Origin of the sequence: Entomohabitans teleogrylli (assembly GCF_001484765.1) — a bacterium.
Classification (GTDB): domain Bacteria; phylum Pseudomonadota; class Gammaproteobacteria; order Enterobacterales; family Enterobacteriaceae; genus Entomohabitans; species Entomohabitans teleogrylli.
Genome location: NZ_KQ947376.1, coordinates 228013 through 285357, shown reverse-complemented (window position 1 = coordinate 285357; position 57345 = coordinate 228013). Strand labels below are relative to the sequence as shown.

Sequence of the window (57345 nt, the reverse complement as noted above, 5' to 3'; positions counted from 1 at the left end):
TGGCAAATGTATATTGCCTGAGGTCACAAACAGGCATTTTTGCTCTCTTTAACGCGGACAAGGCCGATATTCCGCTTAACAGAGGCCGCAAAACATGATTAAACGCGGCGCAAATCAGGAATTTAACATTACATTAACGCTTAAAGTGGTATGCTTTACGCGTTTTACTGGTCAGACGGTTATTTTTTCCACATATTGCGTTTCATGAGAAGCAGACGGCTTTTATGTCGCACATTCCAGTAAAATTGGCGCAGACAGGTGTGCTATTTCAATGCATAATCAGCCACTAACTGGTTAACATGCCTGCCAGGCACTTTCAGTTTTCATTTTGCGCAAGGTGAAGGATTAATCTATGAAGCTTAAGTACACCCTTCTGGCGTCCGCTCTGCTCACCGCTGCTGCCTTCCCGGCGCTGTCGGCAACCGAGCTTACTCCGGAACAGGCGGCCTCTCTGAAGCCATTCGACCGTATCGCTATCACCGGTCGCTTTAATGCTATTAATGATGCCGTCAGGGCGGTTTCACGCCGTGCCGACGCCATGGGTGCCGACTCTTTCTATATCCTCGATACCGGCGATGCGGGTAACAGCGGCAACTGGCGGGTCGTCGCCGATGTGTATCATAAGGATGCGCCAGAAGTAGACAAACCGCAAAACCGTATCATCAACGGCGTGATGGAGTTGCCAAAAGATCAGGCTTTTGCACTGGAGCCGTTCGATACCGTCACCATCCAGGGCTTTTATCGCAGCCAGCCGGAAGTGAACGATGAAATAGCTAAACGCGCCAAAGAAAAAGGCGCCGCCTCATTCTTTATTGTGCGCCAGGTTGATGCTAACCAGGGCGGCAACCAGCTGATCACCGCTTTTATCTATAAAGCCGATGCCAAAAAACGCGCGGTCCAGAGCGCTGAACTGATTCCCGCGGACTCCGATGCCGGTCGCGCGGCGCTGGCCGCCGGCGGTGAAGCGGCTAAACAGGTTGAAATTCCCGGCGTGGCCAGTTCCAGCACCCCCAGCTCTAACGTGGGTCGCTTCTTTGAAACCCAGTCCAGTAAAGGTGGCCGTTACACCGTCACGTTACCTGATGGCACAAAAATTCAGGAACTCAATAAATTTACCGCTGCCCAGATGGTGCCGTTCGACAGCGTGAAATTCACCGGCCGCTATAACGGTATGACCGACGTTTCTTATCAGGTTGCCAAGCGCGCAGCCCAGAAAGGGGCCAAGTACTACCACATTACCCGCCAGTGGGAAGAGCAAGGCGGCAACATGACGATCAGCGCCGACTTGTTCAAATAATCGAAGTCTGCTGCGTATCTGTTATCACCCCGAAAGGCAGCGAAAGCTGCCTTTTTTCTTTTATTCCCCGCGGCCCATTGCAAGGCTGTAACACACTCCGTAAAATCGCGCATCTCAGTGCAATCCACCATTTTTATGCGGAAAGATAAAATAATTATTCCGTGGAATGGTTTTTATACAGAGTATCGCGATGGAAAAAAAATTAGGCCTCGCCGCGCTGACCGCCCTGGTGCTCAGTTCCATGCTCGGTGCGGGCGTATTCAGCCTGCCGCAAAATATGGCCCAGGTTGCCAGCCCGGCGGCGCTGCTGATCGGCTGGGGGATCACCGGGGTCGGGATCCTGCTGCTGGCCATGGCGATGCTTTTGCTGACCCGGCTGCGCCCGGAACTCGACGGCGGCATCTTTACCTATGCCCGCGAAGGTTTCGGCGAGCTGATCGGCTTTTGCTCCGCGTGGGGATACTGGCTGTGCGCCGTTATCGCCAATGTCTCATATCTGGTGATTGTTTTTTCCGCGCTGAGCTTTTTTACCGACGCCCCCGATCAGCGCATCTTCGGCGACGGCAATACCTGGCAGGCGATGATCGGCGCCTCGCTGCTGTTGTGGATTGTGCACTGGCTGATACTGCGCGGGGTACAGACCGCCGCCAGCATCAACCTGGTCGCCACGCTGGCCAAATTGCTACCGCTGGGGCTGTTTGTCCTGCTGGCGCTGCTTGCCTTTCGCCTGTCGACCTTCGAATTTGACTTTACCGGCACCGCGCTCGGGGTACCGCTTCATGACCAGGTGAAAAACACCATGCTGATTACCCTTTGGGTATTTATCGGCGTGGAAGGCGCGGTGGTCGTGTCCGCCAGAGCGCGCCATAAAAAAGACGTTGGCCGCGCCACTCTGCTGGCGGTGCTTGCCGCCCTGACGGTCTATCTACTGGTCACTCTGCTTTCGCTCGGCGTGGTGCCGCGCCATGAACTGGCGGAGATGCGCAATCCGTCAATGGCTTCGCTGATGGTGCATATGATGGGGCCATGGGGCGAAGTGATCATTGCCGCCGGGCTGATCGTTTCGGTCTGCGGCGCCTATCTGAGCTGGACCATTATGGCCGCCGAAGTGCCTTTCCTGGCCGCCACCCATAAAGCGTTTCCGGCGATCTTCGCGCGCCAGAATCGCAACAATGCCCCATCCGCCTCACTGTGGCTGACCAATCTCAGCGTCCAGGCTTGTCTGGTGTTAATCTGGGCGACCGGTTCCGATTACAACACGCTGCTGACCATTGCGTCAGAGATGATTCTGGTGCCCTATTTTCTGGTCGGCGCTTTCCTGCTGAAAATCGCCCGGCGGCCGCTGGAGTGGCTGATCGGCGGCGGCGCCTGCCTGTACGGCCTGTGGTTACTGTACGCGTCTGGCCCTATGCACCTGCTGCTTTCGGTAGTGCTTTATGCGCCCGGCTTACTGGTCTTTCTGTATGCCCGCCAGACCCACCGCCATGACCTGAAACTCCGCCAGCGGGAAAAAGCGCTGATCGGTCTGTTGCTGATCGCCGTCTTGCCTGCCACCTGGATACTGGTACAGTAGCGGCATCATTCAGGCAGAGGCGATAACATGGCAACGGACAAATTACAGCGACCTGTCGTCATCACCGGCGGCGCCAGGCGCATAGGGCTGGCGCTGGCGCGTCATTTCCTTGCCCGGGGACAGGCGGTGATCCTCAGTTACCGCAATAGCTGGCCAGCGCTGGAGCAACTCCGGCAGGACGGCGCCTGCTGCCTTGAGGCGGATTTTTCCAGCGATAGCGGGATCCTCGATTTCGCCGCCCGGGTAGCGCAACGCGCTGATGGACTACGCGCCATTATCCACAATGCCAGTAGCTGGCAGGCGGAAACCCCGGACGTAGCGCCGCAGGAGACGCTGAAACAGATGCTGCAAATTCACGTTCATGCTCCCTATCTGCTGAATCTGCAGCTCGGCTCGCTGCTGTGTGGCTATGGCCAGGGAGCCAGCGATATCATCCATTTTACTGACTATGTGGTGGAACGCGGCAGCGATAAACACATCGCCTATGCGGCCAGTAAAGCGGCGCTGGATAACCTGACCCGCTCTTTCGCCCGCAAATACGCCCCGCAGGTCAAGGTCAATGCCATCGCTCCGTCGCTGATCCTGTTTAACGACGATGATGACGAGGAGTACCGGCGCCGCGCCCTCGACAAATCGTTGATGAAAATCGCCCCTGGCGAACAGGAAATTATCCTGCTTATCGACTATCTGTTGCAAAGCCGCTACGTGACCGGGCGCACCCATGCCGTGGACGGCGGGCGTCCGCTGCGCTGATTGCGGCGCCATAGCGCTTTTCCGGCAACCGGTGTATGTTGTCCTTTTCCATTATCACACTGCATTATGACCAAGATTGTCTTTGTCGAAGATGAGCCGGAGGTGGGAGCGCTGATCGCCGCCTGGCTCGCTAAGCATGATATGGATGTTGTGATAGAAACTCGCGGCGATCGGGCTGAACAGGTCATCGAACGCGAACAGCCGGATCTGGTGCTGCTGGACATTATGTTGCCCGGCAAAGACGGCATGACGCTGTGCCGCGATTTGCGCCTCTCCTGGTCGGGCCCCATTGTGCTGCTGACCTCGCTGGACAGCGACATGAACCATATTCTCTCCCTGGAAATGGGCGCCAGTGACTACATTCTTAAAACCACCCCGCCGCCAGTATTGTTAGCCCGCCTGCGTCTGCATCTGCGCCAGCACAGCGCGGCGCCGGCGCCTGCCGAATCCGGCCCCCTGAAGACCCATAAAGCCATACGCTTCGGCACATTGTGTATCGATCCCCTCAATCGCCAGGTCACCCTCGGCGATGAGATGGTGACCCTCTCCACCGCCGACTTCGATCTGCTCTGGGAACTGGCGACCCATGCCGGGCAAATTATGGACCGTGACGCGCTGCTGAAAAACTTGCGCGGAGTCAGCTACGACGGGCTGGACCGCAGTGTTGATGTCGCTATCTCCCGGCTGCGAAAAAAACTCCAGGACAGCGCCACGGAGCCTTACCGCATCAAAACCGTGCGCAATAAAGGTTATCTCTTCGCCCCCCACGCCTGGGAAAGTGAATCCTGATGAAAAAGCTCTTCATTCAGTTCTACCTGCTGCTGTTTGTCTGTTTTCTGGTGATGACGATGCTGGTCGGCCTGGTTTACAAATTCACCGCCGAACGCGCCGGGCGCCAGTCACTGGATGATTTGATGAAGAGCTCCCTGTACCTGATGCGCAGCGAGCTACGCGAAATCCCGCCCAAAGACTGGAGCAAAACCATCAGCGACCTCGATCTCAATCTCTCTTTTGAGTTGAATATCGAACCGCTGAACAAATTTAACCTCGATGACCCGACGATGCAGCGACTGCGCGAAGGCGAAATTGTCGCGCTGGACGATCAGTACACCTTTATCCAGCGCATTCCGCGCAGCCACTATGTGCTAGCCGTTGGGCCGGTGCCGTACCTGTTTTTCATTCACCAGATGCGCTTACTGGATGTGGCGCTGATGGTGTTTATCGCCATCTCGCTGGCGTTTCCGGTATTTATCTGGATGCGCCCGCACTGGCAGGACATGCTAAAAGTGGAGACCGCCGCCCAGCGCTTTGGCAGCGGCCACCTTGACGAACGTATTGTCTTCGACAGCACCTCGGGTTTTGAACGTATCGGCGTCGCCTTTAATCAGATGGCGGACAATATAAACACCCTGATTGCCAGCAAGAAACAGTTGATTGACGGGGTGGCCCATGAGCTGCGCACGCCGCTGGTGCGCCTGCGCTACCGGCTGGCGATGAGCGATAACCTCAGCGAGGAAGAGTCCGCCGGGCTGAACCGGGACATCGGGCAACTGGAGTCGCTGATCGAAGAGCTCCTGACTTACGCCCGTCTGGACCGTCCCCAGACCGAACTTCAGCTCGCCCCCTTCAACCTGCCCGACTGGCTGCGCAGCCACCTTGGCGATGTCCAGTCAGTCAATCCGCAACGTCGGGTCATCGTCAGCGTACCGCACGGCGGCGACTTCGGACTGATGGATGCCCGACTGATCGCACGGCTGGTGGATAACCTGGTGAATAATGCCCTGCGCTACAGCCGCCAGCAGATAACGGTAACCCTGACGCAGGAACAGGGAAGCGCCGCGATTCAGGTGGCCGATGATGGTCCGGGGATCCCGGAGGCCGAGCGTCAGCGCGTTTTCGAACCCTTTGTACGCCTCGACCCCAGCCGCGATCGCGCCACCGGCGGTTGCGGCCTCGGACTGGCGATAGTGCACTCTATTGCTCAGGCCATGGGGGGAGAGGTTGCCATCACCGCCAGCGCCAGCGGCGGCGCCTGCTTTCGTTTTAGCTGGCGCCCGTTGCACAACAGTGACTAAGCGGCGTTATCCCGTCCTGTTAAGCGCAGGCGGCGCTGGACGTTATGCCGGCGTTGTGTTACAAAAACCATAAGTATGTTGTAACTAAAGACGGGAGATATACTGCCATGGCGCGTTACGATCTGGTGGAACGGTTGAATAGCACTTTCCGGGAGCTGGAACATGCGCTGGCCGAACTGCGCCAGCAGCTCAGCGGCTGCCGGCTCCTGGCCGGGCGGGTATTTGTTCTGCCGGATACCGAAAAAGGCAAAGAGCACGATCCTGTCAACCATATAGAGGTTACGCAAAAGGTCGGTCAGCAGGCCCACGACGCCGCCCTGCGCCATTTCACCCACCTGTTTATTCAGCAGCAGTCGGAAAAACGCAGCAGTAAAGCCGCGGTGCGCCTGCCCGGCGCGCTGTGTTACGAGGTCGACAGCCCGCAACATCTGTTGCTCAGCGAACAGGTAAACCTGATCAATCAATTAAAAACCACCCTTGAGTACATCATCACCGTCGAGTCCGGGCTCCCCTCCGCCCGGCGCTTTGGCTGGGTGCACCATCATCTGCCGGGCCTGATTACCCTCAACGCCTACCGTAAACTGACGCTGCTCAATCACCCGGCAACCCTGCGCTTCGGCTGGGCGAACAAACATATCATCAAGAATTTAACGCGCAGCGAAGTGCTCGAACTGCTGGAACGCAGCCTTAAATCCCCGCGGGCGGTGGCGCCGTGGAATAAAGATCAGTGGCTGGAGATGGTCACCCGGGAATATGACGCTATCGCCGCCCTGCCGGCTAACGCGCGGCTGAAGATCAAACGCCCGGTCAAAGTGCAGCCCGTGGCCCGGGTCTGGTATCCGCAACAGCAACGCCAGGTGCAGCACGCCTGCCCGTCGCCGCTACTGGTATTGTGTCAGCGCTCCCGGGGAGCGGCGGCGCCCGATATCGGCGAACTCCTGAACTATGACGCCAAACGCATCCGCCACCGATTCCGCCCCCAGGCAGAACCGATGGCGCTGATCATTCCCCGCCTGCACCTGTGGCTCAGCCAATGAGCGCAGGCGTCATGCATCACCGGCTGGCCGGTTTCATACTCCCGACCATCTCCTGCGGGCGTACCCAGGCGTCAAACTCCGCCTCGCTCAGGTAGCCCAGTTTCAGAGCTGCCGCTTTCAGGGTTAGCCCTTCTTTATGCGCTTTTTTAGCGATTTCCGCCGCTTTGTCATAACCGATATGGGTGTTCAGCGCCGTCACCAGCATCAGTGATTCATTGAGCAACTGATCGATTCGCGCCCGATCGGGTTCAATGCCCACGGCGCAGTGTTCGTTGAAACTGGCCATCCCGTCGCTCAACAGGCGCAGCGATTGCAGGAAATTATGGATAACCATCGGGCGATAGACATTGAGCTCAAAGTTGCCGGAAGCGCCGCCGATATTAATCGCCACATCGTTGCCCATCACCTGGCAACACAGCATGGTCAGCGCTTCACACTGGGTGGGATTTACTTTGCCGGGCATAATGGAGCTGCCGGGCTCGTTTTCCGGGATCCTGATTTCGCCAATACCGCAGCGCGGTCCTGAAGCCAGCCAGCGCACATCGTTGGCGATTTTCATCAGCGACGCCGCCAGCCCTTTCAGGGCTCCATGGGCCTGCACCAGCGCATCACAACTGGCCAGCGCTTCGAATTTATTCGGCGCGGTCACGAACGGCTGACCGGTCAGCGCCGCCAGCGCCTGCGCCACCCGCACCGCATACTGCGGATGGGTATTCAGCCCGGTTCCTACCGCGGTGCCGCCCAGCGCCAGCTCCGCCAGATGCGGTAGGCTGTTTTCAATATGCCTGCGGCTGTGCGCCAGCATCGCCGCCCAGCCGGAAATCTCCTGGCCCAGAGTCAGCGGCGTGGCATCCTGAAGATGGGTACGGCCAATTTTAACGATATCGCTGAAGGCGTGCGCCTTGTGCTCCAGGGTGTGAATCAAGGCATCCAGCGGGCTGAACAACGTTTCGTTGAGGGCGATCACCGCCGCCACATGCATCGCCGTCGGGAACACATCATTCGAGCTCTGGCTTTTATTCACATCGTCGTTAGGATGCACCAGGCGTTCCATGCCCCGCTCACCGCCCAACAATTCACTGGCGCGGTTGGCCAGTACTTCGTTGATGTTCATGTTGGTCTGGGTTCCCGAACCGGTCTGCCAGATAGCCAGCGGGAACTCTTCCCGGTGCTGGCCGCTCAACACTTCATCTGCCGCGGCCATAATGGCCTTGGCCCGTTCCGGCGCCAGTAAGCCCAGTTCCAGATTAACCTGCGCCGCCGCCTTTTTGGTCAGCGCCAGCGCGTCGATCAGCGCCGCCGGCATTTTTTCCGTTGAGATGCGGAAATGCTCCAGCGAGCGCTGGGTCTGAGCGCCCCACAGCCGATCGGCCGGTACCTCAATCTCGCCCATTGAGTCTTTTTCAATGCGGTTGACAGCCATTACCTTCTCCTTCGTCGCGATATGGAAGTACACCCCTCATACTTCAGGCCGCATGTGGATTGGCTTTCGCCACCCATCCCGGCCACTGACGACGGTGAGCGCCCGGAAATTCGCTGCCTCTCCGCCTTCATGCTCCCGGAATATTCAGGGTATCGTTACATTGATTGCGCACATCACCTGAGAAATACGGACATGTCTGCCCGCCGCCGTCTCCGGCCAACATCGTATAATTATTCTGAAACTTTTCGCCGTCTGTGGCGACAGCGCGCCCGTTGACGGCTCCACCTGCCAACGTCCGTGGTTTAATATTAACAATTCAACAACAAAAAAACCGCCCTTTCGAGCGGTTAAGATTAACCTCACAACAAAGCGATTACTTCGCGCAACGGCTACACTGTGAGGCCTGAATCTGCTGGAAGAAGTCGTTGCCTTTATCATCCACCAGAATAAAGGCCGGGAAGTCTTCCACTTCAATCTTCCAGATAGCCTCCATCCCCAGTTCAGGATACTCGATGCACTCAAGACTCTTGATGCTCTGCTGCGCCAGTACCGCCGCCGGGCCGCCAATGCTGCCAAGGTAGAAGCCGCCGTGTTTATGGCAGGCATCGGTCACCTGCTGGCTGCGGTTACCTTTTGCCAGCATGATCATGCTGCCGCCATGGGACTGCAACAGATCGACATACGAATCCATGCGTCCTGCCGTGGTCGGACCCAGAGAGCCGGAGGCATAGCCTTCCGGGGTTTTGGCCGGGCCGGCGTAATAGATCGGGTGATCCTTGACGTACTGCGGTAGCCCTTCGCCGCGCTCCAGGCGCTCTTTCAGTTTCGCGTGGGCGATATCGCGACCCACGATGATGGTACCGTTCAGGGAGAGACGGGTTGATACCGGGTAAGCGGACAACTGCTTAAGAATTTCCGCCATCGGACGATTAAGATCGACCCGCACCACTTCGCCTTCGCCCGCTTTACGCAGAGAGGAGGGAATGTATTGCGCCGGGTTATGTTCCAGCTTTTCAATCCAGATCCCGTCGCGGTTGATTTTGGCTTTGATATTACGGTCCGCGGAGCAGGAAACCCCCATGCCCACCGGGCAGGAAGCGCCGTGGCGCGGCAGGCGTATAACCCGCACATCATGGGCGAAGTATTTACCGCCAAACTGGGCGCCCAGACCAAGGTCCTGCGCCTCTTTCAGCAGTTCCTGCTCCAGAGCCACATCGCGGAAAGCCTGGCCGTGCTCGTTCCCCTCATGGGGCAACGCGTCATAATATTTAGTGGAAGCCAGTTTTACGGTTTTCAGATTCGCTTCCGCCGAAGTACCGCCAATAACAAACGCCACATGGTATGGCGGGCAAGCGGCAGTACCGAGCGTACGCATTTTATCTACCAGGTAATCCTTCAGTTTCCCCGGCGTCAACAGGGCTTTGGTTTCCTGATACAGGTAAGTTTTATTGGCTGAACCGCCGCCTTTGGCGATACACAGGAATTTATACTCTTCTCCGTCAACGCTATAGAGGTCAATCTGCGCCGGCAGGTTGGTACCGGTATTCACCTCTTTATACATATCCAGCGCCGCGTTTTGCGAATAGCGCAGGTTATCTTCGATAAAGGTGTTGTACACCCCGCGGGACAGCGCCGCCTCATCGCCGCCGCCGGTCCATACCCGCTGCCCTTTTTTACCGGTAATAATCGCGGTTCCGGTATCCTGGCAGGTAGGCAGAATGCCTTTCGCGGCGATTTCTGAATTACGCAGGAATTGCAGCGCGACATACTTGTCGTTTTCACTGGCTTGCGGGTCGAGGAGGATATCAGCGACTTGCTGTTGGTGGGCGGGGCGGAGCATAAAGGAGGCGTCGTGGAAGGCCTGTTGTGCAAGAAGCGTCAGCGCCTGGGGATCGACTTTGAGGATTTCCTGCCCCTCAAATTCCGCCACGGAAACATAGTCCCGGCTCAGCAGATAATACTCGGTGTCGTCTTTTGCCAGCGGGAAAGGGTCCTGATAATAGAAGGGTTTGTTCGACATTTATCTCTCACTTGCTACTTCAGTTATGTTGAATCCACACTTTCGCGCACCGTCCATCAATAGCGCGCTCCAGTATCGGTGACTTATATTGACACATTTTATTAACAAAAACTGAGACTGCCACGACTTTTTACTTCCCCCGGCGCATCACCAACGAAGACGCAGTTTGCAGGATAACGTGTATAATACGTCGCAGTTTTTATTCGGATATATTACAGGGCATTAAAGATGCAAAAACTGATCAACACCGTACAAAACTACGGTTGGGGGAGTAAAACCGCACTTACCCGTCTCTACGGCATTGCCAATCCGCGAAATCTACCGATGGCGGAACTGTGGATGGGGGCGCATCCAAAAAGTAGCTCGCAGGTTAAGGACAGCGATGGCGTGACGCGGTCACTTCGTCAGGTCATTGACGCCGCCCCGCAGGCGCTGCTTGGCGAAGCCGTTGCCCGGCGTTTCGGCGAACTGCCCTTTCTGTTCAAAGTATTATGCGCCGATCAGCCGCTTTCTATTCAGGTACACCCCAATAAACAGGCGTCAGAAATTGGCTTCGCCAAAGAGAACGCCGCCGGTATCCCGCTCGACGCTCCGCAGCGCAACTACAAAGACCCGAACCACAAGCCGGAGCTGGTTTTTGCATTAACTCCGTTCCTGGCAATGAATGCTTTTCGCGAATTCAGCGATATCGTTTCCCTGATGCAGCCGCTGGCCGATGCCCATCCGGCAATCGCCGGTTTTCTGGCACAACCCGATGCGCAGCGCCTCAGCTCGTTGTTCGCCAGCCTGCTGAATATGCAGGGGGATGAAAAGGCCCGGGCGCTCGGCGCGCTGAACGCGGTGCTCAATCAACAACAAGGGGAGCCGTGGGACACCATTCGCTTTATTTCCGGCTTCTATCCGGATGACAGCGGCCTGTTTTCTCCGCTACTGCTGAATGTTGTCAAACTGCAGCCCGGCGAAGCGATGTTTCTGTTCGCCGAAACGCCCCATGCTTATCTCAACGGCGTGGCGCTGGAGGTGATGGCCAACTCGGATAACGTACTGCGCGCTGGTCTGACGCCGAAATATATTGATATTGCGGAACTGGTGGCCAACGTCAAATTTGAGCCCAAAGCTGCCGGCCAGTTACTCACCCAGCCGGTTAGCGGCGATCATGAACTGGATTTCCCGATTCCGGTCGAAGATTTCGCCTTTTCGCTGCACGACCTGACCAGCGAAGGCCGCCAGTTGGCCCAGCAAAGCGCGGCGATTATCTTTTGCGTCAGCGGCGAAGCGCATTTGAGCCGTGGCCTGGAGACATTAACGCTCCAGCCCGGCGAATCGGCCTTTATCGGCGCCAGTGAATCTCCGGTAAATGTTTCCGGCAGCGGCCGGGTGGCGCGGGTCTTCAATAAGCTAAACTAACTTACTGATCTTTTTAGCAGGGATTGCTAAGCTTCCCGTTGGAAGGGTTAAACAGGCTGCCGGGGCGTTTTACCCCGGCTAACTACATGGATACCAATGTTATGAAAAAATCTCTGGTTGCGGTCAGCGTCGTCGTTGCGCTCGGCGTTGTCTGGACGGGTGGCTCCTGGTACACCGGGAAACAGATTGAAGCGCGAATGGCGGAGATGGCCGCACAGGCAAACAGCTATCTGAAGACGGCGGCGCCGGAATCCGGCCTGGAAATCAGCTACCAAAACTACCAGCGCGGCGTTTTTTCCAGCCAGACGCAACTGGTGATCCAGGCGCAGGAAGCGGCAAAATCCTCATGGCTGCAACCCGGCCAGCAGATTGTCCTTGATGAACATATCGACCATGGCCCCTTCCCGCTGGCGCAGTTGAAATCTTTTAATTTGCTGCCTGCAATGGCGAGCGTTCAGAGCCAACTGGCGAACACCAGCAGCACTAAACAACTCTTCGCGCTCACTAAAGACAAATCCCTTTTTGATGCCCGTACCCGCATTGGCTATAGCGGCGACACCTCCACTGATATCGCCCTGATTCCCTTCAGCCATCAGGAAAACAGTGACAAAGTGACCTTTGACGGCGGGCAACTGAACATTGATCTGGATAACACTGGCAATGCCTTCACCGCTAAAGGGAACCTTGAAGGCGGGGTTATTCATACTGTTAACCAGTACGGCCAACAGATTCAGGTAACCCTTAGCGGGTTAAAAATCGACAGTAACGCCCGGCAGAATGCGCCGGGGCTGTTTGTTGGCGAGCAGCGTATGCTACTGGGCAAAATGGCCGTTTCCGTTGAGGGTAAAGAGCTGGCTGTCGTGGACGATCTGGCGGTTAACACCACCTCCCTGCCGGAATCTGGCGACAAGCATCTTGGCATAAAAATTGACTACGCGCTGGCATCCCTGAAACTGCAAAATCGCGATCTTGGTAGCGGCAAACTGACTGTCAACGTCAACGGTCTGAACATCCAGGCGCTACGTCAGTTCAGTGAACAGTACAATGCGCAGATTCAGACACTGCTGGCCCAGCCGGGCATCGCGGAAGATCAAGAGGCGTACCAGGCTCAGGTGATGGAAGTGTTTAAACATAATTTCCCGGTCCTGCTGAAAGATGATCCTACCCTGAGCATCGCGCCGCTGAGCTGGAAGAACGCCAGGGGCGAAAGCACCCTGAATCTTTCCCTTCAGCTCAGAGATCCGGCGACCGTGACAGCCGTCGCCACCACGCCGGACCAGTTGCTGAATAACAGCGTTAAAAATCTTGACGCAAAACTGGCGATCCCGATGGATATGGCCAGCGAACTGATGGGCCAGGTCGCGCGTCTGGAAGGTTATCAGGATGCGGAAGCTGACAAACTGGCGGCCCAGCAGGTTCAGGGGCTGGCGGCGATGGGGCAGATGTTCCGCCTCACTACCACCACAGATAACGTGATCTCCAGCAGCCTGCAGTTTAGCGATGGTAAGGTAACGCTGAACGGCCAGACCGCGCCGCTGATGGAGTTCCTCGGCCAGTTCGGGCTGTCCGGCGACGATCTGCTGCTGCCTTCAGACGATGGCGCTGACGACGCCGGCGAAACCCTGCCCGCGTCGCCACAGGAAGCCGCGCCAGCGGCCGAAGCGCCACAGCAGTAATCATCGTAACGGCCTCCGTGGAGGCCGTTAACTTTTCCAGGCAATCAGTTTTGCCGCCAGCGCATACTGGCGCATCCCGTCCTCCTGCTGCTGACTGCGTTGCAGAATCCGCCGCGCGGCAAGCTGGCCCAGTGTCCGGGCAGGTGTCGTCACCCAGCTGACGGGCATATCATCCAGCTGTTCCTGCGGTACGTCGGCAAACGCCGCCAGCGCCACCTGCTGTCCGAGATAGCTTTCCACCCCGCTGTCGCCGCTCTGGCGCCCTGCCCGCATCAGCCCAAACCACGCGCCGCTGGCGACAGTGCTGTTGTGGCACACCACGGCGCTGATCGTCGGATTATGCTGGAGCAGCGCCAGCATTGCCTCCGCCGCCTGCCGCTGGCTGGGTTCGCATTCGACGATCCACTCGCTGTGGAACGGTAGCCCATACTGCAACAGCGTGGCACAAAAGCCCCCCAGCCGTTCCGCCCGGGTCAACGATGAGCTACTTCCCCCCAGCCAGGCGATACGCTGATGCCCGCGCTGAATCAGGTGTTCCGTCACCAGACGCGCAGCCTGGGTGTTGTCCGGGCGAATCACATCAATATCGTCCTGGTAGCTGGCGCGCGAGACAAATACCAGCGGTACCTGACGTTCGCCGGCGCGCTCACGCAGCGCGGCGCTTTCATCGACTGTTCCGGCGATCACAATACCGTCAACGCCCTGAGCCAACAGCATCTCGACACAGCGCGCCAGATGCTGCCCCTGCCGCCCGCTCTGGGTCAGAAATAGCATCTTATCCTGGAGTTCCAGCTCCGCCGTCAGACCGGCGGTCAACTCAGCATAGAAGGGGTTACACAGATCGCGCACAATCAGCCCGACGACCCCGCTTTGGGCGCCGCGCAGCGACGCCGCCTGGCGGTTACGAACAAATCCCAGTTTTTCGATCGCCTCGTTCACCCGCTGCCCGGTAGCGCTGGAAATACGCCCTTTCCCGCTCAGCACCAGCGAGACCGTGCTGACCGAAACCCCTGCCGCCAGAGCAACATCGGTAATCGTAATTTTCTTGCCGGGATTTATGACTGACACTCCCCCTCCTGATAAATCGTTTTATCCTGCTGCTCTATTAAGCCGCTTATTATGCGCCAGTTCTGTGATAAATCGCGCAATAAAACCAGGTAAAACGTTTTATCATCCGCCGCAACTTCATCCTTCGTAATGGATCAACCGGTCAAGGAGTCACCATGGCGGCCTCACCACAGAAAATCACCCTCTGGGAGTTCTTCCAGAATCTCGGCAAGACCTTTATGTTGCCCGTCGCGCTGCTCTCGTTTTGCGGCATCATGCTGGGTATCGGCAGTTCCCTGAGCAGTCACGACGTTATTACGCTGATCCCGGCGCTGGGGAATCCTGTCCTCCAGTTGCTGTTTACCTGGATGGGCAAAATCGGCTCGTTTGCGTTCAGCTTCCTGCCGGTGATGTTCTGTATCGCCATTCCGCTCGGCCTGGCGCGGGAAAACAAAGGCGTCGCGGCATTTGCCGGATTTGTCGGCTATGCGGTCATGAATCTTGCCGTGAATTTCTGGCTGACCACCAAAGGTATTCTGCCCACCAGCGATGCCGCGGTACTGAAGGCCAACAATATCCAGAATATCCTTGGCATTCAGTCCATTGATACCGGGATACTCGGCGCGGTGATTGTCGGGGTGATTGTTTTCCTGCTCCATGAACGCTTCCATAATATTCGCCTGCCTGACGCGCTGGCCTTCTTCGGCGGCACCCGCTTTGTGCCAATCGTCACCACTGTGGTCATGGGCCTGGTCGGTCTGGTGATCCCGCTCATCTGGCCGGTATTTGCCGCCGGAATTAACGCCCTTGGGCACATCATCAACAGCGCCGGGGATTTCGGGCCGATGATTTTCGGTACCGGCGAGCGACTGTTGTTGCCATTTGGCCTGCATCATATTCTGGTGGCCCTGATTCGCTTTACCGAAGCCGGCGGCACCATGGAGGTTTGCGGCCATACCGTCAATGGCGCTCTGACCATCTTCCAGGCGCAGTTGAGTTGCCCCACCACTCACGGTTTTGCAGAAAGCGCCACCCGCTTCCTCTCCCAGGGCAAAATGCCGGCATTCCTCGGCGGTCTGCCTGGCGCGGCGCTGGCGATGTACCACTGCGCGCGGCCGGAAAATCGCCATAAAATTAAGGGGCTGCTTATCTCCGGGGTTATCGCCTGTGTGGTCGGCGGGACCACCGAACCGCTGGAATTTCTGTTCCTGTTTGTCGCCCCGGTACTGTATCTGATTCACGCCCTGTTGACCGGTCTCGGCTTCACCACGATGGCGATCCTCGGCGTCACTATCGGCAACACCGATGGCAATATCATTGACTTTGTCGTATTCGGCATTCTTCACGGCCTGGCGACGAAGTGGTATCTGGTGCCGGTAGTGGCCGCCATCTGGTTCGCGGTGTATTACGCTATTTTCCGTTTCGCCATCACCCGTTTTAATATCAAAACGCCGGGGCGCGACAGTGACGTCGCCAGCGCGGTGGAAAAAAGCCTTGCCGGCGGCACAACGGGCAAATCAGGTTATAACACGCCGGCGATCCTCGCCGCCCTTGGCGGCGCGGAAAATATCGTCACCCTTGATAACTGTATCACCCGGCTGCGCCTGTCGGTTAAAGACATGTCGCAGGTAGACAGCGCGGCGCTGAAAGCCAACCGCGCCATTGGCGTCGTGCAGTTAAACCAGCACAATTTACAGGTGGTGATTGGCCCGCAGGTACAGTCGGTAAAAGATGAACTGGTTACCCTGATGCACACTGTACAAGCATAACGATGGCGGCCCCCACGGCGTTCTGGCGCCGTGGGGGCGTCTTAACGAGGTTTTATGTTCGATTTTTCACATGCTGTCGATCGCCACGGTACCTGGTGTACTCAGTGGGACTATGTCGCCGATCGGTTTGGTCAGGCGAATTTATTGCCCTTCACCATTTCCGATATGGATTTTCCGACCGCGCCATGCATTCTGGAGGCGCTGCAGCGGCGCCTCCGGCATGGAGTACTGGGCTACAGCCGCTGGCAAAACGACGATTTTACCGGCGCGATTGCTCACTGGTACCAGAGCCGCTTTGACTGCGCTATTGACGCCGGGCAGTTGGTGTATGGCCCATCAGTGATTTATATGGTGTCACAGTTGATCCGTCAGTGGAGCCAGCCTGGCGATGCGGTATTAATCCATACCCCCGCCTACGACGCCTTTTACAAAGCGATTGAAGGAAATCAGCGCCATGTACTCAGCGCGCCGCTGGCGCCGGAACCCGGCGGACTCTGGCGCTGTGATATGGATCGGCTGGAAACCCTGCTGGCGCGCCCGGATTGTAAAATAATGCTGTTGTGCAGTCCGCATAACCCCACCGGCAAGGTCTGGAGTCGGCAAGAGCTGACCACCATGGCGCAACTCTGTCAGCGCCATCAGGTCAGAGTAATCAGCGATGAGATCCATATGGACATGGTATGGGGAGAGCAGCGCCATACGCCCTGGCGCGCCGTGGGCGGTATGGACTGGGCACTGTTAAGCTCCGGCTCGAAAAGCTTCAATATCCCGGCGCTGACCGGCGCCTGGGGACTTATCGACAATGCCGGCGATCGTCAACGTTATCTGGCGGCGCTGAAAGGCCAGGACGGTCTCTCATCCCCCGCCGTACTGGCGCTGGTGGCGCATATTGCCGCCTATCGCGAAGGGGCGCCATGGCTGGACGCATTACGCGACTATTTACAGAACAACCTACAATATGTCGCCGACACCCTCAACGCCGCCTTCCCGCAGCTCGACTGGCGGCCACCTCAGGCGACATATCTGGCCTGGATTGATCTGCGCGCGCTGCATATTGACGACCACGCGCTGCAACAGACGCTGATTGAACAACAAAAAGTCGCCATCATGCCCGGCTATACATACGGCGCTGAAGGGGAAGGCTTTATCCGGCTCAATGTCGGCTGCCCGCTCAGCAAGCTGGAGTGCGGCGTCAGCCGGTTGATCGCCGCCCTGCGCACTCTGGATAGCGGAAGATAATCCGCCGCTACGTTGCGTAACACTGTTTTATGTTGCGCAACGTAGCATTTTATGGCGATTTGTTTTTATAATAAGCCGCACTTTATCCGAATATGAGTGCGACCATGATTGATCCAACGCTACCGCTAACCGACCTCCACCGTCACCTCGACGGCAACATCCGCGCTGCAACGATCCTCGATCTCGGACGTCAGTTTAATCTGTCGCTTCCGGCCTCTACGCTGGATACCCTGCGCCCGCATGTGCAAATCACCAGCAGCGAGCCCGACCTGGTGAGCTTTCTCGCCAAACTCGACTGGGGCGTCAAAGTGCTCGGCTCCCTGGACGCCTGCCGACGCGTGGCCCGGGAAAATATTGAAGATGCCGCACGCCAGGGACTGCACTACGTTGAACTACGCTTCTCGCCGGGCTATATGGCCATGAATCACGGGTTACCGCTGGAGGGGGTCGTGGAAGCGGTAATTGACGGCGTCAGGGAGGGATGCGCGACATTCGGCGTCGAAGCGCGGCTAATCGGGATCATGAGCCGTACCTTTGGCGAAGCCGCCTGCCAGAACGAACTGGAGGCGCTGCTGGCACACCGCCAGCATATCACTGCGCTGGATCTCGCCGGCGACGAGCTGGGATTTCCCGGGGCGCTGTTTACCCGCCATTTCCAACGTGCCAGAGATGCCGGCTGGCATATCACGGTTCATGCCGGGGAGGCCGCTGGTCCGCAAAGTATCTGGCAGGCGATTCGCGAACTGGGCGCGGAACGCATCGGTCATGGCGTTAAAGCCATTGAAGACCCGCAATTAATGGACTTTCTGGCACAGAACGGTATCGGTATTGAATCCTGCCTGACATCCAATATTCAGACCAGCACCGTTGCCGCCTTGCAGGAACACCCGCTGGTAACATTCCTTGACCACGGCGTGCTGGCGACCATTAACAGTGACGATCCGGCCGTTCAGGGCGTGGATATAATCCATGAATATACCGTAGCCGCTCCCGGAGCCGGCCTGAATGCCAGCCACATCCGCACCGCTCAGCAGAATGGCCTGAAAATCGCGTTCTTATCTGACCAGGAAAAGCAGGCGCTCAGCGAACGAGTAAGCCATGCCTGACTCTCAGGGGCGTCCGCTATTCCGGCGCCCCTGCTTCACTCTATAGCGCCAGTAAATAAGTAGCGCACCCAACTAACGCTAAATAACGTTTATCCGCCAATGCTTCAATCAGCTATTATTTCTGTACTGAATCATTTCTATACCTGATTAATCTTCTGGTAACCGGTACAAAGAATGCATTTTGGGCGGGATTTCTTTGGGATGAAAATGAACATCCGCAGGTGATTTTAAGAGTGATGCTCATTTGTATGAATTATCTGTAATCCACCAGATAAAATCCCAATACAAAACTCTGTCCTGGCACAATTAAACTTTCTTTTCATTTCTCATAAATTATCGAATCCGCGCCCAACTGATTACCGTCAGGAATGGTTGACAACAATTAACAAAAATAGTGAAAAATCCGAATACTCCGCGATGCCAGAATACTGACTACCTGGTATAGGGTAGCCCGCCACATCTTGCGCAGGTTTAAGATTCCTACTGTCGATGGTTGATAATTGATTTATAAAGTCAGTTATTCATCCCTGCCTGACATATCGATAACCGTGATGTTGATCATAATTCGGATTTTCACCGTACCTGCAAAGAATCTTTTACCCGGAATCAACAAGTTATTCTTATCGTGGCAAATGCGCCGAATTGAGGGAATATCATATTGCCATACGTGATACATTTTAAATCCAGATGAAATTCTTAAAAGAAAACTCTCATTTATTAGCGCGACACTAAAAATCATTCATTTTTTATCCGGTTTCCGTTTATCATTCTCAGGGTTATGCTGGTAAAAATAAAACGCCTTACTATTTGCTCAACGGATGGCTTATCTATGACCGTACTGGATTACTTGCTGAAATTTCGCAGAATCAGCAATCTTGAAAGTCTTGAAAAACTTTTTGACCATTTAAACTACACACTCACTGACAGTCAGGACATTATCAATATGTACCGCGCCGCCGATCACCGGCGTGCGGAACTGGTTTCCGGCGGGCGCCTTTATGACCCAGGCTGTGTGCCTAAATCGGTATGGCACTATGTGCAATAACCTGCGGTGGTAATTCGCCAGAATTTCCCTATAATCTCCGGCCTGACAGGCGTCGGTACGCGCCTGGCTGAATAAAGTGATTAACCCCGGAGGCAATATGACCGCGACACTTCCCCCGCGCATTGGAGGGTGGCTACTGGCGCCGCTGGCATGGTTGCTGTTGACTTTAGTGGGTACGTCGCTGGCCTGTGCTCTTTTGCTGTTGCTGGTAATAAACCCGCAGACCCACCAGATGCTTGCCGGGCAGTCAGCCCAGTATGTGATACTGTGGTACTTTTCGTTGGTCAGCGCGCTGGCGGTCTGGGGGTATACGCTGTGGCTAACCGTCGCCTTTTTTAAACGCCGCCGCTGCGTCCCCAGGCACTACATTATCTGGTTGCTGATTACGCTGTTGCTGGCGATTAAATCGTTCGCCTTTGCTCCGGTGACTGATGAGGTGGCCCTGCGTCAGCTGTTGTTCCCTCTGCTGGCGGCGGCACTGTTCGTCCCCTACTTCAAGCGTTCAACCCGGGCCAGGAGCACTTTTGTGCAACCATAGCGCCGTAAAGTACTCCGGGTCACAGGTTATTAATAACCACAGTATTCCTCTGTTGTCGTCACCGTTGGTTTATCCGATAATGAACGGCTATTTTTGTTTCAGGTCGTATAATGGCTGATTATTTGCTTTTATTCGTCGGTACAGTGCTGGTTAACAACTTCGTTTTGGTTAAGTTCCTCGGCCTGTGTCCGTTTATGGGCGTTTCCAAAAAGCTGGAGACGGCAATCGGTATGGGCCTGGCGACCACGTTCGTCATGACGCTGGCTTCCGCCTGCTCCTGGATAATAGACCATCTTATTCTGGTTCCGCTGAGTCTGACTTACCTGCGTACCATGGCCTTTATCCTGGTTATCGCCGTTGTCGTGCAGTTCACCGAAATGGTGGTCAGGAAAACCAGTCCGGCGTTGTACCGGCTATTAGGGATTTTTTTGCCGCTGATCACCACGAACTGCGCAGTGTTAGGGGTAGCCCTGCTCAGCATTAACCTGAATCATACGTTTCTCCAGTCCGCGCTGTACGGTTTCTCCGCCGCGGTCGGGTTTTCGCTGGTTATGGTCTTATTTGCCTCTATTCGCGAACGACTGGCCGCCGCCAATGTGCCGGCGCCCTTTCGCGGTAACTCAATCGCGCTGATCACTGCGGGGTTGATGTCGCTGGCTTTTATGGGCTTCAGCGGGTTGGTAAAGTTCTGATATGAATATGATTGCTATCGCCATTCTGGTGCTCACCGCGCTGGGACTGGTATTTGGTCTGCTGCTGGGATATGCCTCACGCCGCTTCGCGGTTGAGGAAGATCCCATTGTCGATAAAATCGATGAGATCCTGCCGCAAAGCCAGTGCGGGCAGTGCGGTTATCCCGGCTGCCGCCCCTATGCCGAGGCGGTGGGCAATAATGGGGAAAGTATTAACCGCTGCGCCCCGGGCGGCGAAGCGGTGATGCTAAAAATTGCCGAATTGCTGAATGTCGAACCGCAGCCCATTGACGGCGACGACAGCGTCCAGGCGCCCGTCAGGCTGCTGGCGTTTATCGACGAAAGTAACTGTATCGGCTGCACCAAATGTATTCAGGCCTGCCCGGTAGACGCTATCGTCGGCGCCACCCGCGCCATGCATACGGTAATGAGCGAACTCTGCACTGGCTGTAATTTGTGCGTTGACCCCTGCCCGACCCACTGTATTGAGCTGCGGCCGGTCAGTGCGACAACGGATAACTGGAAATGGGATCTCCAGACCATTCCGGTGCGCATTATTCCCGTGGAACAACATGTTTAAGTTATTTTCCGCTTTGCGAAAAGATAAAATTTGGGACTTTAACGGCGGGATCCACCCTCCGGAAATGAAGCTCCAGACCAGCGGCGTGCCGCTGCGCCAGGTCCCTTTGCCAGGCCGGTTAGTCGTACCGTTGAAGCAGCATCTCGGCAGTGAAGGCGAATTGTGTGTTAGCGTCGGCGATCGGGTATTGCGCGGTCAACCGCTGACCCGCGGCCGTGGTCGCATGCTGCCCGTGCATGCGCCAACCTCCGGCGTAATTACCGCCATCACGGCTCATCCGACGGCCCATCCCTCCGGGCTGCCGGAGTTAAGCATCCTACTGGATGCCGACGGCGAAGATCGTTGGATCCCGCTGGATGGCTGGGCCGATTATCAGAACCACAGTCGCGAAGCGCTGATTGAGCGTATTCACCAGTACGGCGTTGCCGGACTCGGCGGCGCCGGGTTCCCTACCGGAGTAAAACTGACCGGCGGCGGCGATCAAATTGAAACACTGATCATTAATGCCGCGGAGTGCGAACCCTATATCACCGCCGACGATCGTCTGATGCAGGAGTGTGCCGCGCAGATTATCGAGGGCGTACGTATTCTGGCGCATATTCTGCAGCCCAAACAGGTACTGATTGGCATTGAGGACAATAAGCCTCAGGCAATCTCAATGCTGCGTGCGGTGCTCAATGGCGCTCACGATACCTGTCTGCGGGTAATACCAACCAAATACCCTTCCGGCGGCGCCAAACAGCTCACCTGGATCCTGACCGGAAAACAAGTGCCGCACGGTGGTCGCTCGTCAGACATTGGCGTATTGATGCAAAACGTAGGCACGGCCTATGCGGTTAAGCGCGCCGTCGTGGACGGTGAGCCCCTGACTGAGCGCGTGGTGACGCTGACCGGGGAGGCCATCGCCCGGCCGGGTAATGTCTGGGCGAGACTGGGCACGCCAGTGCAGCATCTGCTGGATTTTGCCGGTTTTCGCCCCACCCCCCAGCAACTGGTGATCATGGGAGGTCCGCTGATGGGCTTTACCCTCCCGTGGCTGGATGTCCCGGTGGTCAAAATCACTAACTGCCTGCTGGCGCCTGCGGAACAGGAGATGGGTCCCCCTGGCGAAGAACAGGGCTGTATACGCTGTAGCGCCTGTGCGGAAGCTTGCCCGGCCGATCTATTGCCTCAGCAACTCTATTGGTTCAGCAAAGGTAAGCAGCATGATAAAGCGGCGGCGCATAATATCGCCGACTGCATCGAATGCGGCGCCTGTGCCTGGGTATGTCCCAGTAATATTCCGCTGGTGCAATATTTCCGGGAAGAAAAAGCGGATATTCGCGAAATAGATGAAGAGGCGCGCCGCACTGCTCAGGCCAAAATGCGTTTTGAAGCGCGCCAGCTGCGGCTGGAACGTGAAAAGGCCGCGCGCCAGGATCGCCATAAGAAAGCTGCCGTTCAGCCAGGCAGTGCCGATCAGAGCGCAATCACTCAGGCGCTGGAAAGAATTAAAGCCAAAAACGCCGCGGCGACGCAGTCGATAGTCATTCAGCGCGACGCTGAACCGGATAACCAGGCGGCAATCGCGGCGCGCGAAGCGCGGAAAGCCCAGGCACGCGCCAGACAGGCGGAAAAAGCTCGCCTCGCGGAAATGACAACCGGCACTCCGGCGTCCGACGCGGAAGAAATCGCAGGCGTCGATCCGCGCAAAGCCGCCGTCGAGGCCGCGATTGCCCGCGCGAAAGCCCGTAAAGCCGCCCGGCCGCCAGAACAGACCGCCGCTGAGCCTGCCGCCAGCGCAGCGCCCGCAGCTACCGCTGCCTCAATCGCAGAAACGGTCGCGGTCGATCCGCGCAAAGCCGCTGTCGAGGCCGCGATTGCCCGCGCGAAAGCCCGTAAAGCCGCCCGGCAGTTACCCCAGGATAACTAAATGGTTTTCAGAATCGCAAGCTCCCCGTATACCCATAATCAGCGCCAGACATCGCGCATTATGCTGCTGGTCATTCTGGCCATGATTCCGGCCGTCGCGACCCAGTGGTTCTTTTTCGGCTGGGGAACGCTATACCAGTTACTGCTGGCGGCCATCACCGCCTGGGCCGGCGAAGCGCTGGTCGCCCGGCTACGCAAAATGCCGGTCAGGGCCACCCTGAGCGATCATTCCGCGCTGTTAACCGGCCTGTTGCTGGGAGCCAGTATTCCCCCACTGGCGCCCTGGTGGATGGTGATTCTCGGTACTCTATTTGCAGTTATCATCGCAAAACAGTTGTATGGCGGCCTGGGGCATAATCCCTTCAACCCGGCCATGATCGGCTATGTGGTGTTGTTGATCTCTTTTCCGGTACAGATGACCAGTTGGCTGCCGTCTGCGTCGCTGGCCGCCACGTCGCCGGGGCTGGTTGATGCGCTCCGGGTCATTTTTACCGGCCACACTGCTGCGGGAATAACCATGCAGGAGTTAAAAATGGGTATCGACGGCATTAGCCAGGCGACGCCGCTGGATACCTTTAAAACCGGGCTGCGCGCCGGCCACAGCGTGCCGGAATTGCTGCAAACCCCAGGTTTGCAGGGCGTTCTTGGCGGCCCGGGCTGGCAATGGGTGAACCTGGCCTGGTCAGTCGGCGGCTTACTGTTATTGTGGAAAGGCGCCATCCGCTGGCATATCCCGGCCGCATTCCTGGGCGCGCTGCTGCTGTGTTCCACCATCGGCTGGCTGCTGGCGCCGACCCAGTGCGCCTCGCCGCTGATCCATCTTTTTTCCGGGGCGACAATGATCGGCGCCTTCTTTATTCTTACCGATCCGGTGACTGCCTCGACCACCCGCCGCGGGCGTTTGATTTACGCGGCGCTGGCCGGTCTGTTGGTCTGGCTGATTCGCACCTGGGGCGGCTATCCGGACGGCGTAGCCTTTGCCGTTCTGTTGGCCAACATTACCGTGCCGCTGATTGATTACTACACCCGCCCCCGGGTATATGGCCATCGCTAAGGAACCACCATGTTAAAAACATTACAAAAACATGGAGCAACCCTGGCGATTTTCGCCGCGCTCACTACCGGGCTGACCGCCGTAGTTAACCAGCTCACCAGGCCGACGATTGCCCGGCAGGCGACCATTCAACAGAAAGCGCTGTTCGATCAGGTAATGCCGGCAGAATTCTATGATAACAATCCCTTACAGGAGTGTTATCTGTACACGGATCCGCAACTGGGTCCCGGCGAGCGGCATATTTATATCGCCCGGAAAGATGGCGCGCCACGCGGCGTCATTATGGACGTGACCGCGCCGGACGGCTATTCTGGCGCGATACAGTTGTTGGTCGGCGCGGATTTCAATAACACTGTGCGCGGGGTCAGGGTCACTGAGCACCATGAAACCCCCGGGTTGGGGGATAAAATTGAGCTGCGCATCAGCGACTGGATCACCCGTTTCACCGGTCAGGCGATCGCGGGCGCCAGTGACCATCGCTGGGCGGTGAAAAAAGACGGCGGCGAATTTGACCAGTTTACCGGCGCCACCATTACCCCGCGCGCGGTCGTAAATGCGGTTAAACGCGCCGGACTGGCGGCGCAGAACATTCCTGCCCGCCTGTCCGATTTACCGGCCTGTGGAGAAAGCCATGAGTAATGTAAAAACAATCTTCATCGACGGATTGTGGAAAAACAACTCGGCGCTGGTACAGTTGCTCGGTCTGTGCCCACTGCTGGCGGTGACCTCCACGGCCACCAACGCGCTGGGTCTGGGACTGGCCACCACGCTGGTACTGACGCTGACCAACAGCGCCATATCGGCCTGCCGTCGCTGGATGCCGCCGGCGGTGCGGATCCCTATCTATGTGATGATCATCGCCGCCGTGGTGAGCATCGTTCAAATGCTGATCAACGCTTATGCGTTCGGCCTGTACCAGTCGCTGGGGATTTTTATTCCGCTGATTGTCACCAACTGTATCGTAGTGGGTCGGGCGGAAGCTTTTGCCGCGCGCAACGGCGTATTCCACTCCGCGCTGGATGGATTCGCTATCGGACTGGGCGCCACCAGCGCCATGTTTGTCCTCGGCGCCATACGCGAAATCCTCGGTAACGGTACCCTGTTCGACGGCGCCGACAGTCTGCTGGGGGACTGGGCGAAAGTATTGCGCGTTGAAATATTCCATACTGATACGCCATTCCTGCTGGCGATGCTGCCCCCTGGCGCTTTTATCGGCCTGGGACTGATGCTGGCGGGGAAATACCTGATTGATGAAAAAATGAAAGCGCGGCGCGCTCGCGCCGTCAGCGAACAGCCGATCGCCGCAGAGCAAGGGAACGCATCATGAACAATGTCAAACGCCGGGAAATTCTTACCCGGCTGCGGGATGCCAACCCACATCCCACCACCGAACTTAACTTCAGTTCGCCGTTTGAGCTGTTAATCGCTGTACTGCTGTCAGCCCAGGCGACGGATGTTAGCGTCAACAAAGCGACCGCTAAACTGTATCCGATAGCCAACACGCCCCAGGGAATGCTGGATCTGGGCGTTGAGGGGGTGAAGTCATACATCAAGACCATTGGCCTGTTTAACAGCAAGGCTGAAAATGTCATCAAAACCTGTCGGATCCTGCTGGAGCAGCACGGCGGCGCCGTGCCGGAAGACAGGGCCGCACTGGAAGCGTTGCCCGGCGTCGGCAGAAAAACCGCTAATGTGGTGCTCAATACCGCCTTCGGCTGGCCGACCATTGCTGTGGATACGCATATTTTCCGGGTCTGCAATCGCACCGGCTTTGCGCCAGGTAACAATGTCGAGCAGGTAGAAGAGAAACTGCTAAAAGTGGTTCCCGGCGAGTTTAAAGTTGACTGCCATCACTGGCTGATACTCCACGGCCGCTACACCTGTATCGCCCGTAAACCGCGCTGTGGCTCCTGCCTGATAGAAGATCTGTGCGAATTTAAAGAGAAAGTCTATCCCTGATCGTAACGGATGATCCTGCGCAACGCCGCGGATCATCCGGTGACGCACCGCCAGATAATACGCGGGTGTAAGTCGCTCAAAATCCAGTTTTTCTCCCGCCATTCCGACCAGTTCTCTCGCCATGCTGGCAAGCGGCGCATATCCTCGCAGAGCTGCTACTGATAATCCATAGATACGATTAATCACCCATAGTTACGGATAAAACTGGTAGATTATTTTTTCACATCGAAAATTTTCTCCTGAAGTGTGACCTACATCAATTTGATAACCTGGTGTTAAACATGAGTAAAATAATCGCTAACAACAGTCATTCGTGAAAACGCTACCATTGAATTTACATAGAGTATTGAACCGTCAATTTTTGTAAAACCGGTCATATTCACCAGATAACAGACAAAACAGCAGAATATGAAACTATAAATCTTATTTTTGCTATTCGTGGGAAATAAAAAATCACCATTGCCATTTTTAATAAAATTTAACGCTGATGTGATAGCTAATCTGTCGAGCATTATTTCAGACAATTTAAATGTAACAGATCATTACAAAGCCCTTGCCTGAAAGCGCCGGATGATGTACATTACCATCCGTTTTTCCCTCCCTATAACCAAAAAAAGTGGCTGCCCTGGCGGCAACACTCTGCACGAAGCCCCATTAAGTTGGGTTAAAAAATAAGAGGTATATGTGTCGACTGCAAACAAGAAACCAGCAGAAAGCGTGAGTCTGAACGCTTTCAAACAACCGAAATCGTTCTATCTCATCTTCTCTATAGAATTATGGGAGCGTTTTGGTTACTACGGCCTGCAGGGAATCATGGCCGTCTACCTGGTGAAGCAACTGGGAATGTCCGAAGCGGACTCCATCACGCTCTTCTCTTCCTTTAGTGCGCTGGTGTACGGTCTGGTCGCCATTGGCGGCTGGTTAGGAGATAAAGTCCTGGGCTCCAAACGGGTTATCGTACTCGGTTCGATAGTACTGGCGCTGGGGTACGCGCTGGTCGCCTGGTCCGGCCACGACGCGGCGGTGGTTTATGCCGGTATGGCGACTATCGCGGTGGGTAATGGCTTGTTTAAAGCCAACCCTTCTGCCCTGCTGTCTACCTGCTACAGCAAAGACGATCCGCGTCTTGATGGCGCCTTTACCATGTATTATATGTCCATCAACATCGGTTCGTTTTTCTCTATGCTGGCCACGCCATGGCTGGCGGCGCGCTTCGGCTGGAGCGTCGCCTTTGCGCTCAGCGTGGTGGGAATGCTGATTACGCTGGTTAATTTCATGTTCTGCCGCAAGTGGGTCAAGGACCACGGGTCAAAACCAGACTTCCAGCCAGTGCACCTCGGCAAGCTGTTTGCCACTCTGGTCGGTATCGTGGTGCTGGTAGCTATTGCCACCTGGCTGCTGCATAACCAGGAGATCGCCCGTATTGCGCTGGGTCTCATCGCGCTGGGGATCATTATCATTTTCGCCAAAGAAGCCTTTGCTATGCACGGCGCCGCACGCCGGAAAATGATTGTGGCCTTTATCCTGATGCTGGAAGCGGTGGTGTTCTTTGTGCTTTACAGCCAGATGCCGACCTCACTCAACTTCTTCGCCATCCGCAACGTCGAGCATTCGATTCTCGGCATTGCCTTTGAACCCGAGCAGTATCAGGCGCTGAACCCGTTCTGGATCATGATTGGCAGCCCGATTCTTGCCGCCATCTACAACAAGATGGGCGATCGCCTGCCGATGCCGCATAAATTCGCTATCGGCATGGTCTTGTGCTCCTGCGCCTTCCTGGTACTGCCGCTGGGTACTAAATTCGCCACCGACGCCGGGATTGTGTCAGTAAACTGGCTGATCCTCAGCTACGCGCTACAGAGCTTTGGCGAGCTGATGATCTCCGGTCTGGGGCTGGCCATGGTGGCGCAACTGGTGCCTCAGCGCCTGATGGGCTTCATTATGGGCAGTTGGTTCCTGACCACCGCCGGCGCGGCGATCATCGCCGGTAAAGTCGCCAACCTGATGGCGGTACCGGAAAACGTCACCGATCCGCTGATGTCGCTGGAAGTTTATGGCCGGGTGTTTATGCAGATTGGCATCGCCACCGGGGTAATTGCGCTGCTGATGCTGTTGACCGCGCCAAAGCTCAATCGCATGACTCAGGACGATCAACCGGCTACCCGCCGCGACACCGCCGCCGTTTAAAAAAGAAAATGTTCGTTATGCCGCTAACCCTCGGTTAGCGGCTTTTTTTTTACCCGCCATCGCACTAACATACCGTTAACCGGCCCATAAGGAGAAAGCGATGAAACTGTTCTACAAAGCAGGCGCCTGTTCGCTCGCGCCCCATATCGTATTACGTGAAACCGGCCTCGACTTCACACTGGTCACCGTGGATCTGGCGCATAAAAAGCTGGAAAACGGCGATGATTTCTACGCCATCAACCCAAAAGGCATGATTCCGGCGCTGTTGCTGGATGATGGTTCCCTGATCACTGAGGCGGTGGTGATTATGCAGTACCTGGCCGATAACGTGGCGGACCGCCAGTTGCTGGCGCCCACCGGCAGCATGACCCGTTACCACACCCTGGAATGGCTGAACTACATCGCGACCGAACTCCACAAAGGATTTACCCCGCTGTTCCGCCCGGATACGCCGGAGGACTACAAGCCCGTCGCCAGGGCAGCGCTGGAGAAAAAACTACAGTATGTCAATGAGCAACTGGCGGACAAACAGTGGCTGATGGGTCTGCGCTTTACCATCGCCGACGCCTATTTGTATAACGTACTGCGCTGGGCGGTAGCCGTTAAGCTGGAGATGTCCGGGTTAAGCCATATTGAACAGTTTATGGCGCGGATGAAAGCGCGTCCGTCGGTAGCGGCGGCGCTGGCGGCAGAAGGTCTTTGATCGGCTGAGCGGGGGGTTCCCCGCTCAGTGAGAACTTTTAAAGCGCGCTGGCGCTGAAGTAGTGCTCCGGGTGGGCGATTCGCTGCTGGGCGGCGACCACCTGTAGTTCATACTCTTGCATCTGTTTGGTGGTCAGCATCACTTCATACACCGCGGCGGTGATATGTTCCAGCGCATCGCGCAGAGTCGCTCCCTGAAGCAACTTCACCAGCAGCAGGCCGCTGGTTACATCACCCACCCCTACCGGCTGGCGCTCGCCAAAATCCACCAGCGGACGGCTGATATGCCACGCCTCATCGCGTGTCACCAGCAGCATCTCAAAGCGATCGCGCTGATAACCGGCCCGCGCCAGGTGTTTCACCAGCACAATACCCGGCCCCTGTTCGATCAGCGCCCGGGCGGCGGACACCGCCTGTGCGACATGGTTAACCTGCTGCCCGCTGAGCATCTCCAGCTCCAGCAGATTCGGAGCGATGATATCGCTGGCCGGCAGCGAGTAGCGGGTGTGAAACTCAGCGACGCCCGGCGCCACAATGCAGCCCTTCTCCGGATGGCCCATCACCGGGTCGCAAAAGTACAGCGCCTGCGGGTTGGCCGCTTTTACCTGGCGCACAATACCCAGAATATGCTCCCCCTGTTCCGCCGACCCCAGATAGCCACTCAGCACCGCATCGCAGCGCCTGAGCTGCCCGATACTGGCGATGCCCTGCACTATTTCATTAAGATGCGCCGGCGGCATCACGCTCCCGGTCCACTGGCCGTACTGGGTATGGTTAGAAAACTGAACCGTATTAAGCGGCCAGACATTAGCCCCCAGGCGGCGCATCGGAAACTCAGCGGCGCTGTTGCCCGCATGGCCGAATACCACGTGAGACTGAATGGCGAGAATATTTTTCATTGGTTTATCCGGATGGAAGAACGCGGTTATCTGTATCTGTTTGCAAAAGATAAGGGGCGTGGTATTCGCCACGCCCCCTGGGGTATTACGCTTATTTCCAGCACACCAGGCAGTAGTTTTTCTTACCCCGGCGCAGCAGCGTGTAGCGGCCAAAGAGGCGATCGGCGTCGGAGAACACATACTCCGGATCCGCCTGCTTCTCACCGTTCACGGTAACCGCGTTAGAAGCGATGGTTTTCCGCGCCTGACCGCGGGAAGGCTGCAATTCTGAATCGACCAGCGCCTGTTGCAGATCGGCCCCGGCGGCCATTTCCACCATCGGTACGCCGTCCTGGGCGAGTTGCTCGAAATCCGCCTCGCTGAGATCGCTCAGGGTTCCGTTGAACAGGCTGGCGGTAATACGCTTAGCCGCTTCCAGTCCCTCCTCGCCATGCACCAGACGCGTTACCTCTTCCGCCAGCACGTACTGGGCGCGTGGCGCTTTTCCGCTGTTCTTATCTTCTTCTTCCAGCGCGTTAATCTCTTCCAGGGACATGAAGGTAAAGAACTTCAGGAAGCGGTACACGTCGGCATCGGCGGTGTTGATCCAGAACTGGTAGAATTTGTAGGGACTGGTTTTCTTCGGATCCAGCCAGACTGCGCCGCCTTCCGTTTTACCAAATTTGGTGCCGTCCGCTTTGGTGATCAGCGGCACTGTCAGACCGAACACCTGGTTCTGGTGCAGACGACGGGTCAAATCGATACCGGAAGTAATGTTGCCCCACTGATCGGAGCCGCCAATCTGCAGCGCCACCCCATGCAGTTTGTTGAGACAGGCGAAATCGTAGCCCTGCAGCAAGTTATAGGCAAACTCAGTGAAGGAGATCCCGACGTCGTCGCGGTTGAGACGCTGTTTCACCGCTTCTTTGTTGATCATCTGATTCACAGAGAAGTGTTTGCCGATATCACGCAGGAACGTCAGCACGTTCATATCGCCAAACCAGTCATAGTTGTTGGCGGCGATAGCGGAATTGTCGCCACAGTCAAAATCGAGGAATGGCGCGACCTGGCGGCGGATTTTATCCACCCACTGCTGGACGGTTTCTGTGGTATTGAGTTTACGTTCGGCTGCCTTAAAGCTCGGGTCGCCGATAAGACCGGTCGCTCCCCCCACCAGCGCTACCGGCTTATGACCGGCTAACTGGAAACGCTTCAGGCAAAGTAACGGAACCAGATGGCCCAAATGCAAGCTGTCGGCAGTCGGATCAAAGCCGCAATACAGTGCGATTGGCCCCTGGGCCAGGCGCTCTGCTAATGCCGCCTCATCCGTTACCTGGGCGACCAGGCCCCGCTCTTGCAATTGCTGGATAAGATTGCTTGCCATCAAATTCTCCATGTATAAACGACTGCACCTTTGCCGGTACACGGCTTTTCGCCTCTCTGGCGAAAGAAAATGAAAAATAAGGAGCCATAGCATAAAGCGCCAGCCCGCGGAGTGCCAGCGCTTAACACATCAAATTCCCTCAATTCAGGGGGCTAACCGGTCGATGGTCCACTGCTCGCCGGCGCGCTGGTATAAAAAACGGTCATGCAGACGGTGCGCGCCGCCCTGCCAGAACTCCATTTGCTCAATACTGACGCGAAATCCGCCCCAGAAACTGGGCAACGGGACTTCGCCCTGCTGGAATTTCTGTTTCAGTTCGAGGAATTTGCTTTCCAGAATACCGCGCGCCGAGATGCGGCTGGACTGCTTCGACACCCAGGCGCCGATCTGGCTGTCCCGGGGCCGGCTGTGGAAATATTTCATCACTTCAAGGGTGGAGAGACGTTCAGCTTTACCCTGCACCATCACCTGGCGCTCCAGCATATGCCACGGAAACAGCAGGCTAACGCGCGGGTTTACGTCAATATGGTGGGCCTTACGGCTACCAAGGTTGGTATAAAACACCAGACCGCGCTCATCAAAATGCTTGAGCAGGACAATTCGCTGATATGGCTGGCCCGTTTCATCCACCGTCGCCACGACCATCGCGGTAGGATCGGCGAGACGCGCCTCGCAGGCCTGCTTCAGCCAGCGTTCAAACAGTTCGAGGGGATGGTCGGTAAGATCGTGGCGCCGCAGGCCGCCTTTGGTGTATTCGCGGCGCAAATGGGCGATAAGTTGCAGGTCTTCCTGGTCAGTCATGGCGTTGTTCCGGGAAATCTTCGGGTGGGCTTATTCTGCGCCCCCCGTCAAGAAATCTCAACGCGCCGGCGCCTGTAACTGGCAGTTATTCAGTACGATACTATCCCGGTGATAAACCGTCGCGCTGTCGCCTTTCGACCAGAAAACATAGATACCGTCGGAATAACGGGCGCCAGAAGCGGACAGCCCCTGTTTCAGGGTCAACAACTGGTTGTCATACACAAAGCTGACCTGCTGGCGCTGATTGTTCAACTTCACGGTCAGGGGCTTCTCCTCGCACTGATACTGTAGCGTATCGGTATTCATACGTTCCAGAAACGCGTTGTAGTAGCTACAGCCAGTCAAAAAAACAGGTAATGCCAGTAAAAGCGCTTTTTTCATTGTCATGTCCCGATCAGTTCCGCTCCCCCGGGGGAGTTATCCCTCAAAGTCTACCGCGCAGCGCCGCAGGTAAAATGCGGTTAACTCTGATAATGCAGCGGATTGGCCGGATAAATCGCCCCGAGAACTGTCGACTGCCCGGCGCCGGTGACCGAAGGTAAGTTCCCCGGCAGGCCGGAGAGTGTGCGGAACGCCAGCCAGGCAAAGGCCAGCGCTTCCATATCGTCGCCGCTGATGCCAAACGCATCCGTCGGTCCAACCTCGGTTCCCGGCAGCAGCGCCGCCAGCCGGGCCATCAATAGCGGGTTGCGGCTTCCGCCGCCGCAGACCAGCAGACGTTCACAGCCGCCGCTGAGCATCACCTCTTCGGCAATCGTCACCGCCGTCAGTTCTGCGAGAGTCGCCTGAACATCTTCCGGCGCCAGCAGCGGGAACTGACGCAGATGGCGTTCGACCCAGCCGTAATTGAAATATTCCCGCCCGGTGCTTTTCGGCGCCGGCGCGGAAAAATAGGCATCGCTGAGCATTTGCTGCAGTAGCGGCGTCACCACTTTACCGCGGCGGGCCCACTGTGCGTCTTTATCAAAAGCTTTACCCTGCTGACGCCAGATCCAGGCATCCATGAGCATATTGCCGGGGCCGGTGTCGAAACCGCGCACCGGGCTGCCGGGAATCAGTAACGAAAGGTTGGCGATACCGCCGATATTCAGCACCATCCGCCGTTCAACCGGGTGCCCCAGCAGCGCGTGGTGAAACGCCGGCACCAGCGGCGCGCCCTGGCCCCCGAGCGCCATATCGCGACGCCGGAAATCCCCGACCACCGTCACCCCGGTATGAGCAACAATCTGGTTATTATCGCCAATCTGCAGCGTATTTGGCGCCTCGCCGCCAGGCTCATGCCAGACGGTCTGGCCGTGGCAGCCTATCGCCGCCACATCGCCGGGAGTCAGCCCTTCGCGGCGCATCAGCGTGAGTACCGCCTCGGCGAACAGCCGCCCCAGACGCGTGTCAAGCTGGCCGAGCTGCGACAGGGTCAGCGGCTGCCCCTGGCAGATAGCCAGGATATCCTGCTTCAGCGCCAGCGGAATCGGGTGACTATAGCTGGCCTGCTGGGCAACCAGCGTTTTATCTATGGCGGCTAACACCACGTCCACACCGTCAAGGCTGGTTCCTGACATCACCCCAATATAACGACCCGATCTCATCAGTGTTCCTTAGCCTCCCGGCAGCATTTGCTGTAGTCCACCATAAAGCGCCAGGCAATACTATGATTTATTAATGCTTTCTAACAAACTGTGCCACACGTTAATCAATCCGGTTCATAGAATATCACGCGCTGATTTATTCACTGTTAATGCGCAATCTTTTATTATTTTTACAGTGACCGGGTGAACCCCCTGCAATAAGGTGGTCAAATACCCTATAATTTAGTTATTGATGGATACTCGTCAGAGTGTTTGAAAGTGAACAGGAGAGTCATAATGATTTTGCGCGTACTGGCAGTTTCTCTGGTCGGACTAACCCTGGCGGGCTGCGTTAGCAATAATACGCTTTCCGGCGATGTCTATTCCGCATCAGAAGCCAAACAGGTTCAGAGCGTAACCTATGGGACCATCGTGCATGTGCGCGAGGTTCAAATCCAGGGCGGCGAAGATGGCAATGTCATCGGCGCTATCGGCGGCGCGGTACTGGGCGGCTTTCTGGGTAATACTATCGGCGGCGGCACTGGCCGTTCACTGGCTACGGCGGCAGGCGCTGTCGCGGGCGGCGTTGCCGGTCAGGGCGTCCAGAGCAGCCTGAATAAAACTACCGGGGTTGAGCTGGAAATCCGTAAGGATGACGGTAATACCATCATGGTAGTGCAGAAACAGGGTTCTTCCCGCTTCTCCGTCGGCCAGCGCGTCAGCATGGCCAGCAACGGTTCGCAAATTACCGTTTCCCCTCGCTAATCTCATCGGGCAGCATTTTGGCTGCCCTGCTTTTGCCAATCCTGAATAGCATCGACGCGTATTATCATCGCATGGCGATTGCTTTATGGCAGATATTGGCACAATAAGCGGGCGTAAAAATATGTCGGCTCGCGCCGCAGAAAGAGAAAGGTGCAGGAAATCGGCAACCGCAAAAGCCCCAGCAACGAGGCTTTTACCGATCCAGAATCAGTCCCGTGATTGCAGGGAAATAATGTTCTGTTCCAGCCGGGATATCAGGTCAATCAGCAATGCCTGTTCTTCATCACTAATTCCAGCAAGAATTTCGCCGCGGGTTTTGGCGATCACTTCCTCCATCCCGGCAATAATTGGCGCGGCTTTATCCGTTAATTTGATCCGTTTCGCCCGGCGATCGCTGGCGCAGGTGTGACGGGATATTAGCCCCTTTTCCTCAAGCTGATCGAGTGTACGAACCAGGGAAGGCTGCTCAATCCCTATCGCCTTGGCCAACTGAATTTGCGACTGATCGGGGGGCAACTGATGAATATTATGCAGTGTGACCCAATGAGTCTGCGTTAACTCCAGAGGTTTCAGGCGATGATCAATCAGAGCACGCCAGATTCGCACCAAACGTGAAAGGTCAGATCCTAATGGCGATTCCAATTTCATCTCCTTATAATTAGCTTGCTAAGTTATTATACTACTTTTACACTGTGACGCAGGCTTATTCCACAAAAACTAAATCCTTACTTTTGCTGATGTTATGCAGACAGCTATAATTTCATTCTACAACTATGTAATGGGAAACGGCAGTCATGGCTGACAATTTAAAGGATTATCTGAAGTGAACCTCTCATTTTACAGCGTCGGTTTCCCGTTACAGGACCTGGTGGTAGGCGCCTCCGTCTACTTTCCGCCCGGCTTTCGGGCCGTTTTGCTGGGCTTTTTTATCTGGCTTTTTCTGCACCGGCTACTCCGCGACTGGATGTATTCCGGGGATATCTGGCACCCGACGCTGATGGATCTGTCGCTTTTTTCGCTCTCAGTGTGCGCCGCTCTGGTTCTGCTGGTGATATGGTAACACCATGACATTGAAAACATTGAAATATTTTTCCACGCTGTTGGTTTTCGCCCTCGCCCTGGTGGTCGGATGGTTACTGTGGAATTACTACATGCAATCCCCATGGACCCGCGACGGCAAAGTGCGCGCCGAGCAGGTCAGTATCACGCCGCAGGTATCCGGCGCCATCACCCGGCTCGAGGTCAGGGATAATCAGTTCGTTAAAGCCGGCGATGTGCTGTTTACTCTCGACACGACGCCTTTCCACATCGCAGAGCTCAATGCCGAAGCGCAACTGGCCAGAGCGCAGTCCGACCTCGCCAAAGCCAATCATGAAGCCAGCCGCCGCCGCAACCTGCCGGATAACTACATCTCCGCCGAAGATCTCGATACCGCCAACCTGAACCTGAAGGCCGCCCGGGCCAATGTGAAAGTCGCCGAAGCCACACTACAACAGGCGCGCTGGCAGCAGGAGCAGGCGACGGTTAAAGCGCCGGTAGACGGCTGGGTAACCAATCTCAGCGCCCGGGAAGGCAACTATGCCAGCGCCGGCAAACCGGTATTCGCACTGGTAGACAGCCACTCCTTCTATGTCATCGGCTATTTTGAAGAAACCAAACTGCGCAACATTAAAACTGGCGATAAAGCGCAGATCATACTCTACAGCGATCGCCGTCATCTGAGCGGTACGGTAGACAGTATCGGGCGCGCTATCTACGACCAGAGTGTAGAAAACAGCAGCGACCTGGTGCCAGATGTAAAACCCAATGTCCCCTGGGTGCGGCTTGCCCAGCGCGTGCCGGTACGTATTCGCCTTGATGCGCTGCCGGAGGATGTCACGCTGGTGTCAGGGACCACCTGTACCGTCTCACTGCGGCCGTAAAGCGATGATAAAACTCGCCGCCCGCGCCTGGTCTGCCACGCCCTGGGGCAAAGCCAATCCCGGACAGTGGCGCTATGCGCTGCGCAACAGTATCGCGATGGCGCTGGCGCTGAGCATTGCCTACACTCTGCAACTCGACGAGCCCTACTGGGCGATGACTTCCGCCGCGGTGGTCAGTTTCCCCACTGTCGGGGGGGTGATCAGTAAAAGCCTCGGGCGCAGCATTGGAAGCCTGATCGGCGCCACCGCGGCGCTGATTATTGCCGGTCATACCCTCAACGACCCATGGCTGTTCACTCTGGCGATGGCCACCTGGCTGGCCGCCTGTACGTGGGTTTCCAGTCAGTACCAGAATAATGCCGCCTACGCTTTCGCGCTGGCGGGTTATACCGCGGCCATCATCGCCTTTCCGACCATCAATATCAGCGATATCACCGAGCTGTGGGAAATAGCCCAGTCCCGCGTCTGCGAAGTCATTGTCGGCATCCTGTGCGGCGGGTTTATGATGATGGTGCTCCCCAGCACCTCGGACGGCGCCGCGCTAATCGCCGCCCTGAAAAACATGCACGCTCGCCTGCTGGAACACGCCAGTCTGCTATGGAAAGCGGAAACCACCGATGCAATTCGCTCGGCGCACGAATCGGTTATCGGGCAGATCATGACCATGAATTTGCTGCGCATTCAGGCCTTCTGGAGTCACTACCGCTTCCGGCGCCAGAATAATCTGCTCAACTATCTGCTCCATCAACAGTTGCGCCTGACCAGCATTATTTCCGGCCTGCGGCGTATTCTGCTCAACTGGCCGGAGCCGCCGCCGCACCTCTGGCCGACCCTGGATGCGCTGCTCGCCGAACTGGCGCGACCGGGCGCCGATAAATACAGCGTCGCTCGCCTGCTGGCGCCGATTCTTCCGACAGACGACGCTGACTACCGCCAGCGAGCTTTCTGGCAACGACTGCGCTATTTTTGCTGGCAATACCTCGACAGCAGCCGCTGGTTACGCCAACTGGAGAACGAGACGCCAGAATCGGCAATCAGCCCTCCCGTGACACCGTCACTGGCACGCCATACCGACAATGCGGAAGCTGCCTGGAGCGCCCTGCGCACTTTCTGCGTGATCACTGGCGTCGGCGCATGGTGTATTGCCACCCAGTGGGACGCGGGCGATAGCGCCCTGGCGCTGGCGGCGATCAGCTGCGTTCTCTATTCATCGGCGCCATCGCCCCACGGCTCGCTGACGTTACTGATGCGCACACTGGTGCTACTGTCGCTGTTCAGCTTCGTCGTCAAATTTGGCCTGATGGTACAAATCACCGAACTATGGCAATTCCTGCTGTTTCTGGTGCCGCTGCTCATCACCATGCAGTTACTGAAGCTGCAGATGAAAAAATACGCCGGGCTGTGGGGGCAACTTATAGTCTTTATGGGATCGTTTATTGCGGTGACCAATCCTCCGACCTATGACTTTTCCGGGTTTCTCAACGAAAATCTCGCCAAAGTGATCGGCGTGGGCATGTCGTGGGTGGCGTTCTCACTGCTGCGCCCCAGTTCCGATTCGCGCAAAAGCCGTCGCCATATTCGCGCTATCCGGCGCGGATTTGTCGATCAACTCAGCCGTAAACCCGGTCTTAACGAAAGCCAGTTCGAATCGCTGGTTTATCACCATATTAACCAGCTCAGTAATAGTAAGGATGAGGTCGCGCGCCGCTGGCTGCTACGCTGGGGGGTGGTACTGCTCAACTGTAGCCACGTGGTCTGGCAACTGCGCGCCTGGGAAACCCGTTCCGACCCGCTGTCGCAGGTGCGCGACATCTGTATCGCGGCGCTGCGTAACGTCATGAGCGTACGCGGGGTGCAGCACCGGCCGCTGGCGGAGACACTGGCGGAATTGCAGCGCATTTGCCATACCCTGACGCGCCATCACAGCCCGGACGCCCGGGAACTGGCGACGCTGGTCTGGCGGCTGTACTGTTCGCTACAACAACTGGAACAGGCGCCGCCAGGAGATATCACACAGCCGGCGATTACTTAATCACGCCGCAAACCACGCGATCGCCGCCACCGCCCAGCGGTTTCGGATGGTCGGACATATTATCGCCGCCGGCATGCACCATCAGCGCCAGCCCTTCGATCTCACTGAGTTTCTTGATGCGCGGCGCGGTGACCGCTTTAGTGGCTTCGCCCTGGGCATTGACTTCCAGCACCGGCAGATCGCCGAGATGGCCGTCGCCTTCCGGACCAAGGTGTTTGCCGGTATTGGCCGGATCAAAATGGCCGCCCGCCGCGCCGGCGGCTACCGTCTTGCCGTCCACCGTAGTGGATTCACAACTTCCTTTGGCGTGGACGTGAAAGCCGTGTTCACCTTCCGGCAACCCTTTCAGTTGCGGGGTAAACATCAGCCCTTCCGGCGTTTCACTGATAGTCACATGGCCTGCCGCGGCGCCGATACCCTCGCCGGTGACCACATGCATTTCGACATCTTTGCTGGTTGCCTGAACAGCGGCGCAGGCAAAAAGGGAAATCGCTGCCAGAGTAAGACGTTTCATGTTTTCTCCTTATTTATCAGTATATATAGCCCGCATTAAGCGGGCATAAGTGAGACTAAAACATGGTGATGCATTAACTCAAGGAACATCATAGCCCAGCGCCGCCTTTCGGATTCGGAACCACTGCTGACGCGATAATTCAACATCCAGCGCCTTAACCGCTGAACGAACCCGCTCGATCTTCCCGGAGCCGATAATCGGCACTGGCTGCGACGGCAGACGCAGTATCCACGCATACACCACCTGCTCGATGGTACTGGCGCTGGTTTCATCCATCACTTTTTGCAGTTCATCGCGCAGCGCCTGGAAGGCGTCATCGCTGAACAACCGACCGCCCCCCAGACAGGACCACGCCATCGGGCGGATGCGCAACTGCTGGAGCTGGTCGAGGGTGCCGTCGAGCAACAGCGGTTGATGGACCACAGAGATCTCCACCTGGTTGGTGGCGAGGGTAAACGGCAGCCGCGACTGCAACAGGGTAAACTGCGCAGGCGTAAAGTTAGACACCCCGAAGTGGCGCACTTTACCGCTCTGGTGCAGGGCGATAAACGCCTCCGCCACTTCATCGGCATCCATCAGCGGATCCGGACGGTGAATCAACAGCAGATCGAGATAATCAGTGCCGAGATGGCGCAGTGAGGCATTGGCGCTGTGGATGATATGATCGCGGTCAGTAATATAATGGCCGATAACGTTATCCGGGTGCGCCGTGGTGGCGATACCGCACTTGGTGACGATTTCCATGCGCTGGCGCAGGTGCGGCGCCAGGCGCAGCGCATCGCCGAAAGCGGCTTCACAGCGATAGCCGCCGTAAATATCCGCATGATCGACCGTAGTAATGCCAAGGTCGAGATGTTGCTCAATAAATCCGGCCAGTTGACCCGCGGACATATTCCACTCCATCAACCGCCAGTAGCCCATCACCAGCCGGGAAAACGCCGGGCCCTGGGGGGCCATCACAATTCGCTGTACCATAATTGATATCCTTGTTGATCGCTGCCCGCCAGTATAACGGCTGACGCACTCAAAACAGTGAAGGTTGTTGAGGTTCTTCCGGGGATTGCGCTTTGTTTGCGCGTAATTTGCGCAGCAGCCGCTGGCGGCACAGGCGCAGTACCTCCTGCTTGCGGGCATCGGTCATGGTTTGCCAGGTAAAACGCTCCTCGCGGCTGCGCATACAGCCGCGGCAATACCCTTTCTCATCCGCCTGGCAAATCCCGCGACAGGGACTTGGTACCGGGAAAAATTCAAGCTGCTCAGCCACAACGCCACCTGGTTAACAGTATTGATACAATTGAAGCTTGCCCGGGCGCAGGATGCAACCTTACGGGCAGAAATAGCGAACACAATCACCTTTCCTCCGCACCTGAAGCGATACAGCCCATTAAGGTTGTTCTAATCTTTGTTGCTTATAGTCAGCGCCATAAACCACTTTTCAATTCTAAGATTATGGCGTTCATCAAAAAGTTACAGTGTAACGATGCGGTTTTTAATAGCGGCTGTGCGCTGCTGTTCACCGCAATCAATGGGCTGTTTATTCACCGTACCTGGCAGCTTATCGCCCCCGCCTCGCTGCATGAGTGGCTGTTCGCCCTGTCGATCCCGGTAGTGCTGTTCTGCGGATGGCAGATTATCTTCAACATCATTAACCTGCCGCTGTTGCGCAAACCCGTGCTGGTGATACTGCTGATCGGCTGTGCGGCGGTGAATTACTTTATGTCCGCCTACGGCGCGGTGATTGACCGCAATATGATGGTTAACGTGTTCGAAACCAACTCCCAGGAAGCCACGGCGCTGATTACCCCGCAGTTGCTGATCTGGCTGCTGGCAGGCGGCATCATCCCCGGCCTGGCGCTGGCGCTGGTGCGAATACGCGGCAATCGCTGGTGGTACACGCTGGCGATGCGCTTCGCCGCAGTACTGGCGGCGCTGTTGGCGATAATCCTGATCGCCGCCGTGTTTTATAAAGACTACGCCTCGCTGTTCCGTAATAATAAAAGCGTGGTCAAAATGGTGACGCCGGTTAACTACATCAGCGCCCTGTCCGGCTACGCCAAATCGCGCTGGTTTGCCGGCGATAAGACGCTTATCCGCATCGGCGAGGATGCCCGTAAGGGGCCGCTATTGTTGGGGCAGCAAAAGAAGACCGTCGTGATTCTGGTGGTGGGCGAAGCCTCCCGGGCAGCCAACTATTCCCTTAACGGCTACCCTCGCGAAACCAACCCGGAGTTGAAAAAACAACACGTGGTCTTTTTCTCCCACGCCTCTTCCTGCGGTACCGAAACCGCGGTATCGGTGCCCTGTATGTTCTCCGGCATGCCGCGCAAGCAGTATGACGCCAGCCTGGCGCGCCATCAGGAAGGACTGCTCGACGTGATGTCCCACGCCGGGATTAACCTGCTGTGGCGCGAGAACGACGGCGGTTGTAAAGGGGCCTGCGACCGAATTCCCCATACCGATATGACCCAATGGCAGCTTAATGATCTGTGCAGTAACGGCGCCTGCCTGGATGGCATACAGTTACACCGCCTGAACAACATTCTCGACGGCGTTCGCCAGGATACGGTGATTGTGTTGCACCTAATGGGCAGCCATGGCCCGTCCTATTACCGCCGCTATCCGCCGCAATTCCGCCGCTTTACCCCCACCTGCGACAGCAACCAGATTCAGGATTGCAGCCAGCAGCAACTGATAAATACTTACGACAATACCATTTTGTATACCGATACCCTTGTCAGTAACACTATCGACGCCCTGAAGCAGCGCTCGGATAAGCTCAATACGGCGCTGGTTTATCTCTCCGATCACGGCGAATCGCTGGGAGAAAACGGTATTTATCTGCACGGCACGCCCTACATGCTGGCGCCGTCCGGGCAGACCCACATCCCCTTTCTGTTCTGGTTATCCGGTAGCTATGCGCAAAATTTCCGTATCAATACCCAATGCCTGAACACCATGGCGGCAAAGCAAGAGGTCTCTCAGGACAATCTGTTTCATACCATGTTGGGTATGCTGGATATCCATACGGCCCTGTACCAGCCGCAGATGGATATTCTGGCCAGTTGCCGCCAGCGCTGATCTGGCTCTCCGCGGCGCCGGGAATATTTTCCTCGCCGCCGCGGATAAAACCCTTGCGCTAGACCGAACGGTCTACTACAGTAGGCCCCATGAATCGACGAACTGAACATGATACTCGCGAACATCTGCTGATCACTGGCGAACAGCTCTGCCTGCAGAAAGGGTTTACCGGGATGGGGCTGAGCGAACTGTTGCGCACCGCCGGGGTGCCGAAAGGCTCTTTTTACCATTACTTTCGTTCCAAAGAGGCTTTCGGCGTAGCGATGCTGGAACACCATTATGCAGGCTATAACCACCAGCTGGCGCAGCTATTTAATCACGGCGCCGGTAATTATCGCGACCGGTTACAGACCTATTTTCAGCAGGCCCTGAGTCAGTTCTGTAACAGCGGCGCCATCAGCGGTTGCCTGACCGTCAAACTCTCGGCGGAAGTGTGCGATCTGTCGGAAGATATGCGCGGTGCGCTGGAACAGGGAACCTCCCGGGTGGTCGCCCTGATCGCCACGGCGCTGGAACAGGGACGCCAGGAGCAGAGTATTAATTTTGTCGGCGATGCGCCGGCGCTGGCCCGCACGCTATATGCCCTGTGGCTGGGCGCCAACTTGCAGGCGAAAATTCTGCGTGCTCCCGCCCCGCTGGAAAGCGCGCTGGCGCACGTTAACCGTATTCTGGCCGCGCCGGCCAGCGCAAGCGCGCCTGATGCGGCGTAGTTTGCAACAGCGGCGCAGTAAACATCAGCGCGTCTGATTTAGCTGTTTATTTTCGACTCCGGGGCGTGTTGCCGGCATTCCTGAAGCGGTTGACCGTCCCGGATTTTTATTGACCTTATCACAAGACGACCGGTCTATTACCAGCGGAGCGAATATGACAACCGAAACCTTGTTTACCCCACTGCAGGTGGGCGACATCACAGTATCTAACCGCATTTTTATGGCTCCGCTGACGCGCCTGCGCAGCATCGAGCCCGGCGATATTCCCACCCCGCTGATGGCGGAATACTACCAGCAGCGCGCCGGCGCGGGTCTGATCATCAGCGAAGCCACCCAGATTTCCGCCCAGGCCAAAGGCTACGCAGGCGCTCCGGGTCTGCACAGCCCGGAGCAGATCCAGGCATGGAGAAAAATTACCGACGGCGTCCACGCCCGTCAGGGGCATATGGCGGTACAGTTATGGCATACCGGGCGAATCTCTCACAGTAGTCTGCAGCCGGGTGGCGAAGCGCCGGTCGCGCCGTCAGCCATACGCGCCGAAACCCGCACCACCCTGCGTGACGCAGATGGCACAGTAACGCGCGTCGATACCTCAACGCCGCGCGCCCTGAAAACAGAAGAGATCCCGGGGATTGTCAATGATTTCCGCCAGGCGATTATCAACGCCCGCGAAGCCGGCTTTGATCTGGTAGAACTGCATTCGGCCCATGGCTATCTGCTGCATCAGTTCCTGTCCCCGGCATCAAACCAGCGGACTGACAACTACGGCGGCAGTATTGAAAACCGCACCCGCCTGGTGCTGGAAGTGGTGGACGCCGCTATCGACGCCTGGAGCGCCGGGCGCATCGGCATTCGTATTTCGCCGCTGGGACCGTTTAACGGCCTGGACAATGGCGAGGATCAGGAAGAGGCGGCGCTGTATCTGGTGTCGGAACTGGGCAAACGCGGCCTGGCTTATCTGCACGTCTCGGAGCCTGACTGGGCCGGCGGCAAACCCTACAGTGACGCTTTCCGCCAACAGTTGCGCGATCGCTTCAGCGGCGTGATTGTCGGCGCCGGCGCTTACAGCCGTGAAAAAGCCCAGCACCTGATCGAACAGGGATTTATTGATGCGGCGGCATTCGGTCGGGATTATATTGCCAACCCGGATCTGGTCGAACGCCTGAAACGCCGGGCGCCGCTCAATGCGCAGCGCCCGGAAAGCTTCTACGGCGGCGGCGCCGAAGGCTACACCGACTACCCCACACTCTGAGAGCATCATTGATAGCGGCGCGCGTTCGCCGCTATACTTTCCGTCGTTTGCCACCTTTTAAAGCGAATCCAATCTGAGAGGTCATTATGCGCTTACTTCACACCATGCTGCGCGTCGGCGATCTGCAACGCTCTATTGATTTTTATACCAACGTTCTCGGTATGACGCTGCTGCGCACCAGCGAAAACCCGGAGTATAAATACTCGCTGGCATTTGTCGGATACGGCCCGGAAAGTGAAGAAGCCGTGATTGAACTGACCTACAACTGGGGCGTGGACAGCTATGAGCTGGGCAGCGCCTACGGTCATATCGCCCTGAGCGTCGACAACGCCGCTGAGGCCTGCGAGCGCATTCGCCGCAACGGCGGTAACGTCACCCGCGAAGCCGGCCCGGTCAAAGGCGGCACCACGGTGATTGCTTTTGTGGAAGATCCCGACGGCTATAAAATCGAATTGATCGAAGAAAAAGACGCCGGTAAAGGTCTGGGCAATTAATCTCTTCGGGCGTCCGTCACGGTCGCTGGCAAAGCCCAAAAGCGTATTTTTGGGCTTTATGGTAACTGAAGAAAATCCATCGATTTTTTCGTTTTCGCCACTGCCGGTGCAGGTAAGTTTTGCCATCCCGGGGGCGAAGGCGCCTGTCGCGCCGACGTGGTGCGTCCGCTACTGCATCCGTGGGCGAAATTTGCCATAATGCACGCTGCATTTTCCCCGTAACAAGAGACACTGATGTCTGATAACGCTCAACTCCCCGGTCTGTGTGACCGCTTTCGTGGTTTTTATCCGGTGGTTATCGATGTGGAAACCGCCGGCTTCAACGCTAAAACCGATGCGCTGCTCGAGATTGCCGCCATCACGCTGAAAATGGACTCCCAGGGCTGGCTGGCCGTAGACCAGACGCTGCACTTTCACGTGGCTCCATTTGAGGGAGCGGTCTTAAATCCTGAAGCGCTGGCGTTTAACGGCATCGATCCGCATAACCCGCTGCGCGGCGCGGTCAGCGAATATGACGCTCTGCACGCGATTTTTAAAGCCATCAGAAAAGGTATGAAAGACGCCGACTGTAGTCGGGCAATTATGGTGGCCCATAACGCGACCTTCGACCATTCGTTTATGATGGCCGCGGCGGAGCGGGCCTCTCTGAAGCGCAACCCGTTTCACCCTTTCGTCACCTTCGATACCGCCGCCCTGAGCGGGCTGGCGCTGGGGCAAACCGTTCTGGCCAAAGCCTGTATCGCCGCCGGTATCAAGTTCGATTCCAGCCAGGCCCATTCGGCGCTGTATGACACTGAGCAAACCGCCCTGCTGTTTTGCGAAATCGTCAACCGCTGGAAACGCCTCGGCGGCTGGCCGTTGCCGCAGGCCGAAGAGCCGGCAGCATAAAAAAAGGGCGACCCGCGGGCCGCCCTTTTTTTTGAGTGACGTTTATTCAGCGTCTTCAGACTTATATTTCGCCGCGGTCTCTTTAATCAGCTGTTGCAATTCACCGCGCTGATACATTTCAATGACGATATCACAGCCGCCTACCAGTTCACCGTCCACCCACAGTTGCGGGAAGGTCGGCCAGTTGGCGTATTTCGGCAATTCGGCGCGAATATCCGGATTTTGCAAAATATCGACATAAGCAAAGCGCTCGCCGCAGGCTGACAGCGCCTGTACCGCCTGAGCCGAGAAGCCGCAGCTGGGTAATTTAGGCGAACCTTTCATATACAGCAGAATCGGGTTCTCAGCGATCTGGCGCTGGATTTTTTCAATTGTTGTACTCATTGTCTTGCTTCCTCAGTGCGTCTTACGGCGTTGCATTTACCCGCAGCGAATCAGGCGGGCAATTGCGCAATCTGACTATTGTAGCCACTCCTCTGCCCCGGGAAAACACCTGTTTAGCACGGGTATTCTCTGCGCAGCCTGTCGCGCGCCGGGATAAGCAGCCGGGGAATATCGGGTTAAGTACGCGTCGCGTCAACATTTAGTAACAAAAAAATGCAGCAATACATTTCCAGGCGGTTACGCTTGTCTAAAAATCTTGCAACTGGTTCTGATTCTGAGGTTCAACGGAAAAAGGATATTAACTTTCCGCATTCTTATGCATTAGAATCGCCAGACATTAAAAACAATCACAGGCCTGGCGCCTGACCTATTCAGGGGATTCGAACGAGTGGCGCGGATAACAAAAACTTCTGTCACGTTCTGTGCTCTGCTTTTTATCTTGCCTTATACGCCGCTGGCGCTGGCCTCCCCGCAAGCCAGCAGCACCGCTATTCATAAGGCACACGCCGGCAAGACCACCCAGAAGAGCAGCAGCAAAACCGTCAGCAACAAGAAAACTAAGAATTCCACAGCTAAAATCCGCGCTAAAACCCCCTCGAAAAAAGCGACAGCCTCCCGCAAGACCCAGACCGCCCCGGCCGCAAAAACCAAAATGGTCAAGCGCCGCAACAGTAAACCGCTCAGTGAGTCCCGGCATGCCGGCGCTGGCCAGACCGCGATGATCGTGAAATGTACTAAACCGCGCAAAGGGTATAAGCAGCGCTGTGAAAAAGTCAAAGCGACGGCGGCGGGAACCACCATCGCCAGCGCCCATAAACAGCGGGTACACAGCGCCCGCCAGACGGCTCTGAATACACTGATGGATCAACTGGGCAAACCCTACCGCTGGGGCGGCACATCGCCACGTACCGGGTTCGACTGCAGCGGACTGGTCTACTACGCCTATAAGGATCTGGTGAAATTCCGCATTCCGCGTACCGCTAATGAGATGTATCATCTGCGCGACGCCGCACCGGTATCCAAAAGCGAGCTGGTCACCGGCGATCTGGTGTTCTTCCGCACCCAGGGGCGCGGTACCGCCGATCACGTCGGCGTTTACGTCGGCAACGGCAAATTTATTCAGTCCCCGCGTACCGGCCGTGATATTCAAATCACCTCGCTCAGCGAAGATTACTGGCAGCGTCATTATGTCGGCGCCCGCCGGGTGATGACCCCGAAAAACGTCCGCTGATATCGGTTACCCGCCTGTCGTCGGCGGGTAACCGCTTCTTCTGCTTACCCTGTTATTTTGCTACCATAACCACGCACTCAGTATGGTTATTGAGCGCCAGTCAAAAATAATAAGGAGTGAAGCAATGTCGTTCGAATTACCTGCATTACCTTACGCCAAAGATGCGCTGGCCCCGCATATTTCCGCAGAAACGCTGGAATATCATCACGGTAAGCATCACCAGGCGTATGTCACTAATCTGAATAACCTGATCAAAGGCACCCCGTTTGAAGGTAAATCGCTGGAAGAGATTATTCGTACTTCCGAAGGCGGGATCTTTAACAATGCGGCCCAGGTATGGAACCACACCTTCTACTGGAACTGTCTGGCTCCGAACGCCGGCGGCGATCCGCAGGGCGCGCTGCTGGAAGCGATTAATGGCGCATTCGGCAGCGTTGCGGCGTTCAAACAGCAGTTCAGCGACGCAGCGGCGAAAAACTTCGGCTCTGGCTGGACCTGGCTGGTGAAGAACGCCGACGGCAGTCTGGCTATTGTCTCTACCTCCAACGCCGCTACCCCGCTGACCGGTAGCGCCACACCGCTGCTGACGGTAGACGTCTGGGAACATGCTTACTACATCGACTACCGCAATGCGCGGCCGAGCTATCTTGAGCATTTCTGGGCGCTGGTGAACTGGGCGTTTGTCGCGAAGAACTTTGCCGCCTGACGCGCCTTTCAGCCACTAAAAAGCGGAGACATGCGCTCCGCTTTTTTGTTTACGCCACTTTTATTCTACTTCGCAGGCCGTCTGAGGCGCTTTACGGGTGCTGAGCAGCACCAGCAACAGCCCCAGACCGGCGATAATCGCGCCCATTACCGGCACAAAACCATAGCCCAACCCGCCGGAAATCACCGCCCCCCCGGCGGCGGCCCCCAGCGCATTACCGAGGTTAAAGGCCCCGATATTGACCGATGACGACAGCCCCGGCGCTTCGCTGGCGACGCGCATGACCTTCATCTGTAGCGGCGGGACCACGGCAAAGGTCGCCGCACCCCAGATAACCATCGCCAGCGCGGCGCCTACTTCACTGCGCGCCAACAGCGGGATCGTCAGCATGATTATCATCAACAGCAACAGGAAGCCTTTCAGCGTACCGTTCAGAGAGCGGTCGGCAAGTTTACCGCCGAGATAGTTGCCCAGCGAGAACCCCACGCCAATCAGCACCAGCATAGCGGTAATAAACGTCGGCGAGGCGTGGGTCAGACGCTGAAGTACCGGTGAAATATAGGTATACAGCGTAAACATCGCCCCGGCGCTCAGTACCGTCGTCAGCAGCGCGAACACCACCTGTGGACGCATCAGCACCGCCATTTCGCTCTTCACGTCCGGTCTTTCACCCGCGCCGCCGGCAGGCAGGGAAAAGAACAGACTGACCATCGCCACCACGCCCAGTCCGGCGGTCGCGAGGAATGACATGCGCCAGCCTACCGCCTCGCCCAGCCAGGTCGCCGCCGGTACGCCGCCGATATTGGCGATCGTCAGCCCCATAAACATGGTGGCGACCGCGCTGGCCTGTTTTTCACGCGGCACTACGCTTGCCGCCACCACCGACCCGAGACCAAAGAAAGCGCCGTGGTTCAGGCTGGTGAGAATTCGCGATGCCATCAGCGTCATATAATCCGGCGCAATGGCGGACAGCAGATTGCCGACGGTGAAAATCGCCATCAGCAGAATCAGCGCGCTGCGCCGGGCGCGATGCGATAACAGTAGCGTCATCAGCGGCGCCCCGACCATCACCCCGATGGCGTAGGCGCTTATCAGCATACCGGCGGCGGGAATAGAGACATCCACCCCGCGGGCAATGGCCGGCAGCAGCCCCATAGGGGAAAACTCCGTGGTACCAATGCCAAAAGCGCCAATCGCCAGCGCCAGTAAAGGAAAGTTGATTCTCATTGTGACTCCATATTGTCCGGTACATCTGAGTACGCCGGATATATTGTGCAGGTTGGGGCTATGATGGCAGCGGGACAGGCTACGGGAAAGGCGGCGCCAGGCAAAACACTATTGCATATTTGTTTATAATTTTTTCTTTTATTGACAGACTGGCAGAGAATAACGCGGAAGAAAGCACCGTGAACGGCGCAGAACATCGCTGAGGGGAGAAAACCAATCCGCCGCGCCAGCCAGCGACGCAGCGGGCGGCCAGAGAAACTTAGTGCACAACCGCAATAATACCTACAACCACAATCCCTCCCAGGGTGACCAGAGTCGTCAACAGGGCATATCTCAGCTCAATACTCATCAACTTTCTCCTTTCTTATGCTTCCAGTAAAATCTGGTTCAGATCATTTTCCCATAAAATGGCACAAAAATCTTGTGTGAATAAGAACGATCTGTGATTTGCCTCTTCCACTTTTGATAAATATCAGCCAAAATCCCCAGCTACTTTATTTTTAGCACCACCGTTTACCCTTCCTTGCATTTTTTCCCCTTCTGCTGCCCGAACCGCCGCAGCGCGGGATGGCGAAAAGCAAACGATTACCTGGTGGTTTTTCAGGAAATTAGGGATTGGTCTGGAGTAACATCTGATGGCAACAATTAAAGACGTCGCGAAGCGCGCAAACGTTTCCACAACAACAGTATCACATGTTATTAACAAAACGCGGTTCGTCGCGGAAGAAACCCGCAACGCCGTCTGGGCAGCGATTAAAGAATTACATTATTCGCCCAGCGCCGTCGCGCGTAGCCTGAAGGTTAACCACACCAAATCCATCGGGCTGCTGGCCACCAGCAGCGAAGCGCCCTACTTCGCCGAAATCATTGAAGCTGTTGAAAAAAACTGCTTCGCCAAAGGTTATACCCTGATCCTTGGCAACGCCTGGAATAGTCCGGAAAAGCAGCGCGCCTATCTGTCGATGATGGCCCAGAAGCGCGTCGATGGTCTGCTGGTCATGTGTTCCGAATACCCGGAGTCGCTGCTCGCCACCCTCGAAGAGTACCGCCATATCCCGATGGTGGTCATGGACTGGGGCGAAGCCAGGGCCGACTTTACCGATTCTGTGGTGGATAACGCCTTCGAAGGCGGCTATATGGCCGGTCGCTATTTAATTGAACGCGGCCACCGCGAGGTAGGCGTGATCCCCGGACCGCTGGAGCGTAACACCGGCGCCGGGCGGCTGGCGGGCTTTATGAAAGCGCTGGAAGAAGCCGGCATTAAGATGCCGGAGAGCTGGATTGTACAGGGCGACTTTGAGCCGGAATCCGGCTACCGCGCCATGCAGCAGATCCTCTCCTGCGCCCACCGTCCGACCGCCGTATTCTGCGGCGGCGATGTGATGGCGATGGGCGCTATCTGCGCCGCCGACGAAATGGGGCTGCGGGTGCCGCAGGATATTTCGGTGATCGGTTATGACAATGTGCGCAACGCCCGCTATTTCACCCCGGCCCTGACCACCATTCACCAGCCGAAAGATTCGCTGGGCGAAACTGCCTTTAATATGCTGCTCGACAGGATCATCAATAAGCGCGAGGAATCCCAGTCCATTGAGGTCCACCCGCGTCTGGTCGAACGCCGTTCGGTGGCCGACGGTCCATTCCTCGACTACCGCCGCTAAAGGCGCTGTGCTGCGTGGGTCGGCGCTACCGGTTCACGCAGCCACTCGGCATTGAGGGTTTCACTGTCCCCCAGATATTCCAGCAGCCAGTTCAGCGCCGGCGAGGCATCGTTTGGCTGCCAGCTCAGGCAACAGGCGGCATCCGGAAACGGATTCTCCAGCGCCAGAATATGCCACTCGCCGCGGGCAATCCACGGCGCGGCGATATGTACCGGTACCATCCCGATACACAGCCCGGCGGACAGACAGTCCCGGGCGGAATCCCAGCCCGGCGCCACGACCCGCCGCTGATTATCCAGCAGCCAGGTGGTACGTCTGGGCAGCGACCGCGAGGTATCTTCCAGCACCAGCGACGGCCAGCGCCGCAGCTCGTCGTCGCTCAGCGGCCCGGGCATACTGGCCAGCGGATGATGGCTGGCCACCACGCAATGCCAGCTCAGCATCCCCATATCCCGAAAAGCGTAGCGGCCGCCGACCGGGATCGCCTGTGTGGCGCCGATCGCCACTTCCACCCGGCCATCCGCCATTGCGTCCCAGACCCCGTTAAACACCTCCTGGGAGATCAGTAATTCCACATCGGGGAAATGGCGATAAAAATCCAGTACCAGCTGGCGGGTGCGATCGGTGCGGACAATGTTATCCACCGCAATGGATAGCTGGCCGCGCCAGCCGTTGGCGATCTGTTGGCACTGTTGACGGGTGGCAAGCATTTTTTTGATAACAGCCCGCCCTTCACGCAAAAAATAGACCCCGGCCGGCGTCAACTGCACATCGCGATGGCGCCGCTCGAACAGCGGCACCGCCAGCCATGTCTCAAGCTGGCGTACCGTATAGCTGACCGCGGAGGGCACCCGGTGCAACTCCTGGGCGGCGGCGCTGAAGCTGCCATTGCGCGCTACCGCATCCACCACTTCCAGCGCATATTCTGACCACATATTCTGCCTTCAAAAATTTTGCATACACCCGGCAAATATTAGCGTTTCACAAGCCGAAATTCACCCTTTAGACTGCCCGGCGTTTACCTGCAAACTATTCACAATCAGGATTGTTCGTGCTATGCAACCATCGAAAGGCTTTATGATTTGGCTGGCAGGCCTCAGCGTGCTGGGGTTTCTGGCTACCGATATGTATCTTCCAGCGTTTGCCGTGATTCAACAGGATCTGGAGACTCAGGCTTCGGCAGTGAGCGCCAGCCTGAGTCTGTTCCTGGCCGGTTTTGCCATTGCGCAGCTGATCTGGGGGCCGCTGTCCGATCACTATGGCCGTCGATCAGTGCTGCTGATCGGGCTGGCCATCTTTGCCGCGAGCAGCCTGGGTATGCTGTGGGTGGAAACCGCCACCAGCCTGCTGGTACTGCGCTTTATTCAGGCCGTGGGCGTCTGTTCGGCGGCGGCTATCTGGCAGGCGCTGGTGACCGACTACTACCCGGCTAACCGGGTAAACCGGGTTTTCGCCACGATCATGCCGCTGGTAGGTCTCTCTCCGGCGCTGGCGCCGCTGCTGGGCAGTTGGATCCTCAACCACTTCGCCTGGCAGGGCATTTTTGCCGTCCTGTTTGCGATTACCCTGCTGTTAATGGTGCCGGCGCTGTTTCTCAAGCCCGCCGCCAGAAAAACGCCCCAGGGCGACGATACACTGCGTTTCCGCACACTGCTGGCAACGCCGGGTTTTCGCGGCAATGTGCTGATCTATGCCGCCTGTTCCGCCAGCTTTTTCGCCTGGCTTACCGGATCGCCCTTCATCCTCAGCGCCATGGGATACGGACCGGGGGCTATCGGCCTGAGCTATGTGCCGCAGACCATCGCCTTTCTGATTGGCGGCTATGGCTGCCGGGCGGCGCTACAAAAATGGCGCGGCGAGCAGATGCTGCCCTGGCTGCTGGCACTGTTCTCGGTAAGCGTACTGGCGACCTGGGCGGCGGGCATCCCGGAGCATACATCGCTGACGCTGTTACTGATCCCCTTCTGCGTGATGGCCATGGCTAACGGGGCGATTTACCCGATCGCGGTCGCCGCGGCGCTGCTGCCCTTCCCGCAGGCCGCCGGACGCGCCGCGGCGTTGCAGAACACCCTTCAACTGGGACTGTGCTTTATCGCCAGTATCGCGGTTTCGTCTCTGGTGACGGTACCGCTGCAGGGGACGACCAGCGTGATGGTGATTACGGTGGCGCTGGCATGGATCGGTTACCGAATGAAAGGCGCCGCTGGTACCGCATCCCGGCATGATGAAGTCGCGGCCCGGGACCAGGGGTAATCCGGTGAATTATCAGCCCGCCATATGATTAGCGCACTAACAATTTTCTGTTGAATCACTTATGTGACAGGCATATACTTTTTAAGCATTCCATAACAAGTTTTACATAAAACTTACTTTCGGGAGCCGGACGCCGCTCCCGTTTTAGCAATGGATGGCTCTCTTGCAAGGGAGAATCCCCTTTCTCTGTTCTACGTATCTTTTCGTGCACGCGGATTTTCCGTGAGATTTCTCATAACTTCCGGTTAGCGTCTACGCTTGGTGGAGGTTCTGATCACAACAAGGTGATGGAGAAACTATGAGTTCATCGTGTATAGAAGAAATAAGCGTACGGGACAATGAATGGTACCGTATCGTTAGCGAAATGCTCAGCCACGCGGGGATTGAAATCAACGGCCCCGCCCCCGGGGATATCCAGGTTAACAACCCGAATTTTTTTAAACGGGTGCTTCAGGAAGGTTCGCTGGGGCTGGGCGAAAGTTATATGGACGGCTGGTGGGAGTGTGAACGACTCGATATATTCTTCAACAAAGTCCTGCGCGCCGGCCTCGAAAAACGTCTCCCCCACCACCTGAAAGACACCCTGCGTATCCTGTGCGCGCGTCTGTTCAACCTGCAATCGCGCAAGCGCGCGTGGATTGTCGGCAAAGAACATTACGATCTCGGTAATGACCTGTTCAGCCGGATGCTGGATCCGTATATGCAGTACTCCTGCGCTTACTGGAAAGAGGCCGATAACCTGGCGGATGCCCAACAGGCCAAGCTGACCATGATCTGCGAAAAACTGCAACTCAAACCGGGCATGACGCTGCTCGACATTGGCTGCGGCTGGGGAGGTCTGGCGGAATTCGCCGCCCGCCGCTACGGGGTGAGCGTGCATGGCGTCACCATCTCCGCCGAGCAACAAAAAATGGCCTGTGCCCGCTGCGCGGGGCTGGATGTCACTATCCTGCTACAGGACTATCGCGATCTGCAACAGCAGTACGATCGTATTGTCTCGGTCGGCATGTTTGAGCACGTCGGTCCGAAAAACTACGCCACCTACTTTGATGTGGTGGAAAGCAACCTGAAGCCCGATGGTATTTTCCTGCTACACACTATTGGTTCGAAAAAAACCGACAACAATGTCGATCCGTGGGTGGGTAAATACATTTTCCCCAATGGCTGCCTGCCTTCGGTACGGCAAATCGCCAACGCCAGCGAACCACACTTTGTCATGGAGGACTGGCACAATTTTGGGGCTGACTACGACAAAACGCTAATGGCCTGGTACGAACGCTTCCTCGCCGCATGGCCGGAGATCGCCGACAACTATTCCGAACGCTTTAAGCGGATGTTCAGCTACTACCTGAACGCCTGCGCTGGCGCTTTTCGGGCGCGCGATATTCAGCTCTGGCAGGTGGTGTTTAGCCGCGGTATCGAAAACGGCCTGCGCGTGCCGCGCTGAGGGCGCCGCTCCCCTGAAAAATCCCGCCCTGCGTCGGCGGGTTTTTTATTTCAGACCAACGAGAAAAGCGTGCGGCGCCGGACTGGCGCCGCGAAAATTTCAGGCTTTGTGTCCGGCGTCCACTACCGCCTGATGCCCCCCATCCCGGGAAGCCAGCACCCGTTCTACGGTGTCCACTACCGCCTGGGTCTGAGGATCGATTTCAATATTGACCCGCTGCCCCAGCCGCTTATTGCCCAGCGTGGTGCGCTGCAGAGTTTCGGGGATCAGATAGACACAAAAACGCGTCGCCGTCACCTCTCCCACGGTCAGGCTAATACCGTCAATGCCGATAAACCCTTTATAAAGGATATACTTCATCAGGGTCGGGTCCTGAAGCTTAAACCAGATTTGGCGGTTGTTTTCGGTAGTCAGTATTTTGACCACTTCCGCGGTGGTCATAATATGGCCTGACATCAGATGGCCGCCAATTTCATCGCTGAACTTAGCCGCCCTTTCAACATTCACCACGTCGCCGGGCTTAATATCGCCAAGATTGGTAATACGCAGCGTCTCTTTCATTAAATCAAAACTGACGTTGTTGCCGTCAATATGGGTTACCGTCAGACAGCAGCCGTTATGCGCCACCGATGCGCCCGTTTCCAGCCCGGGAAGCAGCGCGTCGGGTAGCGCCACCACGTGGGTGCGAAAATTAGGTTTTTCCTCAATGGACAGCACTTTGGCCGTTCCCTGAACAATACCGGTAAACATGTCAAACTCCTGGCTTGCGCTAAAGACGATAAGCAGAGATTTTACCCGCCGTACGCGGCAATAGATACCGGAAAAAACTGTTGCGCGCCGGCTGCGCCACAGATCCGTGGTTATTTTGCTGGCGTAATAGTTAAGTCTCGCTACAATACTCAGGCAACTTCCCCCGTTATTTCTTTTCGCTGCCCATTGAGGCGGTTTTTTTATCTCTCTTATAACAACAATCAAAGGTGTACACGTGCAGAAGTATGTTATCGAAGCGCGTCAGCTATTGGCTCTGGCTATCCCGGTCATCCTTGCCCAGGTTGCGCAAACGGCAATGGGTTTCGTCGATACCGTGATGGCCGGAGGCTATAGCGCGACCGACATGGCCGCGGTGGCGATTGGTACCTCTATCTGGCTGCCGGCGATTCTCTTTGGCCATGGACTGCTGCTGGCCCTGACCCCGGTTATCGCGCAGTTAAACGGCTCCGGCCGCCGCGACAGGATCGCCCATCAGGTGCGTCAGGGGTTCTGGCTGGCGGCTATCGTCTCGCTCATGGTGATGGTGGTGTTGTGGAACGCCGGCTACATTATCCGCGCCATGCACAATATCGACCCCGCCCTCGCCGATAAAGCGGTCGGCTACCTGCGCGCCCTGCTGTGGGGCGCGCCGGGATATCTGTTTTTCCAGGTTGCCCGTAACCAGTGCGAGGGGCTGGCGAAAACCAAGCCCGGTATGGTGATTGGATTTATCGGCTTGCTGGTGAACATTCCGGTCAACTATATCTTTATTTATGGCCATTTCGGCATGCCGGAACTGGGGGGCGTTGGCTGCGGCGTGGCCACCGCCGCGGTCTACTGGGTGATGTTCGCGGCAATGCTTTACTGGATCAAACGCGCCCGCTCGATGCGCGACATTCGCAATCCCGGACATTTCGGCAAACCAGACAGCGCGGTGATGCTGCGCCTGGTCCAGTTGGGGTTGCCGATCGCTCTGGCGCTGTTCTTTGAGGTCACGCTGTTCGCCGTGGTGGCGCTGCTGGTTTCCCCGCTGGGGATTGTCGACGTAGCGGGCCACCAGATCGCCCTCAATTTCAGTTCTCTGATGTTCGTGCTGCCGATGTCGCTCAGCGCTGCGGTAACCATTCGGGTCGGGTTCCGGCTGGGCGAAGGTTCGACGCTCAACGCGCAAACCTCGGCGTGGACCGGCCTCGGGGTGGGCGTTTCCATGGCCTGCCTGACGGCGCTGTTCACGATTTTGTTCCGTGAACCAATCGCCCTGTTGTACAACGACAATCCCGAAGTTATCACGCTGGCGACCCAGTTGATGCTGCTGGCGGCGGTGTACCAGATTTCCGACTCTATCCAGGTGATCGGCAGCGGTATTCTGCGCGGTTATAAAGATACTCGTTCTATTTTCTTTATCACCTTTATCGCCTACTGGATCCTCGGGCTACCGAGTGGATATGTGCTGGCGTTGACCGATCTGGTGGCGCCGCGTATGGGTCCGGCGGGGTTCTGGATTGGCTTTATCATCGGCCTGACATCGGCGGCAATCCTGATGATGGCGCGGATGCGCTGGCTGCAAAAACAGCCTTCCGGCTGGATTCTACAGCGCGCCGCGCGTTAACCGATGCGCCACTGCGTCATCAGCGGCGTCAGACGGTGAACCCGGGAGGAAAAAACGCATTTTCCCCCGGGTAGTTACCCGCCCAAAATCACGATATTGATTTTCCGTGTGCGTTATCGGGTAATATCTGCCCGTTCGCCAGTGAGATGAGATTGCTCATCATCCGGCGCCGCTGCGCCGCCAGCGGCGTTTTTTTCACCGGTCTGCGCAGATGCGCAGCAATCGCGTGATTAATGGAAGAAATTTGCCGTTTACCCCTTGCCAGGGGCCGGTAGTGCCGCTAATATTCGTCCCCGCTGTCCTGGACAGCCGTTGCGTTCATAGCTCAGTTGGTTAGAGCACCACCTTGACATGGTGGGGGTCGTTGGTTCGAGTCCAATTGAACGCACCATTTTGCGTTTATAGCTCAGTTGGTTAGAGCACCACCTTGACATGGTGGGGGTCGTTGGTTCGAGTCCAATTAAACGCACCATTTTGCGTCCGTAGCTCAGTTGGTTAGAGCACCACCTTGACATGGTGGGGGTCGATGGTTCGAGTCCATTCGGACGCACCAGATTTTTGCTGGTTCCGCGCGTTAACGCATTTCTTCTCTTTTCCTTCTTACGTTTGCCCTGTGGATAGTTCTAATCCGCTTGTCGCTGGCGCTGCTTCAGTCCCTGTTCCAGTTACGTGACTCCATCCCTGTAGCAATTGTAGTTACTTCC

General features: G+C 56.7%; 54 protein-coding genes and 3 tRNA genes. 40 read left to right on the top strand and 17 right to left on the bottom strand.

What is annotated here, in order from left to right; genetic code table 11:
- The first annotated feature begins 352 nt into the window (after positions 1–352).
- The 6 genes from ydgH (at position 353) to tus (ending at position 6735) form a co-directional block, all read left to right on the top strand.
- Positions 353–1297, top strand: coding sequence for a DUF1471 family protein YdgH (gene ydgH / locus AQ981_RS01350; RefSeq protein WP_058909951.1), 945 nt, complete (start codon positions 353–355; stop codon positions 1295–1297).
- A 190-nt stretch (positions 1298–1487) separates the two neighbouring features.
- Positions 1488–2870 carry an amino acid permease gene (locus AQ981_RS01345; RefSeq protein ID WP_058910312.1) on the top strand — a complete coding sequence of 461 codons (1383 nt, stop codon included), beginning with the start codon at positions 1488–1490 and terminating at the stop codon, positions 2868–2870.
- Between the two features lie 27 nt (positions 2871–2897).
- Entirely contained in the window at positions 2898–3623 is a 726-nt protein-coding gene (folM, locus tag AQ981_RS01340; protein WP_058909950.1) for a dihydromonapterin reductase, read from the top strand.
- Between the two features lie 66 nt (positions 3624–3689).
- Positions 3690–4412 (top strand): two-component system response regulator RstA, encoded by a 723-nt coding sequence (rstA, locus tag AQ981_RS01335; RefSeq protein WP_058909949.1) that lies wholly within the window; start codon positions 3690–3692, stop codon positions 4410–4412.
- Positions 4412–5698 (top strand): two-component system sensor histidine kinase RstB, encoded by a 1287-nt coding sequence (rstB, locus tag AQ981_RS01330; RefSeq protein WP_058909948.1) that lies wholly within the window; start codon positions 4412–4414, stop codon positions 5696–5698. Before rstA ends, rstB begins: the two co-directional genes overlap by 1 nt.
- 107 nt (positions 5699–5805) lie before the next feature.
- Positions 5806–6735 (top strand): DNA replication terminus site-binding protein, encoded by a 930-nt coding sequence (tus, locus tag AQ981_RS01325; protein WP_058909947.1) that lies wholly within the window; start codon positions 5806–5808, stop codon positions 6733–6735.
- Between the two features lie 16 nt (positions 6736–6751).
- Here tus and fumC read toward each other — a convergent pair whose 3' ends face one another.
- Together fumC and fumA are read right to left on the bottom strand one after the other, a co-directional pair.
- Positions 6752–8158 (bottom strand): class II fumarate hydratase, encoded by a 1407-nt coding sequence (gene fumC, locus AQ981_RS01320; protein ID WP_058909946.1) that lies wholly within the window; start codon positions 8156–8158, stop codon positions 6752–6754.
- A gap of 373 nt (positions 8159–8531) precedes the next feature.
- Positions 8532–10178 (bottom strand): class I fumarate hydratase FumA, encoded by a 1647-nt coding sequence (fumA, locus tag AQ981_RS01315; RefSeq protein ID WP_058909945.1) that lies wholly within the window; start codon positions 10176–10178, stop codon positions 8532–8534.
- 228 nt (positions 10179–10406) lie between these two features.
- Between fumA and manA the strand changes: the two genes are divergently transcribed.
- Both manA and AQ981_RS01305 read left to right on the top strand, forming a co-directional pair.
- On the top strand, positions 10407–11585 hold the full coding sequence (manA, locus tag AQ981_RS01310) for a mannose-6-phosphate isomerase (protein WP_058909944.1): 1179 nt from the start codon (positions 10407–10409) through the stop codon (positions 11583–11585).
- A gap of 101 nt (positions 11586–11686) precedes the next feature.
- Entirely contained in the window at positions 11687–13261 is a 1575-nt protein-coding gene (locus AQ981_RS01305; RefSeq protein WP_058910311.1) for a YdgA family protein, read from the top strand.
- A gap of 27 nt (positions 13262–13288) precedes the next feature.
- Here AQ981_RS01305 and malI read toward each other — a convergent pair whose 3' ends face one another.
- Entirely contained in the window at positions 13289–14320 is a 1032-nt protein-coding gene (malI, locus tag AQ981_RS01300; RefSeq protein ID WP_121500605.1) for a Mal regulon transcriptional regulator MalI, read from the bottom strand.
- A gap of 164 nt (positions 14321–14484) precedes the next feature.
- Here malI and malX point away from each other — a divergent pair, with 164 nt between their 5' ends.
- The 14 genes from malX (at position 14485) to gstA (ending at position 29091) form a co-directional block, all read left to right on the top strand.
- Positions 14485–16077, top strand: a complete 1593-nt coding sequence (gene malX / locus AQ981_RS01295) for a maltose/glucose-specific PTS transporter subunit IIBC (RefSeq protein WP_058909942.1) — start codon at positions 14485–14487, stop codon at positions 16075–16077.
- Between the two features lie 54 nt (positions 16078–16131).
- Positions 16132–17316, top strand: a complete 1185-nt coding sequence (locus tag AQ981_RS01290; protein WP_058909941.1) for a MalY/PatB family protein — start codon at positions 16132–16134, stop codon at positions 17314–17316.
- Between the two features lie 104 nt (positions 17317–17420).
- Positions 17421–18422, top strand: a complete 1002-nt coding sequence (gene add, locus AQ981_RS01285; protein WP_058909940.1) for an adenosine deaminase — start codon at positions 17421–17423, stop codon at positions 18420–18422.
- An 829-nt stretch (positions 18423–19251) separates the two neighbouring features.
- Entirely contained in the window at positions 19252–19467 is a 216-nt protein-coding gene (gene ydgT, locus AQ981_RS01275; RefSeq protein ID WP_058909938.1) for a transcription modulator YdgT, read from the top strand.
- Positions 19468–19564: 97 nt separating this feature from the next.
- On the top strand, positions 19565–20005 hold the full coding sequence (locus AQ981_RS01270) for a DUF2569 domain-containing protein (protein ID WP_058909937.1): 441 nt from the start codon (positions 19565–19567) through the stop codon (positions 20003–20005).
- 110 nt (positions 20006–20115) lie between these two features.
- Positions 20116–20697: an electron transport complex subunit RsxA gene (gene rsxA / locus AQ981_RS01265; RefSeq protein WP_058909936.1), complete on the top strand. Its 582-nt coding sequence runs from the start codon at positions 20116–20118 to the stop codon at positions 20695–20697.
- A gap of 1 nt (position 20698) precedes the next feature.
- The gene (rsxB, locus tag AQ981_RS01260; protein ID WP_058909935.1) at positions 20699–21277 is read left to right on the top strand and encodes an electron transport complex subunit RsxB; all 579 of its coding nucleotides are present in this window, start codon (positions 20699–20701) and stop codon (positions 21275–21277) included.
- Positions 21270–23189 carry an electron transport complex subunit RsxC gene (gene rsxC, locus AQ981_RS01255; RefSeq protein WP_082683117.1) on the top strand — a complete coding sequence of 640 codons (1920 nt, stop codon included), beginning with the start codon at positions 21270–21272 and terminating at the stop codon, positions 23187–23189. The genes rsxB and rsxC overlap by 8 nt, the downstream gene beginning before the upstream one ends.
- A complete protein-coding gene (gene rsxD, locus AQ981_RS01250; protein ID WP_058909934.1) occupies positions 23190–24242 on the top strand; it encodes an electron transport complex subunit RsxD in 1053 nt (350 codons plus the stop codon).
- 9 nt (positions 24243–24251) lie between these two features.
- Positions 24252–24881, top strand: coding sequence for an electron transport complex subunit RsxG (gene rsxG, locus AQ981_RS01245; protein ID WP_058909933.1), 630 nt, complete (start codon positions 24252–24254; stop codon positions 24879–24881).
- Entirely contained in the window at positions 24874–25569 is a 696-nt protein-coding gene (locus tag AQ981_RS01240; protein ID WP_058909932.1) for an electron transport complex subunit E, read from the top strand. Before rsxG ends, AQ981_RS01240 begins: the two co-directional genes overlap by 8 nt.
- Entirely contained in the window at positions 25566–26201 is a 636-nt protein-coding gene (gene nth / locus AQ981_RS01235) for an endonuclease III (protein WP_058909931.1), read from the top strand. Before AQ981_RS01240 ends, nth begins: the two co-directional genes overlap by 4 nt.
- Before the next feature lie 684 nt (positions 26202–26885).
- Positions 26886–28388, top strand: a complete 1503-nt coding sequence (gene dtpA / locus AQ981_RS01230) for a dipeptide/tripeptide permease DtpA (RefSeq protein WP_058909930.1) — start codon at positions 26886–26888, stop codon at positions 28386–28388.
- Between the two features lie 100 nt (positions 28389–28488).
- On the top strand, positions 28489–29091 hold the full coding sequence (gstA, locus tag AQ981_RS01225; protein ID WP_058909929.1) for a glutathione transferase GstA: 603 nt from the start codon (positions 28489–28491) through the stop codon (positions 29089–29091).
- 37 nt (positions 29092–29128) lie between these two features.
- Here gstA and pdxY read toward each other — a convergent pair whose 3' ends face one another.
- The 5 genes from pdxY to anmK form a co-directional block, all read right to left on the bottom strand.
- The gene (pdxY, locus tag AQ981_RS01220; RefSeq protein ID WP_058909928.1) at positions 29129–29989 is read right to left on the bottom strand and encodes a pyridoxal kinase PdxY; all 861 of its coding nucleotides are present in this window, start codon (positions 29987–29989) and stop codon (positions 29129–29131) included.
- A gap of 91 nt (positions 29990–30080) precedes the next feature.
- Positions 30081–31355 carry a tyrosine--tRNA ligase gene (gene tyrS, locus AQ981_RS01215; protein ID WP_058910310.1) on the bottom strand — a complete coding sequence of 425 codons (1275 nt, stop codon included), beginning with the start codon at positions 31353–31355 and terminating at the stop codon, positions 30081–30083.
- Between the two features lie 141 nt (positions 31356–31496).
- Positions 31497–32153: a pyridoxamine 5'-phosphate oxidase gene (pdxH, locus tag AQ981_RS01210; RefSeq protein ID WP_058909927.1), complete on the bottom strand. Its 657-nt coding sequence runs from the start codon at positions 32151–32153 to the stop codon at positions 31497–31499.
- A 57-nt stretch (positions 32154–32210) separates the two neighbouring features.
- Positions 32211–32540, bottom strand: a complete 330-nt coding sequence (gene mliC, locus AQ981_RS01205) for a C-type lysozyme inhibitor (RefSeq protein ID WP_071608776.1) — start codon at positions 32538–32540, stop codon at positions 32211–32213.
- Between the two features lie 74 nt (positions 32541–32614).
- Complete coding sequence (gene anmK, locus AQ981_RS01200) at positions 32615–33739, bottom strand: anhydro-N-acetylmuramic acid kinase (protein ID WP_058909925.1); 1125 nt, start codon at positions 33737–33739, stop codon at positions 32615–32617.
- A 276-nt stretch (positions 33740–34015) separates the two neighbouring features.
- Here anmK and slyB point away from each other — a divergent pair, with 276 nt between their 5' ends.
- Positions 34016–34483 (top strand): outer membrane lipoprotein SlyB, encoded by a 468-nt coding sequence (gene slyB, locus AQ981_RS01195; protein ID WP_058909924.1) that lies wholly within the window; start codon positions 34016–34018, stop codon positions 34481–34483.
- Positions 34484–34690: 207 nt separating this feature from the next.
- On the opposite strand, the gene slyA is transcribed toward slyB, so the two are convergent.
- On the bottom strand, positions 34691–35131 hold the full coding sequence (gene slyA, locus AQ981_RS01190; RefSeq protein ID WP_058909923.1) for a transcriptional regulator SlyA: 441 nt from the start codon (positions 35129–35131) through the stop codon (positions 34691–34693).
- Between the two features lie 175 nt (positions 35132–35306).
- Between slyA and AQ981_RS01185 the strand changes: the two genes are divergently transcribed.
- From AQ981_RS01185 to AQ981_RS01175, 3 genes are read left to right on the top strand one after another with little or no spacing between them, the layout of a single operon-like run.
- Positions 35307–35543: a DUF1656 domain-containing protein gene (locus AQ981_RS01185; RefSeq protein ID WP_058909922.1), complete on the top strand. Its 237-nt coding sequence runs from the start codon at positions 35307–35309 to the stop codon at positions 35541–35543.
- A 4-nt stretch (positions 35544–35547) separates the two neighbouring features.
- Positions 35548–36405: an efflux RND transporter periplasmic adaptor subunit gene (locus AQ981_RS01180; RefSeq protein ID WP_058909921.1), complete on the top strand. Its 858-nt coding sequence runs from the start codon at positions 35548–35550 to the stop codon at positions 36403–36405.
- A gap of 4 nt (positions 36406–36409) precedes the next feature.
- Entirely contained in the window at positions 36410–38437 is a 2028-nt protein-coding gene (locus tag AQ981_RS01175; protein WP_420809734.1) for an FUSC family protein, read from the top strand.
- Here AQ981_RS01175 and sodC read toward each other — a convergent pair.
- From sodC to AQ981_RS01160, 3 genes are all read right to left on the bottom strand, one after another.
- Positions 38430–38951: a superoxide dismutase family protein gene (gene sodC / locus AQ981_RS01170; RefSeq protein WP_058909920.1), complete on the bottom strand. Its 522-nt coding sequence runs from the start codon at positions 38949–38951 to the stop codon at positions 38430–38432. The two genes, AQ981_RS01175 and sodC, sit on opposite strands and share 8 nt — an antisense overlap.
- A 78-nt stretch (positions 38952–39029) precedes the next feature.
- Positions 39030–39926, bottom strand: coding sequence for an aldo/keto reductase (locus tag AQ981_RS01165; protein WP_058909919.1), 897 nt, complete (start codon positions 39924–39926; stop codon positions 39030–39032).
- A gap of 49 nt (positions 39927–39975) precedes the next feature.
- Positions 39976–40215: a DUF1289 domain-containing protein gene (locus tag AQ981_RS01160; RefSeq protein ID WP_058909918.1), complete on the bottom strand. Its 240-nt coding sequence runs from the start codon at positions 40213–40215 to the stop codon at positions 39976–39978.
- 185 nt (positions 40216–40400) lie between these two features.
- Here AQ981_RS01160 and eptA point away from each other — a divergent pair, with 185 nt between their 5' ends.
- The 5 genes from eptA to rnt all read left to right on the top strand — a co-directional run bounded on the left by eptA (position 40401) and on the right by rnt (position 45373).
- On the top strand, positions 40401–42029 hold the full coding sequence (gene eptA, locus AQ981_RS01155) for a phosphoethanolamine transferase EptA (protein WP_058909917.1): 1629 nt from the start codon (positions 40401–40403) through the stop codon (positions 42027–42029).
- Positions 42030–42118: 89 nt separating this feature from the next.
- The gene (locus AQ981_RS01150; RefSeq protein WP_058909916.1) at positions 42119–42739 is read left to right on the top strand and encodes a TetR/AcrR family transcriptional regulator; all 621 of its coding nucleotides are present in this window, start codon (positions 42119–42121) and stop codon (positions 42737–42739) included.
- A gap of 154 nt (positions 42740–42893) precedes the next feature.
- Positions 42894–43991 (top strand): alkene reductase, encoded by a 1098-nt coding sequence (nemA, locus tag AQ981_RS01145; protein ID WP_058909915.1) that lies wholly within the window; start codon positions 42894–42896, stop codon positions 43989–43991.
- 86 nt (positions 43992–44077) lie between these two features.
- Positions 44078–44485 (top strand): lactoylglutathione lyase, encoded by a 408-nt coding sequence (gene gloA / locus AQ981_RS01140; protein WP_058909914.1) that lies wholly within the window; start codon positions 44078–44080, stop codon positions 44483–44485.
- A 234-nt stretch (positions 44486–44719) separates the two neighbouring features.
- Positions 44720–45373 (top strand): ribonuclease T, encoded by a 654-nt coding sequence (gene rnt / locus AQ981_RS01135; protein WP_058909913.1) that lies wholly within the window; start codon positions 44720–44722, stop codon positions 45371–45373.
- A gap of 42 nt (positions 45374–45415) precedes the next feature.
- Here rnt and grxD read toward each other — a convergent pair whose 3' ends face one another.
- Positions 45416–45757, bottom strand: a complete 342-nt coding sequence (grxD, locus tag AQ981_RS01130) for a monothiol glutaredoxin 4 (RefSeq protein ID WP_058909912.1) — start codon at positions 45755–45757, stop codon at positions 45416–45418.
- A 388-nt stretch (positions 45758–46145) separates the two neighbouring features.
- Here grxD and AQ981_RS01125 point away from each other — a divergent pair, with 388 nt between their 5' ends.
- Together AQ981_RS01125 and sodB are read left to right on the top strand one after the other, a co-directional pair.
- Positions 46146–46988 (top strand): C40 family peptidase, encoded by an 843-nt coding sequence (locus tag AQ981_RS01125; RefSeq protein WP_058909911.1) that lies wholly within the window; start codon positions 46146–46148, stop codon positions 46986–46988.
- A 124-nt stretch (positions 46989–47112) separates the two neighbouring features.
- Positions 47113–47694 (top strand): superoxide dismutase [Fe], encoded by a 582-nt coding sequence (gene sodB, locus AQ981_RS01120; RefSeq protein WP_058909910.1) that lies wholly within the window; start codon positions 47113–47115, stop codon positions 47692–47694.
- Positions 47695–47754: 60 nt separating this feature from the next.
- Here the strand turns inward: sodB and AQ981_RS01115 are convergent, their stop codons facing one another.
- Both AQ981_RS01115 and cydH read right to left on the bottom strand, forming a co-directional pair.
- Entirely contained in the window at positions 47755–48921 is a 1167-nt protein-coding gene (locus AQ981_RS01115) for an MFS transporter (RefSeq protein WP_058909909.1), read from the bottom strand.
- 259 nt (positions 48922–49180) lie between these two features.
- Entirely contained in the window at positions 49181–49270 is a 90-nt protein-coding gene (cydH, locus tag AQ981_RS27115; RefSeq protein WP_121500595.1) for a cytochrome bd-I oxidase subunit CydH, read from the bottom strand.
- 286 nt (positions 49271–49556) lie between these two features.
- On the opposite strand from cydH, the gene purR reads away from it, so the two are divergent.
- On the top strand, positions 49557–50582 hold the full coding sequence (gene purR, locus AQ981_RS01110; protein WP_058909908.1) for an HTH-type transcriptional repressor PurR: 1026 nt from the start codon (positions 49557–49559) through the stop codon (positions 50580–50582).
- On the opposite strand, the gene punR is transcribed toward purR, so the two are convergent.
- On the bottom strand, positions 50579–51517 hold the full coding sequence (gene punR, locus AQ981_RS01105) for a DNA-binding transcriptional activator PunR (protein ID WP_058909907.1): 939 nt from the start codon (positions 51515–51517) through the stop codon (positions 50579–50581). The two genes, purR and punR, sit on opposite strands and share 4 nt — an antisense overlap.
- A gap of 121 nt (positions 51518–51638) precedes the next feature.
- Here punR and punC point away from each other — a divergent pair, with 121 nt between their 5' ends.
- Together punC and cfa are read left to right on the top strand one after the other, a co-directional pair.
- Complete coding sequence (punC, locus tag AQ981_RS01100) at positions 51639–52835, top strand: purine nucleoside transporter PunC (RefSeq protein WP_058909906.1); 1197 nt, start codon at positions 51639–51641, stop codon at positions 52833–52835.
- Between the two features lie 298 nt (positions 52836–53133).
- The gene (gene cfa / locus AQ981_RS01095) at positions 53134–54282 is read left to right on the top strand and encodes a cyclopropane fatty acyl phospholipid synthase (RefSeq protein WP_058909905.1); all 1149 of its coding nucleotides are present in this window, start codon (positions 53134–53136) and stop codon (positions 54280–54282) included.
- Positions 54283–54381: 99 nt separating this feature from the next.
- On the opposite strand, the gene AQ981_RS01090 is transcribed toward cfa, so the two are convergent.
- Positions 54382–55032: a riboflavin synthase gene (locus tag AQ981_RS01090; protein ID WP_058909904.1), complete on the bottom strand. Its 651-nt coding sequence runs from the start codon at positions 55030–55032 to the stop codon at positions 54382–54384.
- Between the two features lie 235 nt (positions 55033–55267).
- On the opposite strand from AQ981_RS01090, the gene mdtK reads away from it, so the two are divergent.
- From mdtK to AQ981_RS01070, 4 genes are all read left to right on the top strand, one after another.
- Positions 55268–56641, top strand: coding sequence for an MdtK family multidrug efflux MATE transporter (gene mdtK, locus AQ981_RS01085; protein ID WP_058909903.1), 1374 nt, complete (start codon positions 55268–55270; stop codon positions 56639–56641).
- A gap of 314 nt (positions 56642–56955) precedes the next feature.
- A tRNA-Val gene (locus tag AQ981_RS01080) sits at positions 56956–57032 on the top strand.
- Positions 57033–57036: 4 nt separating this feature from the next.
- Positions 57037–57113: transfer RNA gene (locus AQ981_RS01075), tRNA-Val, on the top strand.
- 4 nt (positions 57114–57117) lie between these two features.
- Positions 57118–57194 (top strand) — tRNA-Val (locus AQ981_RS01070).
- Positions 57195–57345: the final 151 nt, after the last annotated feature.

What these genes read in the sequence shown, in the direction of transcription:
- anmK (WP_058909925.1), bottom strand. Translation starts at nt 33,739, where the DNA reads ATGAGATCGGGTCGTTATATTGGGGTGATGTCAGGAACCAGCCTTGAC.
- slyA (WP_058909923.1), bottom strand. Translation starts at nt 35,131, where the DNA reads ATGAAATTGGAATCGCCATTAGGATCTGACCTTTCACGTTTGGTGCGA.
- nth (WP_058909931.1), top strand. Translation starts at nt 25,566, where the DNA reads ATGAACAATGTCAAACGCCGGGAAATTCTTACCCGGCTGCGGGATGCC.
- rstA (WP_058909949.1), top strand. Translation starts at nt 3,690, where the DNA reads ATGACCAAGATTGTCTTTGTCGAAGATGAGCCGGAGGTGGGAGCGCTG.
- cydH (WP_121500595.1), bottom strand. Translation starts at nt 49,270, where the DNA reads ATGAGTATTGAGCTGAGATATGCCCTGTTGACGACTCTGGTCACCCTG.
- AQ981_RS01165 (WP_058909919.1), bottom strand. Translation starts at nt 39,926, where the DNA reads ATGGTACAGCGAATTGTGATGGCCCCCCAGGGCCCGGCGTTTTCCCGG.
- rnt (WP_058909913.1), top strand. Translation starts at nt 44,720, where the DNA reads ATGTCTGATAACGCTCAACTCCCCGGTCTGTGTGACCGCTTTCGTGGT.
- ydgT (WP_058909938.1), top strand. Translation starts at nt 19,252, where the DNA reads ATGACCGTACTGGATTACTTGCTGAAATTTCGCAGAATCAGCAATCTT.
- purR (WP_058909908.1), top strand. Translation starts at nt 49,557, where the DNA reads ATGGCAACAATTAAAGACGTCGCGAAGCGCGCAAACGTTTCCACAACA.
- punC (WP_058909906.1), top strand. Translation starts at nt 51,639, where the DNA reads ATGCAACCATCGAAAGGCTTTATGATTTGGCTGGCAGGCCTCAGCGTG.
- AQ981_RS01345 (WP_058910312.1), top strand. Translation starts at nt 1,488, where the DNA reads ATGGAAAAAAAATTAGGCCTCGCCGCGCTGACCGCCCTGGTGCTCAGT.
- rsxC (WP_082683117.1), top strand. Translation starts at nt 21,270, where the DNA reads ATGTTTAAGTTATTTTCCGCTTTGCGAAAAGATAAAATTTGGGACTTT.
- AQ981_RS01240 (WP_058909932.1), top strand. Translation starts at nt 24,874, where the DNA reads ATGAGTAATGTAAAAACAATCTTCATCGACGGATTGTGGAAAAACAAC.
- add (WP_058909940.1), top strand. Translation starts at nt 17,421, where the DNA reads ATGATTGATCCAACGCTACCGCTAACCGACCTCCACCGTCACCTCGAC.
- nemA (WP_058909915.1), top strand. Translation starts at nt 42,894, where the DNA reads ATGACAACCGAAACCTTGTTTACCCCACTGCAGGTGGGCGACATCACA.
- gloA (WP_058909914.1), top strand. Translation starts at nt 44,078, where the DNA reads ATGCGCTTACTTCACACCATGCTGCGCGTCGGCGATCTGCAACGCTCT.
- AQ981_RS01175 (WP_420809734.1), top strand. Translation starts at nt 36,410, where the DNA reads ATGATAAAACTCGCCGCCCGCGCCTGGTCTGCCACGCCCTGGGGCAAA.
- malX (WP_058909942.1), top strand. Translation starts at nt 14,485, where the DNA reads ATGGCGGCCTCACCACAGAAAATCACCCTCTGGGAGTTCTTCCAGAAT.
- rsxG (WP_058909933.1), top strand. Translation starts at nt 24,252, where the DNA reads ATGTTAAAAACATTACAAAAACATGGAGCAACCCTGGCGATTTTCGCC.
- cfa (WP_058909905.1), top strand. Translation starts at nt 53,134, where the DNA reads ATGAGTTCATCGTGTATAGAAGAAATAAGCGTACGGGACAATGAATGG.
- tus (WP_058909947.1), top strand. Translation starts at nt 5,806, where the DNA reads ATGGCGCGTTACGATCTGGTGGAACGGTTGAATAGCACTTTCCGGGAG.
- AQ981_RS01180 (WP_058909921.1), top strand. Translation starts at nt 35,548, where the DNA reads ATGACATTGAAAACATTGAAATATTTTTCCACGCTGTTGGTTTTCGCC.
- AQ981_RS01115 (WP_058909909.1), bottom strand. Translation starts at nt 48,921, where the DNA reads ATGAGAATCAACTTTCCTTTACTGGCGCTGGCGATTGGCGCTTTTGGC.
- AQ981_RS01150 (WP_058909916.1), top strand. Translation starts at nt 42,119, where the DNA reads ATGAATCGACGAACTGAACATGATACTCGCGAACATCTGCTGATCACT.
- fumC (WP_058909946.1), bottom strand. Translation starts at nt 8,158, where the DNA reads ATGGCTGTCAACCGCATTGAAAAAGACTCAATGGGCGAGATTGAGGTA.
- AQ981_RS01270 (WP_058909937.1), top strand. Translation starts at nt 19,565, where the DNA reads ATGACCGCGACACTTCCCCCGCGCATTGGAGGGTGGCTACTGGCGCCG.
- pdxY (WP_058909928.1), bottom strand. Translation starts at nt 29,989, where the DNA reads ATGAAAAATATTCTCGCCATTCAGTCTCACGTGGTATTCGGCCATGCG.
- ydgH (WP_058909951.1), top strand. Translation starts at nt 353, where the DNA reads ATGAAGCTTAAGTACACCCTTCTGGCGTCCGCTCTGCTCACCGCTGCT.
- AQ981_RS01290 (WP_058909941.1), top strand. Translation starts at nt 16,132, where the DNA reads ATGTTCGATTTTTCACATGCTGTCGATCGCCACGGTACCTGGTGTACT.
- sodC (WP_058909920.1), bottom strand. Translation starts at nt 38,951, where the DNA reads ATGAAACGTCTTACTCTGGCAGCGATTTCCCTTTTTGCCTGCGCCGCT.
- eptA (WP_058909917.1), top strand. Translation starts at nt 40,401, where the DNA reads ATGGCGTTCATCAAAAAGTTACAGTGTAACGATGCGGTTTTTAATAGC.
- pdxH (WP_058909927.1), bottom strand. Translation starts at nt 32,153, where the DNA reads ATGACTGACCAGGAAGACCTGCAACTTATCGCCCATTTGCGCCGCGAA.
- slyB (WP_058909924.1), top strand. Translation starts at nt 34,016, where the DNA reads ATGATTTTGCGCGTACTGGCAGTTTCTCTGGTCGGACTAACCCTGGCG.
- manA (WP_058909944.1), top strand. Translation starts at nt 10,407, where the DNA reads ATGCAAAAACTGATCAACACCGTACAAAACTACGGTTGGGGGAGTAAA.
- fumA (WP_058909945.1), bottom strand. Translation starts at nt 10,178, where the DNA reads ATGTCGAACAAACCCTTCTATTATCAGGACCCTTTCCCGCTGGCAAAA.
- rstB (WP_058909948.1), top strand. Translation starts at nt 4,412, where the DNA reads ATGAAAAAGCTCTTCATTCAGTTCTACCTGCTGCTGTTTGTCTGTTTT.
- sodB (WP_058909910.1), top strand. Translation starts at nt 47,113, where the DNA reads ATGTCGTTCGAATTACCTGCATTACCTTACGCCAAAGATGCGCTGGCC.
- AQ981_RS01090 (WP_058909904.1), bottom strand. Translation starts at nt 55,032, where the DNA reads ATGTTTACCGGTATTGTTCAGGGAACGGCCAAAGTGCTGTCCATTGAG.
- folM (WP_058909950.1), top strand. Translation starts at nt 2,898, where the DNA reads ATGGCAACGGACAAATTACAGCGACCTGTCGTCATCACCGGCGGCGCC.
- rsxD (WP_058909934.1), top strand. Translation starts at nt 23,190, where the DNA reads ATGGTTTTCAGAATCGCAAGCTCCCCGTATACCCATAATCAGCGCCAG.
- gstA (WP_058909929.1), top strand. Translation starts at nt 28,489, where the DNA reads ATGAAACTGTTCTACAAAGCAGGCGCCTGTTCGCTCGCGCCCCATATC.
- grxD (WP_058909912.1), bottom strand. Translation starts at nt 45,757, where the DNA reads ATGAGTACAACAATTGAAAAAATCCAGCGCCAGATCGCTGAGAACCCG.
- punR (WP_058909907.1), bottom strand. Translation starts at nt 51,517, where the DNA reads ATGTGGTCAGAATATGCGCTGGAAGTGGTGGATGCGGTAGCGCGCAAT.
- mliC (WP_071608776.1), bottom strand. Translation starts at nt 32,540, where the DNA reads ATGACAATGAAAAAAGCGCTTTTACTGGCATTACCTGTTTTTTTGACT.
- rsxA (WP_058909936.1), top strand. Translation starts at nt 20,116, where the DNA reads ATGGCTGATTATTTGCTTTTATTCGTCGGTACAGTGCTGGTTAACAAC.
- AQ981_RS01305 (WP_058910311.1), top strand. Translation starts at nt 11,687, where the DNA reads ATGAAAAAATCTCTGGTTGCGGTCAGCGTCGTCGTTGCGCTCGGCGTT.
- rsxB (WP_058909935.1), top strand. Translation starts at nt 20,699, where the DNA reads ATGAATATGATTGCTATCGCCATTCTGGTGCTCACCGCGCTGGGACTG.